This is a genomic window from Micromonospora sp. L32, assembly GCF_052068055.1.
GTDB lineage: Bacteria > Actinomycetota > Actinomycetes > Mycobacteriales > Micromonosporaceae > Micromonospora > Micromonospora purpureochromogenes.
Genome location: NZ_JBQHDD010000019.1, coordinates 1 through 51,495, shown reverse-complemented (window position 1 = coordinate 51,495; position 51,495 = coordinate 1). Strand labels below are relative to the sequence as shown.

General features: G+C 70.9%; 52 protein-coding genes and 1 pseudogene. 27 read left to right on the top strand and 26 right to left on the bottom strand.

Features of this window, described 5'->3' with window-relative positions:
• Nucleotides 1-237: hypothetical protein (locus tag ACTMTB_RS30490; RefSeq protein WP_441149585.1), on the bottom strand; the 237-nt coding region annotated here is incomplete at its 3' end.
• A gap of 53 nt (nt 238-290) precedes the next feature.
• Between ACTMTB_RS30490 and ACTMTB_RS30485 the strand changes: the two genes are divergently transcribed.
• On the top strand, nt 291-1,163 hold the full coding sequence (locus tag ACTMTB_RS30485; RefSeq protein ID WP_441149584.1) for a 1,4-dihydroxy-6-naphthoate synthase: 873 nt from the start codon (nt 291-293) through the stop codon (nt 1,161-1,163).
• Here the strand turns inward: ACTMTB_RS30485 and ACTMTB_RS30480 are convergent.
• Together ACTMTB_RS30480 and ACTMTB_RS30475 are read right to left on the bottom strand one after the other, a co-directional pair.
• A complete protein-coding gene (locus ACTMTB_RS30480; RefSeq protein WP_210776414.1) occupies nt 1,124-1,510 on the bottom strand; it encodes a cold-shock protein in 387 nt (128 codons plus the stop codon). The two genes, ACTMTB_RS30485 and ACTMTB_RS30480, sit on opposite strands and share 40 nt — an antisense overlap.
• 28 nt (nt 1,511-1,538) lie before the next feature.
• Nucleotides 1,539-2,165 (bottom strand): HAD family hydrolase, encoded by a 627-nt coding sequence (locus ACTMTB_RS30475; protein ID WP_441149583.1) that lies wholly within the window; start codon nt 2,163-2,165, stop codon nt 1,539-1,541.
• Between the two features lie 84 nt (nt 2,166-2,249).
• Between ACTMTB_RS30475 and ACTMTB_RS30470 the strand changes: the two genes are divergently transcribed.
• Entirely contained in the window at nt 2,250-4,718 is a 2,469-nt protein-coding gene (locus ACTMTB_RS30470) for a helicase-associated domain-containing protein (RefSeq protein ID WP_441149582.1), read from the top strand.
• A 42-nt stretch (nt 4,719-4,760) separates the two neighbouring features.
• Here the strand turns inward: ACTMTB_RS30470 and ACTMTB_RS30465 are convergent, their stop codons facing one another.
• Both ACTMTB_RS30465 and ACTMTB_RS30460 read right to left on the bottom strand, forming a co-directional pair.
• On the bottom strand, nt 4,761-4,997 hold the full coding sequence (locus ACTMTB_RS30465; RefSeq protein WP_441149581.1) for a hypothetical protein: 237 nt from the start codon (nt 4,995-4,997) through the stop codon (nt 4,761-4,763).
• A 133-nt stretch (nt 4,998-5,130) separates the two neighbouring features.
• Nucleotides 5,131-6,021: a L,D-transpeptidase family protein gene (locus ACTMTB_RS30460; RefSeq protein ID WP_441149580.1), complete on the bottom strand. Its 891-nt coding sequence runs from the start codon at nt 6,019-6,021 to the stop codon at nt 5,131-5,133.
• A 179-nt stretch (nt 6,022-6,200) separates the two neighbouring features.
• On the opposite strand from ACTMTB_RS30460, the gene ACTMTB_RS30455 reads away from it, so the two are divergent.
• Both ACTMTB_RS30455 and ACTMTB_RS30450 read left to right on the top strand, forming a co-directional pair.
• Nucleotides 6,201-7,880 (top strand): DNA repair helicase XPB, encoded by a 1,680-nt coding sequence (locus ACTMTB_RS30455; protein WP_441149579.1) that lies wholly within the window; start codon nt 6,201-6,203, stop codon nt 7,878-7,880.
• 786 nt (nt 7,881-8,666) lie between these two features.
• Nucleotides 8,667-12,269 carry a KAP family P-loop NTPase fold protein gene (locus tag ACTMTB_RS30450; RefSeq protein ID WP_441149578.1) on the top strand — a complete coding sequence of 1,201 codons (3,603 nt, stop codon included), beginning with the start codon at nt 8,667-8,669 and terminating at the stop codon, nt 12,267-12,269.
• 631 nt (nt 12,270-12,900) lie between these two features.
• Here the strand turns inward: ACTMTB_RS30450 and ACTMTB_RS30445 are convergent.
• Nucleotides 12,901-13,128: a winged helix-turn-helix domain-containing protein gene (locus ACTMTB_RS30445; protein ID WP_441149577.1), complete on the bottom strand. Its 228-nt coding sequence runs from the start codon at nt 13,126-13,128 to the stop codon at nt 12,901-12,903.
• Nucleotides 13,129-13,543: 415 nt separating this feature from the next.
• On the opposite strand from ACTMTB_RS30445, the gene ACTMTB_RS30440 reads away from it, so the two are divergent.
• Nucleotides 13,544-13,780 carry a DivIVA domain-containing protein gene (locus ACTMTB_RS30440; RefSeq protein ID WP_441149576.1) on the top strand — a complete coding sequence of 79 codons (237 nt, stop codon included), beginning with the start codon at nt 13,544-13,546 and terminating at the stop codon, nt 13,778-13,780.
• Nucleotides 13,777-14,043, top strand: a complete 267-nt coding sequence (locus ACTMTB_RS30435) for a hypothetical protein (RefSeq protein WP_238447883.1) — start codon at nt 13,777-13,779, stop codon at nt 14,041-14,043. The genes ACTMTB_RS30440 and ACTMTB_RS30435 overlap by 4 nt, the downstream gene beginning before the upstream one ends.
• 80 nt (nt 14,044-14,123) lie before the next feature.
• Here ACTMTB_RS30435 and ACTMTB_RS30430 read toward each other — a convergent pair whose 3' ends face one another.
• From ACTMTB_RS30430 to ACTMTB_RS30415, 4 genes are all read right to left on the bottom strand, one after another.
• The gene (locus ACTMTB_RS30430) at nt 14,124-15,083 is read right to left on the bottom strand and encodes a zinc metalloprotease (RefSeq protein WP_441149575.1); all 960 of its coding nucleotides are present in this window, start codon (nt 15,081-15,083) and stop codon (nt 14,124-14,126) included.
• Between the two features lie 239 nt (nt 15,084-15,322).
• On the bottom strand, nt 15,323-16,210 hold the full coding sequence (locus ACTMTB_RS30425) for a hypothetical protein (RefSeq protein WP_441149574.1): 888 nt from the start codon (nt 16,208-16,210) through the stop codon (nt 15,323-15,325).
• Between the two features lie 5 nt (nt 16,211-16,215).
• Nucleotides 16,216-16,731: a SigE family RNA polymerase sigma factor gene (locus ACTMTB_RS30420; RefSeq protein WP_441149573.1), complete on the bottom strand. Its 516-nt coding sequence runs from the start codon at nt 16,729-16,731 to the stop codon at nt 16,216-16,218.
• A gap of 81 nt (nt 16,732-16,812) precedes the next feature.
• The gene (locus ACTMTB_RS30415) at nt 16,813-17,571 is read right to left on the bottom strand and encodes a TIGR03089 family protein (protein ID WP_441149572.1); all 759 of its coding nucleotides are present in this window, start codon (nt 17,569-17,571) and stop codon (nt 16,813-16,815) included.
• A gap of 133 nt (nt 17,572-17,704) precedes the next feature.
• On the opposite strand from ACTMTB_RS30415, the gene ACTMTB_RS30410 reads away from it, so the two are divergent.
• Nucleotides 17,705-18,442: a hypothetical protein gene (locus ACTMTB_RS30410; RefSeq protein ID WP_441149571.1), complete on the top strand. Its 738-nt coding sequence runs from the start codon at nt 17,705-17,707 to the stop codon at nt 18,440-18,442.
• Here ACTMTB_RS30410 and ACTMTB_RS30405 read toward each other — a convergent pair.
• From ACTMTB_RS30405 to ligD (ACTMTB_RS30395), 3 genes are read right to left on the bottom strand one after another with little or no spacing between them, the layout of a single operon-like run.
• Nucleotides 18,360-19,526, bottom strand: coding sequence for a hypothetical protein (locus ACTMTB_RS30405; protein ID WP_441149570.1), 1,167 nt, complete (start codon nt 19,524-19,526; stop codon nt 18,360-18,362). The genes ACTMTB_RS30410 and ACTMTB_RS30405 overlap by 83 nt on opposite strands.
• Nucleotides 19,527-19,565: 39 nt before the next feature.
• Nucleotides 19,566-20,480, bottom strand: a complete 915-nt coding sequence (gene ligD / locus ACTMTB_RS30400) for a non-homologous end-joining DNA ligase (protein ID WP_441149569.1) — start codon at nt 20,478-20,480, stop codon at nt 19,566-19,568.
• Nucleotides 20,470-21,411: a non-homologous end-joining DNA ligase gene (ligD, locus tag ACTMTB_RS30395; RefSeq protein ID WP_441149568.1), complete on the bottom strand. Its 942-nt coding sequence runs from the start codon at nt 21,409-21,411 to the stop codon at nt 20,470-20,472. The genes ligD (ACTMTB_RS30400) and ligD (ACTMTB_RS30395) overlap by 11 nt, the downstream gene beginning before the upstream one ends.
• An 85-nt stretch (nt 21,412-21,496) precedes the next feature.
• On the opposite strand from ligD (ACTMTB_RS30395), the gene ku reads away from it, so the two are divergent.
• Both ku and ACTMTB_RS30385 read left to right on the top strand, forming a co-directional pair.
• Nucleotides 21,497-22,516 (top strand): non-homologous end joining protein Ku, encoded by a 1,020-nt coding sequence (gene ku, locus ACTMTB_RS30390; RefSeq protein ID WP_441149567.1) that lies wholly within the window; start codon nt 21,497-21,499, stop codon nt 22,514-22,516.
• Between the two features lie 110 nt (nt 22,517-22,626).
• Nucleotides 22,627-23,199, top strand: a complete 573-nt coding sequence (locus ACTMTB_RS30385; protein ID WP_441149566.1) for a PASTA domain-containing protein — start codon at nt 22,627-22,629, stop codon at nt 23,197-23,199.
• A gap of 55 nt (nt 23,200-23,254) precedes the next feature.
• Here the strand turns inward: ACTMTB_RS30385 and ACTMTB_RS30380 are convergent, their stop codons facing one another.
• Nucleotides 23,255-23,647: a PPOX class F420-dependent oxidoreductase gene (locus ACTMTB_RS30380; protein WP_441149565.1), complete on the bottom strand. Its 393-nt coding sequence runs from the start codon at nt 23,645-23,647 to the stop codon at nt 23,255-23,257.
• A gap of 183 nt (nt 23,648-23,830) precedes the next feature.
• Here ACTMTB_RS30380 and ACTMTB_RS30375 point away from each other — a divergent pair, with 183 nt between their 5' ends.
• The 4 genes from ACTMTB_RS30375 to ACTMTB_RS30360 all read left to right on the top strand — a co-directional run bounded on the left by ACTMTB_RS30375 (nt 23,831) and on the right by ACTMTB_RS30360 (nt 27,566).
• The gene (locus tag ACTMTB_RS30375; protein ID WP_441149564.1) at nt 23,831-24,469 is read left to right on the top strand and encodes an FKBP-type peptidyl-prolyl cis-trans isomerase; all 639 of its coding nucleotides are present in this window, start codon (nt 23,831-23,833) and stop codon (nt 24,467-24,469) included.
• A gap of 143 nt (nt 24,470-24,612) precedes the next feature.
• Nucleotides 24,613-25,437, top strand: a complete 825-nt coding sequence (locus ACTMTB_RS30370; RefSeq protein ID WP_441149587.1) for an SCO6745 family protein — start codon at nt 24,613-24,615, stop codon at nt 25,435-25,437.
• A 36-nt stretch (nt 25,438-25,473) separates the two neighbouring features.
• The gene (locus ACTMTB_RS30365) at nt 25,474-26,130 is read left to right on the top strand and encodes an HAD family hydrolase (protein ID WP_441149563.1); all 657 of its coding nucleotides are present in this window, start codon (nt 25,474-25,476) and stop codon (nt 26,128-26,130) included.
• 422 nt (nt 26,131-26,552) lie between these two features.
• The gene (locus ACTMTB_RS30360) at nt 26,553-27,566 is read left to right on the top strand and encodes an NADPH:quinone reductase (RefSeq protein ID WP_441149562.1); all 1,014 of its coding nucleotides are present in this window, start codon (nt 26,553-26,555) and stop codon (nt 27,564-27,566) included.
• 3 nt (nt 27,567-27,569) lie between these two features.
• On the opposite strand, the gene ACTMTB_RS30355 is transcribed toward ACTMTB_RS30360, so the two are convergent.
• Together ACTMTB_RS30355 and ACTMTB_RS30350 are read right to left on the bottom strand one after the other, a co-directional pair.
• Complete coding sequence (locus ACTMTB_RS30355) at nt 27,570-27,980, bottom strand: DUF1801 domain-containing protein (RefSeq protein ID WP_441149561.1); 411 nt, start codon at nt 27,978-27,980, stop codon at nt 27,570-27,572.
• A 270-nt stretch (nt 27,981-28,250) separates the two neighbouring features.
• Nucleotides 28,251-29,885, bottom strand: coding sequence for a fatty acid--CoA ligase (locus ACTMTB_RS30350; RefSeq protein WP_441149586.1), 1,635 nt, complete (start codon nt 29,883-29,885; stop codon nt 28,251-28,253).
• 100 nt (nt 29,886-29,985) lie between these two features.
• Between ACTMTB_RS30350 and ACTMTB_RS30345 the strand changes: the two genes are divergently transcribed.
• A complete protein-coding gene (locus ACTMTB_RS30345; RefSeq protein ID WP_441149560.1) occupies nt 29,986-30,477 on the top strand; it encodes an NUDIX domain-containing protein in 492 nt (163 codons plus the stop codon).
• Here ACTMTB_RS30345 and ACTMTB_RS30340 read toward each other — a convergent pair.
• Nucleotides 30,470-31,351: an EamA family transporter gene (locus tag ACTMTB_RS30340; protein WP_441149559.1), complete on the bottom strand. Its 882-nt coding sequence runs from the start codon at nt 31,349-31,351 to the stop codon at nt 30,470-30,472. The two genes, ACTMTB_RS30345 and ACTMTB_RS30340, sit on opposite strands and share 8 nt — an antisense overlap.
• An 83-nt stretch (nt 31,352-31,434) precedes the next feature.
• Here ACTMTB_RS30340 and ACTMTB_RS30335 point away from each other — a divergent pair, with 83 nt between their 5' ends.
• Nucleotides 31,435-32,409: a LysR family transcriptional regulator gene (locus ACTMTB_RS30335; protein ID WP_441149558.1), complete on the top strand. Its 975-nt coding sequence runs from the start codon at nt 31,435-31,437 to the stop codon at nt 32,407-32,409.
• Here the strand turns inward: ACTMTB_RS30335 and ACTMTB_RS30330 are convergent.
• The 3 genes from ACTMTB_RS30330 to ACTMTB_RS30320 all read right to left on the bottom strand — a co-directional run bounded on the left by ACTMTB_RS30330 (nt 32,382) and on the right by ACTMTB_RS30320 (nt 35,704).
• Complete coding sequence (locus tag ACTMTB_RS30330; protein ID WP_441149557.1) at nt 32,382-33,278, bottom strand: hypothetical protein; 897 nt, start codon at nt 33,276-33,278, stop codon at nt 32,382-32,384. The genes ACTMTB_RS30335 and ACTMTB_RS30330 overlap by 28 nt on opposite strands.
• Nucleotides 33,279-33,370: 92 nt before the next feature.
• The gene (locus ACTMTB_RS30325; protein WP_441149556.1) at nt 33,371-35,047 is read right to left on the bottom strand and encodes an MDR family MFS transporter; all 1,677 of its coding nucleotides are present in this window, start codon (nt 35,045-35,047) and stop codon (nt 33,371-33,373) included.
• Nucleotides 35,048-35,152: 105 nt separating this feature from the next.
• The gene (locus ACTMTB_RS30320; RefSeq protein ID WP_441149555.1) at nt 35,153-35,704 is read right to left on the bottom strand and encodes a type 1 glutamine amidotransferase domain-containing protein; all 552 of its coding nucleotides are present in this window, start codon (nt 35,702-35,704) and stop codon (nt 35,153-35,155) included.
• Between the two features lie 116 nt (nt 35,705-35,820).
• On the opposite strand from ACTMTB_RS30320, the gene rfaE2 reads away from it, so the two are divergent.
• On the top strand, nt 35,821-37,725 hold the full coding sequence (gene rfaE2 / locus ACTMTB_RS30315; protein ID WP_441149554.1) for a D-glycero-beta-D-manno-heptose 1-phosphate adenylyltransferase: 1,905 nt from the start codon (nt 35,821-35,823) through the stop codon (nt 37,723-37,725).
• Nucleotides 37,722-38,600, top strand: a complete 879-nt coding sequence (locus ACTMTB_RS30310; protein ID WP_088959196.1) for a glycosyltransferase — start codon at nt 37,722-37,724, stop codon at nt 38,598-38,600. Before rfaE2 ends, ACTMTB_RS30310 begins: the two co-directional genes overlap by 4 nt.
• A 19-nt stretch (nt 38,601-38,619) precedes the next feature.
• On the opposite strand, the gene ACTMTB_RS30305 is transcribed toward ACTMTB_RS30310, so the two are convergent.
• From ACTMTB_RS30305 to ACTMTB_RS30295, 3 genes are read right to left on the bottom strand one after another with little or no spacing between them, the layout of a single operon-like run.
• The gene (locus ACTMTB_RS30305) at nt 38,620-39,744 is read right to left on the bottom strand and encodes a glycosyltransferase family 9 protein (protein ID WP_441149553.1); all 1,125 of its coding nucleotides are present in this window, start codon (nt 39,742-39,744) and stop codon (nt 38,620-38,622) included.
• A gap of 7 nt (nt 39,745-39,751) precedes the next feature.
• Nucleotides 39,752-40,300: an Hsp20/alpha crystallin family protein gene (locus ACTMTB_RS30300; RefSeq protein WP_441149552.1), complete on the bottom strand. Its 549-nt coding sequence runs from the start codon at nt 40,298-40,300 to the stop codon at nt 39,752-39,754.
• Nucleotides 40,297-40,803 (bottom strand): DUF2231 domain-containing protein, encoded by a 507-nt coding sequence (locus tag ACTMTB_RS30295; protein WP_210776454.1) that lies wholly within the window; start codon nt 40,801-40,803, stop codon nt 40,297-40,299. Before ACTMTB_RS30295 ends, ACTMTB_RS30300 begins: the two co-directional genes overlap by 4 nt.
• Before the next feature lie 156 nt (nt 40,804-40,959).
• On the opposite strand from ACTMTB_RS30295, the gene ACTMTB_RS30290 reads away from it, so the two are divergent.
• The 4 genes from ACTMTB_RS30290 (at nt 40,960) to ACTMTB_RS30275 (ending at nt 44,508) form a co-directional block, all read left to right on the top strand.
• Complete coding sequence (locus tag ACTMTB_RS30290; RefSeq protein ID WP_441149551.1) at nt 40,960-41,580, top strand: pyridoxamine 5'-phosphate oxidase family protein; 621 nt, start codon at nt 40,960-40,962, stop codon at nt 41,578-41,580.
• Between the two features lie 146 nt (nt 41,581-41,726).
• On the top strand, nt 41,727-42,377 hold the full coding sequence (locus ACTMTB_RS30285; protein ID WP_441149550.1) for a hypothetical protein: 651 nt from the start codon (nt 41,727-41,729) through the stop codon (nt 42,375-42,377).
• A gap of 62 nt (nt 42,378-42,439) precedes the next feature.
• Nucleotides 42,440-42,988, top strand: a complete 549-nt coding sequence (locus ACTMTB_RS30280; protein ID WP_441149549.1) for a GNAT family N-acetyltransferase — start codon at nt 42,440-42,442, stop codon at nt 42,986-42,988.
• Nucleotides 42,989-43,398: 410 nt separating this feature from the next.
• Nucleotides 43,399-44,508 carry a hypothetical protein gene (locus ACTMTB_RS30275; protein ID WP_441149548.1) on the top strand — a complete coding sequence of 370 codons (1,110 nt, stop codon included), beginning with the start codon at nt 43,399-43,401 and terminating at the stop codon, nt 44,506-44,508.
• Nucleotides 44,509-44,657: 149 nt separating this feature from the next.
• Here ACTMTB_RS30275 and ACTMTB_RS30270 read toward each other — a convergent pair whose 3' ends face one another.
• Nucleotides 44,658-45,104 (bottom strand): VOC family protein, encoded by a 447-nt coding sequence (locus ACTMTB_RS30270; protein ID WP_441149547.1) that lies wholly within the window; start codon nt 45,102-45,104, stop codon nt 44,658-44,660.
• A 594-nt stretch (nt 45,105-45,698) separates the two neighbouring features.
• Here ACTMTB_RS30270 and ACTMTB_RS30265 point away from each other — a divergent pair.
• The gene (locus ACTMTB_RS30265; RefSeq protein WP_441149546.1) at nt 45,699-46,166 is read left to right on the top strand and encodes a hypothetical protein; all 468 of its coding nucleotides are present in this window, start codon (nt 45,699-45,701) and stop codon (nt 46,164-46,166) included.
• A 219-nt stretch (nt 46,167-46,385) separates the two neighbouring features.
• Here the strand turns inward: ACTMTB_RS30265 and ACTMTB_RS30260 are convergent.
• A pseudogene (locus tag ACTMTB_RS30260) lies at nt 46,386-46,493 on the bottom strand (integrase core domain-containing protein); the annotation flags it as partial.
• Nucleotides 46,494-46,721: 228 nt separating this feature from the next.
• Between ACTMTB_RS30260 and ACTMTB_RS30255 the strand changes: the two are divergent.
• The 5 genes from ACTMTB_RS30255 to ACTMTB_RS30235 all read left to right on the top strand — a co-directional run bounded on the left by ACTMTB_RS30255 (nt 46,722) and on the right by ACTMTB_RS30235 (nt 50,187).
• Complete coding sequence (locus ACTMTB_RS30255) at nt 46,722-47,561, top strand: alpha/beta fold hydrolase (protein ID WP_441149545.1); 840 nt, start codon at nt 46,722-46,724, stop codon at nt 47,559-47,561.
• Between the two features lie 141 nt (nt 47,562-47,702).
• Nucleotides 47,703-47,891, top strand: coding sequence for a hypothetical protein (locus tag ACTMTB_RS30250; protein ID WP_441149544.1), 189 nt, complete (start codon nt 47,703-47,705; stop codon nt 47,889-47,891).
• Nucleotides 47,892-48,150: 259 nt separating this feature from the next.
• On the top strand, nt 48,151-48,414 hold the full coding sequence (locus ACTMTB_RS30245) for a hypothetical protein (RefSeq protein WP_441149543.1): 264 nt from the start codon (nt 48,151-48,153) through the stop codon (nt 48,412-48,414).
• Between the two features lie 676 nt (nt 48,415-49,090).
• On the top strand, nt 49,091-49,414 hold the full coding sequence (locus ACTMTB_RS30240; RefSeq protein ID WP_441149542.1) for a hypothetical protein: 324 nt from the start codon (nt 49,091-49,093) through the stop codon (nt 49,412-49,414).
• Nucleotides 49,415-49,476: 62 nt separating this feature from the next.
• Nucleotides 49,477-50,187 carry a hypothetical protein gene (locus ACTMTB_RS30235; RefSeq protein ID WP_441149541.1) on the top strand — a complete coding sequence of 237 codons (711 nt, stop codon included), beginning with the start codon at nt 49,477-49,479 and terminating at the stop codon, nt 50,185-50,187.
• A gap of 166 nt (nt 50,188-50,353) precedes the next feature.
• Here the strand turns inward: ACTMTB_RS30235 and ACTMTB_RS30230 are convergent, their stop codons facing one another.
• Nucleotides 50,354-51,409: an IS110 family transposase gene (locus ACTMTB_RS30230; RefSeq protein WP_441149540.1), complete on the bottom strand. Its 1,056-nt coding sequence runs from the start codon at nt 51,407-51,409 to the stop codon at nt 50,354-50,356.
• Nucleotides 51,410-51,495 lie beyond the last annotated feature (86 nt).

Sequence of the window (51,495 nt, the reverse complement as noted above, 5' to 3'; positions counted from 1 at the left end):
GGGCGGCGCGAGGGCGGGCGGCGCGAGGGCGGGCGGCGCGAGGGCGGGCGGCGCGAGGGCGGGCGGCGCGAGGGCGGGCGGCGCGAGGGCGGGCGGCGCGAGGGCGGGCGGCGCGAGGGCGGGCGGCGCGAGGGCGGGCGGCGCGAGGGCGGCGGGCGGGTCACAGTGGGGTGGACGGGGTGGAGTGGGGGTGCAGCGCGGGGGCGCGGGCGGCCCGAGGGCGGCGGGTGGGGTCACAGCGGGGTGGGCGGGGTGGAGTGGGGGCGCGGGGGCGGGGCTACCGTGGGAGCGTGGCGCTCTCCCTGGCGATCTCGCCCTGCCCCAACGACACGTTCGTCTTCCACGCGCTGGTGCATGGCCGGGTGCCCGGCGCGCCGCCGGTCGAGGTGACCTACGCGGACGTGGACGTCACCAACACAGCCGCCGAGCGGGGCGCGTTCGACCTGGTGAAGGTGAGCTACGCGGCGCTGCCCTGGCTGCTGGACGACTACCACCTGCTCCCGTGCGGCGGGGCGCTCGGCCGCGGCTGCGGCCCGCTGGTGCTCACCAGCGGCGGGGCCGGCGACGGTGCGAGCCGGCCGGACCGGGCCGACCTGAGCGGGGCCACGGTGGCGGTGCCCGGCGACCGGACCACCGCGTACCTGCTCTTCCGGCTCTGGTCGGCCGAGCGGCCGCCGGCGCGGATCGAGGTGGTGCCGTTCCACGAGATCATGCCGGCGGTGGCCGCCGGGAAGTACGACGCGGGGCTGGTCATCCACGAGGCGCGGTTCACCTATCACCGGCACGGGCTGACCGCGCTGGTGGACCTGGGCGAGTGGTGGGAGGGCCACACCGGCCTGCCGATCCCGCTCGGCGCGATCCTGGCCCGCAGGGGCGCCGTCGACCCGGTGGCGGCGGCCGGCTGGATCCGGGAGTCCGTCCGCCAGGCCTGGGCCGATCCGGCCGCCAGCCGGGACTACGTGCTCTCGCACGCGCAGGAGATGGAGCCCGACGTGGTGGACCGGCACATCGGCCTCTACGTCAACGAGTTCACCGCGGACCTGGGGGACGCGGGCTTCGCCGCCGTGGAGGCGCTGCTGGGCCGGGCCGTCGATGCCGGGCTCGTACCTCGGATCTCCCGCCCTCAGACCTCCAGCTCGCGCGCCACCGCGTGGACCAGCTGAGCGACCTTCTGCGCGGTCTTCTTGTCCGGGAACCGACCCCGGCGCAGGTCCGGCTGGACCTTCGCCTCCAGCACCTTGATCATGTCTTCGACCAGGCCGTGCAGCTCCTCGGCCGGACGCCGGCGCAGCTCCGCCATCGACGGCGGCACGTCCAGCAGCTTGACCCCCATCGCCTGGGCGCCCCGGCGGCTGTCCACCACGCTGAAGTCGACCCGCTGCCCACCCTTCAGGTCGGTGACACCCGCGGGTAGCGCGCCCTTGGGCAGGAACACGTCGCCACCCTCGTCACTGGTGACGAACCCGTATCCCTTGGCCGCGTCATACCACTTCACTCGACCCGTCGGCACCTGAGAACCCCTGCTTCGCTTGAGACGTCTACTGCTGCTCCAAGGCTAGCCCGATGATCCGGTCCAGCGCCGCCGGGAATCCGGTGAGATCGTCCAGCACCTGGTACGCCCCGGCGGCCCGCAGCTCGTCGATGCTGCACGGCCCGGTGGCCACCCCGACGCCGGGCACCCCGGCCGCGTCCGCGGCCACCATGTCCGCCACATGGTCGCCGACGTAGAGGCTCGCGCCGTGGGCGCGCAGCGCGGTCGCCTTCTCCTCGGCGAAGAGATCCCCGGCCAGCTCGTCGACGGTCAGCCCGAGGTGGTCCAGGTGCAGCCGGGCCAGTCGGCCGATCTTGGAGGTCACCACCATCACCCGGCCGCCGCGCGCGTGCACCGCCTCGATCGCCTCCCGCGCGCCCGGCAACGGGACGGTCGGGGTGATCGCGTACGCCGGGTAGAGCTCGCGGTAGATCGTCACCGCTTCCTCCACCTGCTCGGGCGGGAACCAGTGCGCGATCTCGGTGCGCAACGGCGGCCCGAGCCGGGAGACCGCGAGGTCGGCGTCGACGGGTACGCCGGTCTGTACGGTCAACGCCCGGTAGCAGGCGGCGATGCCGGGGCGGGAGTCAACCAGGGTCATGTCGAGGTCGAAACCGACCATCAGTGGAAGCACCCGGAGAACGTACCCGCCCAACCCGGACCGAGCCGGACGTCCGAGGGGCGGGACGGCCCCGCAGCGGGCTAGCGTGGAACGACGATGACCACCTCACTCGCCGACCACCTGCGCGCCCTGCCGGACGAGTCGCTGGCCGCCCTGCTCCAGCTGCGGCCCGACCTCGTGGTGCCGGTGCCCGCCGACGTCTCCGCCCTCGCCATCCGGGCCGAGTCGCGGGTCTCCGTGGCCCGCGCGCTGGACGGGCTGGACCAGTTCACCCTCCAGATCCTCGACGCCGCCCGACTCACCCGGCATCCCGAGGAGGGCACCACCTCCACCGACGCCGTCCTCGCGATGGCCACCGCCGGGCCGCACCCGCCCGCCCCGACCACCGTCCGGGGCGCGGTGGACCGGCTGCGCGCCCGCTTCCTGCTGTACGGCCCGGAGCACGCCCTGCGCGTCGCGGGCAGCGTCGACGAGGTCTCCCCGTACCCGGCAGGGCTGGGGCGACCGGCGGCGGAGCTGGACCTGCGGACGGCGGCGCTCTGCGCGGACCCGGCGAAACTGCGGCGGACGTTGCTGGCCGCTCCGCCCTCGGCCCGGGCGATCCTGGACCGGCTGGCCGCCGGGCCGCCGGTGGGCAGCGTCCCGCCGGGCGCCCTCCAGGCGCCCCCGGTCGGCGCGGAGGACGACCTGCCGCCGGACGCCACCAACGGCGGCGCGCCCACCGGCTCGCCCATCCGCTGGCTGGTCGACGCCCGGCTGCTCGTGCGGGTCTCCGCCGGCACCGTGGAGCTGCCCCGTGAGGTGGGGCTGCTGCTGCGCCGGGACAGCGGCCCGCTCGGCCCGCTGCGCACCAGCCCGCCGTCGGTCACCGCGCCGCCGCGCGAGCCGAAAGCCGTGGACTCCGCCGGGGCCGGGCAGACCATGGAGCTGGTACGCCACACCGAGGCGCTGCTGGAGAGCCTGGCCGCCGAGCCGGCCCCGGTGCTGCGCTCGGGTGGTGTCGGCGTCCGTGACCTGCGCCGGCTGGCCCGCGGCGTCGGGCTGGACGAGCCGGCCACCGCGCTGGTCTTCGAGGTGGCGTACGCGGCCGGGCTGGTCGGCGAGCTGGACCTGCCCGGTTCCACCACCGGCCGCTACGGCGCCGACCAGCAGGTGCTGCCCACCGGCGGGTACGAGGTGTGGCGGGCGATGTCGCTGGCCCACCGCTGGGAGCAGCTCGCCCGGGCCTGGCTGACGATGACCCGGCAGGTCGGGCTGGTCGGTCAGCGCGACGACCGGGACCGGCCGATCAGCGTGCTCTCCGCCGAGGCGGAACGGGCCGGCGCGCCGGCCGCCCGGCGGGCGGTGCTCGCGGTGCTGGCCGACCTGGAGCCGGCCACCGCCCCCACCCCGGACGAGGTGCTGGAGCTGCTGGACTGGCGGGCCCCCCGGCGCAGCCGGGGCCGGGAGGCCGCGCACCGGGAGGTGCTGGCCGAGGCGGCCCAGCTCGGCGTCACCGGGCTCGGCGCGCTCACCTCGTACGGGCGGCTGCTGCTGGCCGACGTCACCGAGGCGGACGAGCGCGGCGGCGACGACCCGCTCGGCCTGCGCTCGGACGCCGAGAGCGGCGACCCGTCGAGCACCGTGCGGGCGCTGGACGCGCTGCTGCCCGCCCCGGTCGACCACTTCCTGGTGCAGGCCGACCTGAGCGTCGTGGTGCCCGGCCCGCCCGACCCGGCGCTCGCCGCCGAACTGGACGTGGTGGCCGAGCACGAGTCGGCCGGCGGGGCCAGCGTGCACCGGGTCACCACGGCGAGCGTGCGCCGCGCCCTGGACGCCGGCTACACCGCCGACGACCTGCACGCCCTGTTCCACCGCCGGTCACGCACCCCGATCCCCCAGGGGTTGACGTACCTGATCGACGACGTGGCGCGCAAGCACGGCGGGCTGCGCCTCGGCTCCGCCGGCGGGTACGTGCGCAGCGACGACGAGGCGCTGCTCGCCGAGGTGCTGGCCGACCGGCGGCTGGAGTCGATGGCGTTCCGCCGCCTGGCGCCGACGGTGCTGGTCACCCCGTACCAGGTGGGGCGGATGCTGCTCGCGCTGCGCGACGCCGGGTACGCGCCGGTGCCGGAGGACACCAGTGGCGCGACGGTGCTGTCCCGGCCGAAGACCCGGCGGGCGCCCGCCCGGGCGTCGGTGAGCACCCGCGCGCTGGATCCGCTGGCCGCGCCGAAGCTGGCGATGCCCCGGCTGCTCGGCGTGGTAGAGCAGATCCGGCGGGGCGACGCGGCGGCGCGGGCGGCCCGGCGGGCCCCGGCGGTGGTGCGCGGCAGCGCGGCCCGGGTGGCCGCCGGCCCGATGCCGGCGCACAGCCACAGCGAGGCCTTGGCGGTGCTGCAACAGGCGGTCCGGGACAAGGCGCTGGTCTGGGTCGGCTACGTCGACGCGCACGGGGCGACGGCTTCCCGGCTGCTCCGGCCGGTGTCGATCGGCGCCGGTTACCTGCGCGCCGAGGACGACCGGACGGAGATGCTGCACACCTTCGCCCTGCACCGGATCACTGCGGCGGTGCGGGAGGACTGAGCGGCGCCGGAGCACGGCGGGGCGCCCGGAAGACCGGGCGCTTCAGCGCCGGCTGCGGCGCACGGTGCCGATCACGGAGACGGCGAGCAGCAGGGCGAACGCGGCCCCGGCGGTCTCGCCGACCGAGGCGACGAAGCCCTGCCGCTGCACCAGCCAGCCGAAGAGGAACCAGCCGACGAGGGCGAGCGCGGCGGCGGCGTAGCCGACCAGCGTCGCGATGGAGACCTCGTCGGCCGGCGGCGGCTCGTCGTCGGTGGCCGTTCTCTGGTCGACGCTCATTGCCAGCCCTCCCGCCCCGTCCGGCTCCCGCCCTCCAGGGTGGCACCCGGACGCTTGGCCGCACAGGGGACAAAACCCTGAATCGCCGCCCCGGTCGGACTGCCGGGGCGGCGATTCAGGTGAGGGTTGTGGGTCAGGTGCCGGGGCGGCGGCCGACCACCGTCACACGGGAACCGATCGAGCCGAGCTCATACCAGCGGACCGCGTCGGTGTGCAGCAGGTTGATGCAGCCGTGCGAGCCGATCGAGGAGTTGTGCAGGTAGGTGGTGGTCTCGTGGAAGCCGATCCCGCCGTTGAACCGCTGCCAGTAGGGCAGCCAGACGTCGTACGGGTCGGACCACTCCTTCAGCTTCCGAAGGTTGATCTTGTAGGTGCCCGAGGGGGTGGCGTAGCCGGACATGCCGGTGCGGGTCACCGTCGGCTTGGCCACCACCTTGCCGTCGCGCATCACCCAGGTGGTCTGCTTGGTCAGGTCCACGCAGAAGGTGGTGCCCGAGCCGGCGTTGCACCGGCTGGTGTCGGTGTTGGCCAGCCGCTTCGCCACGTCGTACGTGAGCGGGCCGGCCCGACCGGCGGCCGGACGAATGTCGTACCGCTGCTGGAACTTCTTGATCGCGGCGCAGTCGGCGTCGGACTGCCGGCCGTTCACGCTGACCGTCCCGAACCCGCCCAGCCGGGCGAGGTAGCCCTCGACCTCGCGCTGGTACTCCCCCTGCTCGCAGCGGGTCATGTTCTGCGGGGTCGGGTTGGCGAACCGGCGACCGCGCTCCGGCTTCGGCGGCGTGGTGACGCGCGGCGTCGTCGCCGCGGCCTTCAGCGTCGGGGCCGGCGTGGTCGGCTGGGCCCGCTGGTCGGTCGGGGAGCCGCCGCTCGCCCCCGTTACCTGTTCCGCATTGCCGACCGGGGCGAGCCCTCCTCCAGTGCCACCCGGATCGGCCTGCGGGTCGAGCGCGCACCCACCGGCGCCGACCAGCGTGACCACCGCCAAGGCGACGATCCGGATGGTTAAACCTGTATGCCTCATTGAGCCCTCCCGAATCTGCCGTCCGATTGGAAGACGTTCGGCGGTGGGAAAGCGTTGCGTCGTTTGGGCATTTTTCTGGGCGTCCCCGACCTCGTGCAACACTGGATGGTCGGCCAGCGGCGGGGTGTCCCCGCCGATGACGGGTAGCCGACAAGCCCGGCCGACGAGAGGACACTGGCGTGAGCGGTGGACCACTGATCGTGCAGTCCGACAAGACCCTGCTGCTGGAGATCGACCACCCCGACGCGCAGGCCTGCCGGATGGCGATCGCGCCCTTCGCCGAGCTGGAGCGCTCCCCGGAGCACGTGCACACCTACCGGCTCACCCCGCTGGGACTGTGGAACGCCCGGGCCGCCGGCCACGACGCCGAGGCCGTGGTGGACGCGCTGATCAAGTACTCCCGCTACCCGGTGCCGCACGGGCTGCTGGTGGACGTGGCCGAGACGATGGACCGGTACGGCCGGCTCCAGCTCGCCAACGACCCGGCGCACGGCCTGGTGCTGCGGGCGCTGGACCGGCTGGTGCTGATCGAGGTCGCCAAGAGCAAGAAGCTCGCCGGCATGCTCGGCAACAAGCTCGACGACGACACCATCCAGGTGCACCCCTCCGAGCGCGGCCGGCTCAAGCAGGCGCTGCTCAAGCTGGGCTGGCCGGCGGAGGACCTGGCCGGGTACGTCGACGGCGAGGCACACCCGATCGAGCTGGCCGAGGCCGGCAAGGACGGCCGCAAGCCGTGGACGCTGCGCTCGTACCAGCGGGAGGCGGTCGAGGCTTTCTGGGCCGGCGGGTCGGGCGTGGTCGTGCTCCCCTGCGGCGCGGGCAAGACGCTGGTCGGGGCGGCGGCGATGGCCGAGGCGAAGGCCACCACGCTGATCCTGGTCACCAACACCGTCGCCGGCCGGCAGTGGAAGCGGGAGCTGATCGCCCGCACCTCGCTGACCGAGGAGGAGATCGGCGAGTACTCGGGCGAGCGCAAGGAGATCCGCCCGGTCACCATCGCGACGTACCAGGTGCTCACCTCGCGGCGCGGCGGCGCGTTCACCCACCTGGACCTGTTCGGCGCCCGCGACTGGGGCCTGGTCGTCTACGACGAGGTCCACCTGCTGCCCGCGCCGATCTTCCGGTTCACCGCGGACCTCCAGGCCCGCCGGCGGCTGGGCCTCACGGCGACATTGGTACGCGAGGACGGCCGGGAGGGCGACGTGTTCAGCCTGATCGGCCCCAAGCGGTACGACGCGCCGTGGAAGGACATCGAGTCGCAGGGCTGGATCGCCCCGGCCCAGTGCACCGAGGTACGGGTGACGCTGACCGACGCCGAGCGGATGTCCTACGCGACGGCCGAGGCCGAGGAGCGCTACCGCATGGCGGCGACCGCCCGGACCAAGCTGCCGGTGGTGAAGGCGCTGGTCGACCGGCACCCGGACGAGCAGACCCTGGTGATCGGTGCGTACATCGACCAGCTGCACCAGCTCGGCGAATACCTCGACGCGCCCATCATTCAAGGCTCGACCACCAACAAGGAGCGGGAACGGCTCTTCGACGCCTTTCGGTCGGGTGAGCTGCGCACGCTGGTGATCTCCAAGGTGGGGAACTTCTCGATCGACCTGCCGGAGGCGGCGGTGGCGATCCAGGTCTCCGGGACGTTCGGGTCGCGGCAGGAAGAGGCGCAGCGGCTCGGGCGCGTGCTGCGGCCGAAGGCCGACGGACGGCAAGCGCACTTCTACACGGTGGTGTCCCGGGACACGATCGACACGGAGTACGCGGCGCATCGGCAGCGGTTCCTGGCGGAGCAGGGGTACGCGTACACGATCGTGGACGCCGACGACGTGCTCGGGCCCAAGCTGCCGACGATCGACTGAGCTTGTCGATGCGTTAGGTCGGCGAAGTAGCGGTATCCAGTCGCCCCGGTAGCCCAACGTCAGCAACTGGCCGCGACCGGCGTCGACGAGCCGCTGCGAGGCGTCGCGGATTGACGTTGGGAGTCAACCTTTATAGGGGCTAGCTTGCCGTCTTGCTACCTCGCTACCGGACGTCTCGTTTACTGGCAGGTGTGCAATGAGTACGCCCCATGCCTTGATGCCTCCCGAAGTGACTTGCTTGGTCGCGCCCTAGCCGAGATGCGGCCGTCGCTTTCTTGACCCGCTGACACGCTCGACTCGGCCAGTCGCCTGCCCATTCAACGGACTGTCGCCCTGGCGACGGGCTCATGTACAAGCACCCCGTGCATTCTTGTGTCCCGGACGGATCTGGATAGGGTCTGGGCGTTTTGAAATGGGATAGGGCCGCATGCCGACCTCGTCGCCGGTGGCTCCTGGAAGCTGGGTGATTCAGCAAGCCCCGACCGCCGAGCACCTGTGACGCGGCGACCCCCAGCGCTCCGCACGAGCAGCTGCCGGGCCCGCATTCCTCGATCCGCTGCCGCACCCAAAGCGGCGGCGGCGGAACTTGGATAAGGGCTAAATCAAATCATTTCGGACGAATGCCTAAGCCTTTCGCTTCTGCATGGCGGAGAGGCACCGAGCCTCCGGGGATGTTTTGTAGGCGCTGGCAGCTAACGGCGGCATGCAGCAACGTCTAAGATGAGCAAAGTTTTGGAGCCGTCCTAGCACGGATAGCTTGTCGCATCACCTCCGTAAGGGAGATCAATGCCGAAGCACGGTGGACCGAAACCGCCTACTGAGTTCCTCGAGGACGCCGCGGTACGCGAAGCGGAACAGGATCGCCTCGGTCACATTGCTCTCGCCGACGAGCTACTTAAACTCGTGACGACTGTTCCCACTCCGGCAACCATTGGTCTCTTCGGATCATGGGGGTCTGGGAAGTCTGGGATCGGGCAGTTGCTGCGGCAGCGGCTAGCGGAATACAATCCGACACATCATTATGTGCGGGTTGATGCCTTCAGGCACGAGGGTTTGGCGCTCTCCCGTGAATTCATCAGAGAAGTGGCTGAAGCGCTTGGCACTGCCAACAGTCAGGACATCCAAAAGTTAAACGCAACAACTCAGACTAGCCGCAAGGTCGTCCAACTCGGCTGGCGAGGATGGCTCATCCTAGTCGCGTCCACCTCAGCTGTTCTGACGATCGCAGCCACCTTGTTGACTTGGTCTGCCATTGTCAACGTGACTTCCACCCAGACCATCTGGCAGGCGATCAGCGCAAAAGCTCCCCAACTGCTACCGGTAATTCTTCCCGGGGCGCTAATCGGAGCTATAGTGGCCATATTCGGGCGGCAGTTGAGCGTGGATGTAAAGACCGACCCAGCCAAAGAGCCGGACGAATTTGGGCAAGCATATCGAAGGATCGTAGCGAAGGCGAAAGGCCGCGTCGTCGTCTTCATCGACGAACTCGATCGATGCTCCGCAACTCAGGTCGTGTCAACCTTGGACACCCTTCGAACCTTTCTAGGCGTCGACAACTGCGTTTATGTCGTGGCAGTGGACCAGCAAGTCGTCGAACGAGCCGCAAGCCTCGCTTCGAGCCAAGTGACGCCACACGAACCGCAGAATCCGTATCACGGTGCCGGTAGTGCATACATTGACAAGGTTTTCCAATACCGGGTTCAGGTTCCGCCAGTCAGGGCCCGACGTGTTGTCCGCTTTGCTGGAGACATGATTGCACCCCTTGGCGGTGTTTGGGATGAGTTTGACAAGCGTGCGTTGGCACAGGTCCTCGTTCCCACCCACGTGCGGAGCCCGCGGCGCGTCAAGGCACTCGTAAATACGTTTACGGTTTCGTACCGCCTTCTTAAACAACGGGCAGCCCAACAGTATCTTTCTATCGAGCAAGCGCCAGCACGGGCGATGGAGTTGGCTAAGCTTGTCGCCCTCCGCGTAGAGTTTCCCCTATTTGCCGAGGACTTAGCTCGGCATCCCGAATTAACAAACCTAATACTAGAAATGTCGGAAGGAAAGGCCAAAGAAAATTTTCTCGGATACAGCCTACAAATACTAGCGCTGGCCGAGCAGTATGCGATGAGAAGGCTGCCACTCGACCAGAACTTGGCGAAAGACGATGCAGAGGATACAGATGTTGCCCAACAAGTACAGGGCGACCAGTTACTTGCGTACTTGAGAAAGACGCGTGCCATTCCGGGGCCACGCGAGGACCTGATTTATTTAGAAGACGCCGGGATTGCCTTCGGCCTGCCCGGAGATATAGCAGAACAGCTTGAGGATGTAGCCGCCAATGGACAAAATGCAGAGCTGAAAAGCCTTATTTCGCAGCTCGATCCGGACGCGCGGCTATCGTCGGTGCGCCTCTTGGTAACACAGCTAAAGAGCATCGACTCAGGCGTTGAGTCGTCCAACTTCATTACCGCGCTTAGCATTGCGCTTGATTCAATCACGTTGGACCAGCTCAAGGATGTCGCACCTGAAACAATGCAGTCGCTCTCCAACTGGAAAGCGAGCGACATGCCAAAGGGCACAAGCGCCTCCCTCCTTCGGGTGGCCGCATACGCTGGGCCGATTGGCCAGCCCCTGGTGGAGCAGATACTAGGCCAAGAAAACATCTTCTTGGAAACCGATATTACGCCGGTCGGCTTGCTGGCGCTTCCGGGTGTAAGTGACAAAGAAGGCGTCGTCCGAGCCATAGCCGGGCACCTTCTCAAAGATGAATTAGAGCGGGTGCGCCATAACCTCGAAGAGCTAAGCGCCATGCCGGTCAGTGCGTTGGCCTCGCTTTCTACACGACTGCTTGATCAGCTGCAGCAGATAGTTTCAGAGGCCCAAACGCGGCGGAGGGCAAGTACCTCCGAACAAAGGCCACCATCGGCCACCAGCACGCCAGCAGGGGCCGACAAGCCTGCGGATCTGGACGAGGTTGTGTGGATGCGGGAACTCGTTGGCATCTCAGATGTCTGTCGTGGCCCACTGCAGGAGGCGATCCTTGCGGCAGCGTTGTCAATCGACGACAAGAAGAGCGGCCGCCTGGCGATTGAGGCATTGCCTACGTCCGTCGAGAGCATTGAGCTTGCGAATGCAATAGTCAAGAAAATTAAAGGTGAGTATGTCAGGGTCTGGCCATCCAGACTTCAGCACATCAAGGTTGTGCTGAGCGATTCGATTCTAGACAATTTGGATCGGCAGGCGGTGGCGGATGCATGTAGTCTAAATGAAGACCTCACTCCGAACGAATTCATGGCTGCGTTGGATGCTATAGCCCAGCTACGTTCCGACCGGTTGAGGGTGCTAGACCTGAGCGACAACTTCGTGGCTGATCTACAGTCCGGCGACGGTTCATTGGAGAAGACTACTCGTGCGATCAACGCCGTCGGTTCTTGCGTCAGTGCCATGCAGACTGGGCGGGTTTCTCCGGTAGCCTCCGCCCGATTGACCTCTGTGCTGCGAGAACTCTTAGCCGTCACTCCAGAGGGCGAGATGTCGGGCCTAGTTGAGGTTTGGCAGGATGCCCTCGGTGCGGCGGAGGTGTGGCGGCAATACGTCAGCGGCGAGTCGTGCCTGAGTCTCATCAATGCTGCGGCGTCCAGTCCATGGCTTTCGGAACCGACGTCGACAATATTTGCGCTTAAGTTGGTGTCGAAGGCAGAATCAATGGCTGAGCTACCATCGGTGACAAGCCTTGCCGCAGTACGAGATGTCGTGCAGGAGTTTCCTGAAGCCGCCTCCGAGATCGTTGCGCTCTGGATCGAGGCCAAGGGTGAAGCAGAGGGAGCCTACGAACTTCTTAGGGCCGCGCCCGGATCAACCAAGTCGGAGCGCATTGTGGAGGCAATCCGACGCCGCGCCCTGGCAGAGCGGGAGTTCCGCTTGAAGCTTGGCAAGGAACTGGCGGTAGGGTCGGTCGACGATGAGGTGAGGCCGGAAATCCTCGAAGCTCTTGAATTGCAGCGTGTCCCGGTAGATCTCCTCGTCGCATGGATTCTAGAAGCATACTTGCTGGCAACTACGGTTGATCAGCGCAGTAGAGTGTTGCGGCTATGGGAATGTCTGAGCATTACGTCGAGGAATGCCCTCAACCAGTTGATCGATGCTGTTTTCTTGCCCGTAGCACGATCAGGAAAGGGCGGCCTTCGAGCAGCGGCGAAGAACGTGCATTTGATTGCGCGTGCTGGGGCTCAAGCGAAGGTCCGCGCTCGGGAGGAGTTGCTTGATCTGGCGTCGAAAGCGGACCGTGATCTTCAGAGAATGGTCGAGCAACAACTGGAGCAAGCCGGCTTGGTGAACCGGCGCCGTGGCCTTAAGGGTCTCCTTGGCGGTGGTTTGGAGAAGCCTGAGATAAGCGATTGACTGTTGGTCTTCGGACGGCAACGACAGCCCCTCCGGACCGCCCTGGGTCCGCTGGCGACCGGAATCGGCCACCCCTGCCGGCCGTAAACCTAAGAGCGATCAGGGGCCAGAAGGCCCCGGGACTCTGACCGGAACCCCGTCCTCTCAATCAGCCGCGTCCCCCCTTGCCGGGCACCACAACGGCTACCAGCCTCCAGGCGCGAAAGGCTGGACGACCTATGACTGCCTACTAGAGATTCCTGCCGGTGACGCCATCTTGCAGAACGGCTGCTTTCGGCGTTGCTGTCATCGGTTGCCGACCACCTTGCATGAGGCACAGACCGAGCGAGGCTGCGGCCGCGCCTCGGCTGGGTCGGCTGCCAACGTCTGCTCACGGCTGTGTGGCAGGATCTGCGAACGATCTGTCACGGCATGTCGAGGCTTGGCGATCCTGGTGATGTGTACCCACCGTCTCCCCCTGACCCGAGTGAACCGGTTCTAGCCCGCCACCGACCCCGCCGGGACCGAGCGCGGCACCTGGGCATCTGCAGAGGCTGCTGTTGCGACGCGGTCTAAAAGCTTCGGTAGCCTTCTTCGCCGCCTCGTTCGTCTTCTCTCGGGCTCAGCCGTCGACCGGGCGCTGCAGGCCTGGTCAATGTCCAGTGAACTCCGCCACGAACACTCCCCGACCCGGGCGGCCCACCAGCACACCCTGCTCTCGCAGCCTTGCTACCGCGCGGTGGATCGTCGACAGCGACAGGTCATAGTGATCGGACAGTTCCTGGGTGGAAGGAATCTGCGACCCGGGTGGGAACTCGCCCTCGTCAATCCTCCTCAGCAGGTCGTTGATCAGCTCATCCATGGTCGGTGGAATCGGCACGTGGAGGCCCCTTGCGATCGGTTGGCCCTCCCAGTATCGAGCACCGGCTGACAGAGCGGCAATAACTGGAAGGGAAGCAGCAGGAAGCACTCCAGCTAGATTCGAGAGGTAAGAGAGCGTTGACAGAGGTGAGAGGTATCGGTAGCGTCGCTCTCGGTGATGCGGTGCTGCTGCGGTCGGTTGGCGCCTCTCGTACCGGTCTCGCATCGCCGCCGAGACCTCACCCTCCGCGCTCCCCCGGCGCGGCCCTGCCGCCGTACCGCCGATTGAGGCTGCGGTGGCAGGGCGGGGCGGCCTCCGCCGACCGCAACCGGCGGAGGCCGCCCCCTCCACTTCGACGCGACCCGACGAAGGGCGGTCCCCCGTGCGCGAACTGATCCGCCGACTGGTGAGCCGACGCGAGGAAAGACCACCGATGGCAGAAGCCAACCAGAGACAGCCCCTCCGGCCCTGGCAGATCCGCGAGCGCTGCTTCAACGTGCGCCGGCGCGGCCTCGACCCCGTCGAGATCCGCACCTTCCTGCACCGCGTGGCCGACGAACTCACCGTCGCGCAGACCGCCCTGGTCGCGGTGCAGGAGGAGAACGTACGGATCAAGAACGCGCTGCGCGCCTGGCAGAGCGCCCAGTCGGCGAACCACCGCTACCGATGAGCGACCGCTGGGTGATCCACCTGCCGGTCACCGCACCTGACCTGCTCCGGGCCCGGATCCTCGCTCGGACCGCCGCCCGGGTGCTGGCCCGGCTCAGCGCCCGCGTCGAGCCGGGCGGGGTGACCGTCTCGGCCGAGGACCAGCAGGGCGTACGCCACTGGGTCTTCTGCGACCGGCGACTGCCCGGCGGCGGCCGGTGTGCCCTGCCGGCCGACCACACCGCGCCCTGCTCACGGCGCGCGCCCTGGCTCAACCGGCGATGAAAGGCCGGGAACGTGGGCGTAACAGGAAAGGGGCTGGCGGACCGCTGAGTGCGGCCCGCCAACCCCCTGGCAGAGCGTGGTTACCCGGCGCCGCCGGCCCGGAACGCCACCCAGGCGTCGCTCATCCGGTCCGCCTGTCCCGCGGTGAACATGTCCATGCAGGAGTCCTGCGTGTAGTCCATGAAGTTGTGGATCGGGTCCAGCCCGGGTGCGGTGCAGGTATCCGCGCCCACCGGGCAGTTGAACTGCGGATGCGCTTCACGCGGGGTGTCCGCGACGAAGTCGCCGGAAGCGGAGCACCCGTGCGCGAAGGTGTGCTCCAGCATCAGCCAGTGCCCGACCTCGTGCGTCAGGGTGTCACCCAGGGCGTACTTGCCGGCGGTGCCGCCCGGCATCGACTCGTCGAGGATCACCACGCCGTCGATGTAGTCGCGGCCGTTGTTGTAGCCCTTCGGGAAGTACGCCCAGCCGAGCAGCCCGCCGCCGATGTTCCCCGCGTACACGTTCAGGGTGCGGGAGTCGCCGGTGTACAGCGCCTTCTTCATGTCCCGCTCGTTCTTGCCCGGCACGACCGTGTACCAGTCGCTGTTCACCGTCCACGTCGTGTCGACGAGGTCGAACCGGAACGGGGTGTCGGCGGCGTTCGCGGCGGTGCTGCCGGCGAACGAGTCGTTGAGCACCTTCATCTGCGCCGCGATCAGGCTGTTCCACCGGGTCGTCTCGGCCGCGCTGAGCGGGTGGTCGGAGACCATGTGGAAGACCGTGGGCACGGTGACGCTGCCGTTGGCCAGGCGCGGGGAATCCTTGATCACGCCGTAGGCGTTCGCCTCGTTCTTCGAATACAGCTCCGGCTCCTGGGCGGTGGCGCCCTCGGCGACCCGGGCCACGCTGTGCTCGTCGGCACCCGGCTCACACGCCTCGACACCCGGGGAGACGGTCACGGGTGCTGCCGCCGCCGCGCTGTAGGCGCCACCGGACGCCAGGAACGTGGCGGCGGTGGCGGTGAGGACTGCCAGTCGGAAGGTCGGTCTCCTGTGCATCGGTGCACCTTTCAGGGGATGGAGACGGTGCGGAATCGACGCGGGGTTGCCATGACCAGGTCAATGACGTCGTCTTCCCGGTATAAGACCACGTCAGCGGCGCCGGCAACAGCCCTGCGGACCGGCTCATGCGGCAGGCGTACGGCAAAGCCAGAGCTGCCCGCGGCCGTCGGGCCGCGGGCAGCTTGTCGCTGGATGGGAGACCACCAACCGGTCAGCGGTCGTCCCGGGGCATGGAACTACTTGGTGACCCTGACGACGTTGGTCGGGCGCTCCACCTTCACCGCGACGCCGTAGTCGAACAGTTCGAGCGTCGAGCCGAACGTGCCCTTGTCGAGCCGGCCCTTCGCCGTCGACTGCCAGGTGCCGGTGAGTACCACCTTCGCGATCCGACCGTCGCTGTCGAGCGTGACGTCACCGGACGTGGTGGTCGACCCCTTCTCCTCCGACGTCGTGTAGCCGAAGTGCAACGTCCCGTCAGGGTTGTCCGAGATGGTCGCATTCGCGCTCTTCAACGCCGTGAACAGCGCCGCCGGGTCGGGCGCCGCGGCACCCAGGACGGTACTCCCGTCGGCGTACAGGGACAGCCGGTCGTACTTGCCCGGGTACTGGGCGTACTTACCGTACCTCTCGCCCAGGCCCTTGTCGGCCGGCAGCTTGCCCGGCGGTGGTTCCGCGCCTTCGTACCTGGTGCCGTTGATCAGCAGCTCGGTCATGACCGAGTCGTCCTGCCCCACCCGGGCGTACCCGGTGGCCGTCTTCGGGTCGAACGCGCCCTCGTACGTCAGTCCTTGCGGCCCCGAGTTGGTCAGCCGAATCCGGTAACTGATGTTCTCGCTGGCAGTGACGGCCGAGACCAGTTCCATCGCCGGCGAGGCCGGCTCGGATCGCGACGGCGCCTCGGCGGTGACGCCCGGACGGCCGGACGTCGGCGTCGTCGCGACGGTTGCCGCCGTGGCGACGCCCAGCGCCAGCACCGCGCACGTCGCACTGACCATCGTGGTCGTCCGGCGCCGGCGGGCCCGCCGGCCGCGATCGAGGAGCGCCCCCATCGGGGGTACGGAGTTCGGTTCGCCGTCGACGATGTCGTGCAGCCGGTGGGCGAGCTGATCGTCAAAAGTGTTCATCGCTTCTACCTGCTTACCGCGTAGGAGGGTTCATCGAGAAGGTGGCGGAGCTTGTCCAGCGCCCGTGCGTTCTGGCTCTTGACCGTGCCCACCGAGCAGCCCAGCACCTGAGCGACCTCGCGCTCGGTCAGGTCCTCGTAGTGGCGGAGCACCACCACCGCACGCTGCTTCGCCGGTAGCGACAGCAGCGCCCGGCGCAGGACGACGGCGTCGGGGCCGACGTCGCCCGCCGGGGCGGCCCGCTCGGGGACGTCCGCGACGAGGCTCTCCCGGCGACGCCGTCGCCAGATCGAGGTCTGGTTGTTGACCAGGGCGCGGCGCAGGTAGGCGTGCGGGTCGTCGAGCCGGGACAGCCGCCGCCACCGCTCGTACACCTTGACCAGGCTGTCCTGGAGCAGTTCCTCAGCCCGCCACCGGTCGCCGGTCAGCAGCATGGCCAGCCGGATATGTCGCTGCCAGGCCACCTCGACGAAGGCGACGTACGACCGGTCCGCCGCGGAGAGTGGTTGTGTTGGGGTCACGCCCCTACCACGTGGCGGTGCCGCAGAAGGTTGTCGCGGCCCGCGGACATTTCCGGGGTGCCGCGGAGCCCGGCTGACGTCTCACAGGACCCGGGTGACCTGCTCGGCGGCGCTCCGCTCGTCCAGCGTCGACCGGTCCAGGTTCGCGCAGATCACCACCGACGCGCCGGCGGCCAGCGGGGCGAGCAGCCACTTCAGCGGCTGCTCGTGCTCGGCCGCGTCGACCAGCAGCCGGTCACCGACCCGCAGGTCGAGCTGCTCCGCCACGGCCCGCGCGACGCTCCCCCACTCGCCGTAGCTGGTGCCGTCCGGGCTCGCCGGGTCCGAGGCGTGGATCGTGGCGGCGGCGGGCAGGGCGTCGGTGTGCCGGAGCACCTCGGCGGACCAGTCGAGCCAGCCCAGGGGCACGTCGTCCAGCGACCCCGGCCCGGTGCCGACCAGGTAGCGGTGCGTCCCCTCGGGTACGTCCTCCAGCCAGTCGTCGAGGCGTTCCGGGGTCACGAACACCGCGTCGTACGGCCGGTCGCCGCCCGGTTCGAGCACCGGCAGCCCGGCGGTGGCGCGCGGCCGGTACGACACCGCCAGCCCGGCCGACCAGGCGCCGAGCAGCACCGCGGCGGTACGCCAGTGCGGCGGCAGCAGCACCGCGACGCGGCTGCCCGGGCCCAGCCCGCAGCCGTCGCGCAGCAGCCCGGCGCAGCGCGCCGCCCAGCCGCCGAGCTGGTGCGCGGTCAGCGCCGTCCGTTCGCCGGTCGCCCCGTCCAGGTACGTCAGCAGCGGCGGGCCGGCCTCGTCCACCGCGGCTCGCCCCCACACGACCGGGTCCTGGACGGTGTCCATCGGGCGTCCTCCTCCTGATGACGACGCCTCACCCTACCGATCGAGCGGGGATCAGCGAGCCGTCGACGGCCCCGGCCGCCACGCCCAGCCGACTACACTCGCGGCCACATCCGCTCTGGAACGGGGCAGTCGAATGGGCGAACTGTTGTCGACAGTCGTGCAGATCGTCAGCTCGTATTTCACCAGGATGCTGGACCGGCGGGCGGTGTCCCGGGACGCGAAGGTCGCCGCCGAACTGATGGCCGTCGTCCTGGCCCTCCAGGAGGTGTGCCTCACCGGGCACCGGATCCTCGCGCTCGCCGGCACGATCGTCTCGGGCACCGCGCGACCCGACGACGTGACGGAGTTCGCCGCCGCGCTCCGCCGGCAGTCCACCCTGGTGGACCAGCTCAGAAGCAGGATCGAGGCCGCGCGCCCGCTGCTCGCCACCGTCGAGGTGGAGTTCGCCCTGAGCGTGGCGCCGTTCCTCGACGCGAAGTCGGGGCTGCTGACCCGCTGGCAGCAGCAGGCGGCCATGAGTCAGTTCTCCACCACCACGCTGCTCTTCCTGCCTGCCGAGAGCGTCACCCGGGCGGTGGCGGCGAGCCGGCCCCGCCCCGACGCCACCGCGCTCGACCTGGACCGGACGGATTTCGTGCTGGTGGTGGCCGACGAGGTGCGCGGTGTGCGCCGCCGGGAGGTGCGGGACATCCGCACGGCCACCGACGCCGAGCGCGACCCGGTGCTGCGGGACATCGAACAGGCCCGGGCCAGGCTGGAGACCGCGACGCAGCTCTGCGCCGGGTTGCTCACGGCGATTCGGGAGACCGTCGGGCCGGAGGCGTTCGCCGAGTTGCGGCGGAACCTGGCGAGTCGGGAGCTTCGCCACTGAGCCCGCCCGACCGGCCCAGCTCGGGGTCCCGGGGGTAGCCGCCGTACCGGGCCAGCGCGTACGAACCGACGCCCGTGGCCAGGAGGCTGAGCGAGGCCATGCCGAGTTCCCTGCTGAGTTCCTCCGCGTTGAACATGAGTCGTTGGAACAGCCCGCTGCCCCTCGCCTGGTCGGTGAGCCGGATCTCGTCGAGCGACGCGCGCCGCTCCGGGAAGGAGAACCGCAGTCCGAGCAGGGCGTGCAGGGTGCCGGCCGGCGCGATCCGCAGGTCGACGGCACAGCCGCCGTCGGGGTAGAGCGAGACCTCGAACCGCGCGTCCGGCAGACCCGCCGAGATCAGCTCGCGGAACCGGCGCGGCGGGATCGGCACCCAGCGCCGCCACGACCCGATGAACTCCTCGTCCGCCCGGGCCACCGTCATCACCGGCTCCAGTGCCGTCAGGTCGGCGATCGTCATGGCGTCGATCTCGGCCCGGAGATCCCGCGCCGGGGGTGGCGCCGGGTGGAGCAGTCGTACCCCGCCGGCCTCCGCCACCAGCCCGTCCCACTCCCGGTCGGGTCGGAACCGCCCGAGGCAGAAGTCGTCGCCCAGTTTGGCGGCGAGGTGCTGCCACCAGGCCGCCGCGCGTACCGGCCGCAGCCCGAACCGCATGGCGCCGACGATGAAGCAGCGGTGCAGCACGAGGGTGGCACTCACGGCATCCACGTCGACCATCGGGCCGTCCAGGGCGCGCGCCGCGCCGACGGCGTCGCGTTCCATCTCCGTGTACGCGACGAGCGGCGGCGCGTTCGTGATCCGCACCGGGATGGCGCTGTCGAGCTGGGAGGCGGGATCGACCGGCGCCCACACCACGTCGTCGTTCAGAACGATCAGCGGTCGCAGCTCCTCGTCCTGCCGCACCACCAGCTCCAGGGCCGGATCTCCGCGCGGGGAGAAGATCTGCCGGGCCCGGAGCACGGAGTCGGGGTGCAGCCGTACGGTGTCGGCGATGGCCGGCACGGCGACGTGCAGCTCGGGTCCGTCCGCCCGGACCTGGAGCGCCGGCAGGGTACGCAGTGCGCTGACGAGTTCACCGCTGTCCATGCGCAACTGTATCGGGACATCGGTGGACGAGGATGTCCCTCAGGGCGCGGGCAGCTCCGGGCCGCCCTCCAGCAGCGGCGCGAGCAGGTCCCCCTGCTTCTCCACCCGCTTGAGCACCTCGGTCGCCGTGTACGGCTTCGTCGCCGGCCGCTTGCCGGCCGCCCCGGCCTCGACCTCGTCCCAGGTCAGCGGCGTCGACGCCGACGGCACCGACTGGGCGCGCAGCGAGTACGGCGCCACCGTCGTCTTCGCCGCGTTGTTCTGGCTCCAGTCGATGAAGACCTTCCCCGGCCGCAGGTTCTTCGCCATCTTCGACACGATCAGCTTCGGGTGCGCCCGCTCCAACTCCTGGGCGATCCGCCGCGCGTACGCGGACACGTCGTCGGCGTCCTGCGTCCCCGCGATCGGGCAGCAGAGCTGCATGCCCTTCTTCCCCGACGTCTTCGGGTACGCGTCGATGCCGTCGTCGGCCAGCCGGTCGCGCATCAGCAGCGCCACCTGGCAGCACTGGCGTAGTGCCGCCGGCGCGCCCGGGTCCAGGTCGACCACCATCATGTCCGGGTGCTCGCCGACCTTCCACTGCGGCGTGTGCAGCTCCAGCGCGGCGAGGTTGGCCAGCCAGACCAGGGTGGGCAGGTCGTCGGCGACCACGTAGTCAATGGTCTCCCGTCCCTTGCTCGACCCGGGCGCGGGCAGCGTCTCGGTGCGTACCCAGTCGGGGGTCGCGGCCGGGGCGTTCTTCTCGAAGAACGAGCCGCCAGTGACCCCGTTGGGGAAGCGGATCCGGGTCAGCGCGCGGTCGGCCAGGTGCGGCAGCAGGACCGGGGCGATCCGGGTGTAGTAGTCGATCACCTCGCCCTTGGTGAACCCCGCTTCGGGATAGAGCACCTTGTCCAGGTTGGACAGCTCCAGCGTCCGCCCCTCGACCTCCACCCGGAACCGCTCAGCCGGCATCGTCGACCTCCTCCGGTGGCTTGTCCGGCCGCAGCCGCAGCACCCGGGGGAACCGCAGCCGCCCGTCGGGCGTGCGCTGGCCGTACTTGACCTCCACCACGACCCGGGGTGTTACCCAGATGGCGCCCCGGGCATCCTCGCGTGGCACGTCACCGGAGAACGGCGACGCCGCCGCGCGCAGCGGCTCCAGCTCGCGCAGCAGCTCCCGCTCCAGCGCCGCGCCGATCCCGCCGCCGACCCGGCCCCGGTAGATGAGCCGCCCGTCCGGCCCGGGCACCCCCACCAGCAGCCCGCCGATCTTCCGCGCGCCGGGCCGCCAGCCGCCGATCACGAAGTCGCCGGTCACCTCCAGCTTGACCTTGAGCCAGTCGGGTGAGCGCACGCCGGCCCGGTAGACCGAGTCGAGCCGCTTGGCCATCACCCCCTCGAGCCCGTGCTCGCCGGCCGCCTCGTAGGTGGCCGCGCCGTCGGCGAAGGTCGGGGGCACCGCCCACCGGGCCGCGCCGAGCCCGAGCCCCTCCAGCGCCTCCCGCCGCTCCCGGTAGGAGCGTCCGGTCAGGTCGTCGCCGCGCAGCCGGAGCAGGTCGAAGATCATGTACGTCACCGGGGCCGCCGCCGCGAGCCGGGCCGCCTTCGCCGGATCGCGGACGTGCATCCGTTCGGCCAGCGCGGTGAACGAGGGCTGCCCGGTCTGGTTGAGCAGCACCACCTCGCCGTCGAGCAGCGCGTCGTCGACCTGCTCGGCCAGGGTGATCAGCTCGGGGTACGCGGCGGTGATCTCCACGCCGCTGCGGGCGTACATGTGCTGCCGGCCGCCGGTGATGTCGGCCAGCGCCCGGACGCCGTCCCACTTGAACTCGTACGCCCAGCCGTCATCCACCGGGAGCGGCCCGGTCATCGCGAGCATCGGCTTCAGCGGCGCGCCGGGCACCTTTCGATGGTAGTTGCGCAGCGAAGAGCGTGCGCCCCGTTCGATCGTTTGCGATCCTGGGCAGAACCGGGGAGAGGAGCGCGGCATGCGGGCGATCTGGAAGGGTGCCGTGTCCTTCGGGCTGGTGTCGATCGGCGTGAAGCTCTACTCGGCCACCGAGGAGAAGGACATCCGCTTCCACCAGGTGCACCGGGCCGACGGCGGCCGGATCCGCTACAAGCGCACCTGCCAGGTCTGCGGCGAGGAGGTCACCTACGACGACATCGCCAAGGGCTACGACCTGGGCGGCGGCGAGATGGTGATCCTGACCGACGAGGACTTCGCGGAACTGCCGCTGACCAGCTCACGCGCGATCGACGTGCTGGAGTTCGTCCCCGCCGAGCAGGTCGACCCGATCCTCTACAACAAGGCGTACTTCCTGGAGCCGGAGGGCTCGGCGACCAAGCCGTACGTGCTGCTGCGCGACGCGCTCGCCGACTCGGAGCGGGTGGCGATCGTCAAGGTGGCGCTGCGCCAGCGCGAACAGCTGGCCACCCTGCGGGTCCGCGAGGGCGTGCTGCTGCTGAACACGATGCTCTGGCCGGACGAGGTGCGTACCCCCGACTTCGGCTTCCTGGACGAGGACCTCAAGGTCCGTCCCCCGGAGCTGGCGATGGCCAGCTCCCTGATCGACTCGATGGCCGGCACGTTCGAGCCGGACGCCTTCACCGACGACTACCGGGCGGCGTTGCAGGAGGTCATCGACGCCAAGGTCGAAGGGCGGGAGGTGGTGCAGCCGGAGGAGGTAGAGGCCGCGCCGGCCGCCGCGGTGGACCTGATGGCGGCGCTGAAGGCCTCGGTCGAGCGGGCCCGGTCCGCCCGGGGCGAGCAGCCGGCCGCTGGTGCGGGTGAGCCGACGCCGATCTCGTCGGCCCGTTCGGCGCAGAAGGCGGCGAAGGCGGCGAAGGCGGCCCCGGCGAAGAAGGCGGCGGAGAAGAAGGCCGCCGCCAAGAAGGCGGAGCCGGCGAAAAAGGCAGCCGCCAAGAAGACCGCGGAGAAGAAGGCCGCCAAGGCGCCGGCGAAGAAGGCGGCCGCGAAGAAGGCCGCACCCCGCAAGACCGCCTGAGCTCCGATGGGTCCTGGCCGGTCGTGGGAGCCGCGACCTGACGCCCTAGCTGATCTTGATTAGCCGAGTGGCCGGTGCCGACAGTTGCTTGAGACAGCACAATTTGCCGCGTGACAAACGAACCACCCACCACTCCCTGGCCTGCCCACCAACCACCACCCGCCGCACCCCCGGGCCCGGCGTTCCTGGCGGCCCCGCCCCCTCCGGCAAAGCGCAAGCTCGGCAAGGGAGCGATCGTGGGCATCGCCGTCGGCGCCGTCGTCTTGTGCTGCTGCGGCCTGGGCGGCATCGGCGCCGTCTTCGGTGACGACGACAAGCCCGCCGCGCAGACCAGCCCCTCCGCCGCAGCGGTGGCCGAACGTGTCGTTCCCTCGATCGTCCCGACGACGGCCGCGCCGACCACGGCAGCCCCGTCCCCCAGCGCGGTCGTCACCACGGCGCCGGCCCCACCGCCCGCTCCCACCACGGTCGTCATGCCGAATCTCGTCGGGATGAACGCCGCCGTCGCTCAGGACAAGCTCCAGCAGCTCGGCCTGACGAAGATCCAGCTCGGCAGCCAGGACGAGAACGACACGGTCGTGCTGCTGGCGGCGAACTGGACGGTGACCAAGCAGTCCCACCGCAAGGGCACCAAGGTCGCACTCGACGAGCTGGTCGTGCTGACCTGCACCAAGCAGCGCTGACAGCGGCCACTGACCGCCGGCCCGATGGCCGGCGGTCAGCCGCGTCGCCGGCGGGTCAGCCGCGGCCGAGCTTCTGGGTGGGGGTGATCCGGACGATCACCCGCTGCTCGCCCGGCTGCCGGAACGGGTAGGTGTCCTGCCCGAGGTACTTCTTCGCCATCCGGTCGATGTGCTCGTCGGCGCCCTCGGTGACCAGCTCGGCGGTGCCCTTCACCCAGAGGGTGCGGAAGTCGTCGGCCTTGTCCACCACCGAGACCGCCACCACCGGGTTGCGCTCGATGTTGATGGACTTCTGCCGCCCCAGGGCGGTGTTGAAAAGGATGTGCTCGCCGTCGGTGTCCACCCACACCGGGGTGACGTGCGGGGTGCCGTCAACCTCGACGGTGGCCACGTGGGCCAGCTGGGGCTCGGCGAGCAGGGCCAGGTCTTCGTCGGTGAGGATCGCCATGGTCGTAGAACCTACCGCCGGAAGCACTCCGGCACCCGGACGAACCGGGATGACGGGGAGGCCGGGGACGGTAGGTGGGAGAGCGGGCGGGCGACGGGACACCGGCGGCATCGATCCAGGTACCGTGTGCGCTGGCCGCGGGTCGTCGGGCCGGTCCACCCACACCAGCAGGGAGTCGAGGACGTGAGCGAGCGTACGCAGAACCGGTCGGCGGGCCAGGGCCCGGAGTCGAAGGCGCAGCGGCGGCTGGCCGCCCAGCTTGCGGCGCAGAAGGCCGCCGAGGCGAAGAAGCGCCGGCAGGCCTGGCTGGGGGCGCTCGCCGGCCTCGCGGTGATCGCGGTGATCGTCGGGGTGTTCGTGGTGACCCGGGGCGGTGACGACGACCCGAAGCCGGCCGCGTCGCCCGCCGGCTGCCCAGGCGGCTTCCCGACCCTGCCCGACGGCGCCGACCGGGCGCTGTGCACCAAGCCGCCGGCCGGCAAGGGCGAGGGCGAACTCAGCGGCCTGAAGGCCACCCCGCTGATCCGGGGCACCGGCGCCGCCGCCCAGAGCGGCCAGCAGATCACCGTGAACTACGTCGGGGTGTCGTACCGGACGGGCGAGGAGTTCGACGCCTCCTGGAAGCGCTCGGAGCCGTTCTCCTTCATGCTCGGCCAGGGCAACGTGATCCCGGGCTGGGACCAGGGCCTGCAGGGGCAGACCGTGGGCAGCCGGGTGCAGCTGGACATCCCGGCCGACCTCGCGTACGGCGACAAGCCGCAGCGCCCGGGCGCGCCGTCCGGCCCGCTGCGCTTCGTCGTCGACGTGCTGGCGGTGCAGTAGCCCACAGAGGTCTTCCCGGCTGTCACCTACCCGCAGTAGGTTCGGGGTCACCGTGGGCGGTGCGCACCGCGTCACGGTGACCCCTCACCATCGTGGAGGTACGCGTGCCGGCGCTGGACGATCCCGGGCGGACCGCCCGGCTCATGTGGACGCACTTCGAACCCCTCCACGCGGTCACCTACTTCCATCCGCGCGCCCGCGCCGCGTACGAGGCGGTCGGGTTGCGCGGCTACTGGCGCGGGTACTTCGCCGGCCGGGCCGCCCCGCTCGGGCCCACCGAGGCGGCCCCGGTGATCGCCGCGTTCTTCAACTTCGCCCCGCCGATGGTGAACCGGGCGCTGCCGGCGGTCTGGCGGCTGGCCACCCCGCAGGAAGCGCTGCGGGCCCGGCTCACCGGCGCCGTGCAGGCCCTCGCCGAGCTGACCTACGAGCTGCCCGAGGCGCACCTGGCCGAGGCCGCCGACCTGCTGGAGGAGGCGGCCGCGGCGGTGGAGCCCGCCGGCCGGGTGCTCGGCGCGGCCAACGCCGCCCTGCCGCGCGGTGAATACCCGCTGGCCCGGCTCTGGCAGGCGGCCACCACGCTGCGCGAGCACCGGGGCGACGGGCACATCGCCGCCCTGGTCGCCGCCGACCTCGATCCGGTGGAGACGCTGGCCTGGCGGGTCGCGGTGGACCAACCGCTGCAGAACCTGCTCGGCCGGGGCTGGTCCGAGGAGCAGTGGCAGGCGGCGCGGGGCCGGCTGGCCGAGCGCGGCTGGCTCGGCCCGGACGGCGAGGCGACCGACGTCGGGCGGGCCCGGTTCCAGGCTGTCGAGGACGCCACCGACCTCGCCGCCGCCCGCCCCTGGCGCACACTCGGGGCGGACCGCACCGACCGCCTGCGCGAACTGCTCGAACCGATGGCCCGCGCCTGCCACACGGTGATCCCGGAGAACAGCCCGATCGGCCTGCCCGCCCTCCAGAGCTGACACCCCGCCCCGGCCCCGGTCGGGGAGGATGGGCGGGTGACGGTGGATGCGGTGGTGTTCGACCTCGACGGCGTGATCGTGGACTCCGAGCCGGTCTGGGAGGAGGTCCGGCGGGCGTACGTGGCCGCGCACGGCGGCACCTGGCAGCCGGACACCCAGCGCCGGCTGATGGGGATGAGCACCGGCGAGTGGGCCGACTACCTCAGCGGCGAGCTGGGCGTCGACCGCGACGCCGGCCAGGTCGCCACCGAGGTGGTCGAGGAGATGACCCGGCGGTACGCGCGGCACGTACCCCTGATCGACGACGCCGACCGGGTCGTGCGCGGGGTGGCCGCGCGGTGGCCGCTGGGGCTGGCCAGCTCGTCGCCGACCCGGCTGATCGCCGCGGCGCTGACCGCCATGGACCTGACCGACGCCTTCCGGGTGACGCTCTCCACCGAGGAGACCGCGCGGGGCAAGCCCGCGCCGGACGTCTACCTGGCCGTCGCCGACCGGCTCGGCGTCGACCCGGCCCGCTGCGTCGCGGTGGAGGACTCCTCCAACGGGGTACGCTCCGCGGCCGCCGCGGGCATGCGGGTGGTGGCGATCCCGCACGGGTCGTACCCGCTGGACCCGGACGCGGCTACCCTCGCCGCCGTGGTGCTGGCGTCGGTGCACGACCTCACTCCGGACCTGGTGGCTGGGCTCGGCTGACCCGGCCCACCGGTTGGCGTCAGATCCGACGGCTGCGGCTGGACCGGGGCAGGAACGGGGTGTCGCGGCGGTCTGCCGGGACCGGACAGCTTTCGTGGGTGGCCTCCGCCGGTGCCGCGCACCCGGCGTCGGTCGGACCGGCCTCGCAACCGAACGTCACGGGCGGCGTCGCCTCTGGTACGTCCCGCATGACCCCTCCTCCGCCGGCTACCCGGTGATACGGACGGCGGGCCCGGCGGGATCGGCCGGCGGCACCGGGCCCGCACTCCATCCCGGCGTCGTCACACAGGGTGAGGTCGGCGGTCGCCCCGGTGAGGTGCGGGTGCGCGGGCCGCCACCCGAGGGGATCGCGACCGGCGACGTCACCCCGACCCGCGCGGTTTCGGCGAAGATGGGGACGCGACTGTCGGAGGGAGACGGGGATGAAGGCGATCGTCTACGAGGAGACCGGCGACCCCTCGGTGCTGAAGCTGGTGGACCGGCCGGTGCCGGAACCCGGACGCGGCGAGGTGCTGGTCCGGGTGGCCGTCTCCGGGGTGAACCCGACCGACTGGAAGGGTCGCCGGCAGTGGCCGCTGCCGGCCGGCTGGCAGACCCCCGGCCAGGACGGCGCCGGCGTGGTCGAGGCGGTCGGCGAGGGCGTCGACCAGATCCTGATCGGCCAGCGGGTGTGGCTCTGGGAGGCCGCCTGGCAGCGCCCCTGGGGCACCGCCGCCGAGTACACCGTGGTCCCGGTCCGCCACGCGGTGAGCCTCGGCTCCGCCGACTTCGACCTGGGCGCCTGCCTCGGCATCCCGTTCCTCACCGCGCACCGCTGCCTCACCGCCGGGGAGTACATGCCGACCAAACTGCACGCCGGCGCGCTCAGCGACCACGTGGTGCTGGTGCAGGGCGGCGCGGGCGCGGTGGGCAACGCCGCGATCCAGCTCGCGCGCTGGGCGGACGCCTGCGTGATCACCACCGTCAGCAGCCCGGAGAAGGCGCAGTTCGCGGCGGCGGCCGGCGCGTCCTTCGTGATCAACTATCGGGAACAGGACGTGGTCGAGGAGGTCCGCAAGATCGCGCCCGACGGGGTGCACACGATCGTCGAGGTCTCCGCCGCCCGCAACGCCGCCACCGACGTGCAGCTGCTCCGCCCCGGCGGCGCGGTCTGCGTGTACGCCGACGACGGGGGCGCCGAGGTCACCCTGCCGATCCGGCCGCTCATGGTGCCCAATGCCCGCTGGCAGTTCGTGCTGGTCTACACCGAGCCGGCGGCGGCCAAGGCGCGGGCGGTCACCGACGTAGCGGCGGCGGTGGCCCAGGGCGGCGTACGGGTGGGCGGGGAGGTCGGCCTGCCCCTGCATTACTACCCGCTGGCCGACACGGCCGCCGCGCACCAGGCGGTGGAGGATTCGGTGGTTGGCAAGGTGCTGATCACCACCAGCGCGCAGTGACGGTCACTCGGCGCGGGCCTGGGCGACGGAGTCGCGGACCAGCTCGGTCAACACGTCGAGATCGACGTCGGCGAGCCGCTTGACGTAGAGGCAGCCCTTGCCGACGGTGTGCCGGCCCAGCCGGGCCAGCAACTGCTCCTTCTCGGGAAATCCCTCGCCGAGGTAGAGGGTGGTGGCCGCCTTGCGCGGCGAGAACCCGACCAGGAACCAGTCCAGCTCGCGACCGCTGGCGTAGCGCAGGTGCCGCTGCCCGAAGCCGACGATGGCGTCGCCCCACATGGTCGGCGGCTCGCCGGTGACCTGCCGCATCAGGTCGCGGACGGCGATGGCGTCGCGGCGGCGGGTCTCGTCCGGCACGGCGGCGAGGAAGTCGTCCACGCTGGCGGTGGTCGGGGCGGTCTTCAGGGTTGCCATGACGTCTCCGGTACTCGACGGGCGGGCCGGCCCGGGGGCGGCCGGTTCAGCCCGAGCCTACGAGCCGGCACCGACACCGAGCCCCGTGAGCTGGGCGGATTTCCTCGTCAGCGGGACAGAGGCGAACATGTTTCGCAAGAATGACTATTGCGGGTCGCCCCGCAAAAAGCGGGCGGCCCCGGCGCGGTGCGAACGCCGGGGCCGCCCCTGGGGAGGGATGCATTCAGGAGTACGTCCCTGCCCCTAACGGCGACGAGCCGCCGGAAAACGTTACGGCCCGGTCAGTTCCCGCACCTCCAGCCCGCCGTCGGCGTAGCGGGACCGGACCACCTTCTTGTCGAACTTGCCGACGCTCGTCTTCGGCACCGCGTCGATGAACGCCCACCGCTCCGGCAGCTGCCAGTGCGCCACCGACTTCGCCAGGAACGCCCGCAGCTCCTCCGCGGTCACCGAGGCGCCCTCGCGGATCACGACGGTGGCCAGCGGACGCTCGTCCCACCGCTGATCGGGCACCCCCACCACGCAGGCCTCCTGCACGTCGGGGTGGGCCATCAGCGCGTTCTCCAGCTCCACCGAGGAGATCCACTCCCCGCCCGACTTGATCACGTCCTTGGCCCGGTCGGTGAGGGTGATGTAGCCGTCCGGCGAGAGGGTCCCCACGTCACCGGTACGCAGCCAGCCGTCGCGGAACTTCTCCTCGTCCGGGGTGTCGTCGCCGACGTACCGGGCGGTCACCCACGGGCCCCGCACCTCTAGCTCGCCGACGGACGTCCCGTCGGCGGGCAGCGGCTCGCCCAGCGGGCCGACGATCCGCGCGGCCACCCCGGCCGGCACCCTTCCCTGCGTGTAGCGGTAGCGCCAGGCCTCGTCGCCGCTGGCGCCGGCCGGCGGCCGGGACACCGAGCCCAGCGGGGACATCTCGGTCATCCCCCAGGCGTGGATGACCTCGATGCCGTGCCGCTCGGCGAACGCGTGCATCAGCGCGGGCGGGCAGGCCGAACCGCCGACGATCACCTCCGTCAGCGAGGAGGTGTCCACGTCGTGGCTGTCCAGGTAGGACAGCAGGTCGTTCCAGATGGTCGGCACCGCGCCGGCCAGGGTGGGCCGCTCGGCGGCGATCATCTCGGCGATCGGCGCGGCCTGGAGGAACCGGTCCGGCATGATCAGCGACGCGCCGGAGAGGAAGGCCGCGTACGGCAGGCCCCACGACATCGCGTGGAACATCGGCACGATGGCCAGTTCCCGGTCGACCGGACCGAGGCCGAAGCCCTCCGGCATGCAGACCTGCAACGAGTGCAGGTAGATCGAGCGGTGCGAGTAGGCCACGCCCTTGGGGTTGCCGGTGGTGCCGGAGGTGTAGCAGAGGGCGGCGGCGTCCCGCTCGTCCACCTCGGGCCACTGGTAGCTGTCGGGGCGGCCGGCCAGCAGCTCGTCCCAGTGGTGCACGGTGATCCGGTCGCCGGTCGCCGCGACCAGCGGGGCGGGGTCGCCGCCGCCGACCACCACCACGTGTTGCACCGTGGTCATCTCACCGATCACCCGGGCCAGCAGCGGGATCAGCGTCGAGTCGACCAGCACCACCCGGTCCTCGGCGTGGTTGGCGATGTAGGCGACCTGGTCCGGGAAGAGCCGGATGTTGAGGGTGTGCAGCACCGCGCCCATGCTGGGCACCGCGAAGTACGCCACCAGGTGCTCGTTGTTGTTCCACATGAAGGTGGCGACCCGTTCGTCGCCGGTCACCCCGCACTCGTCGCGCAGGGCATGGGCCAGCCGGGCGGCGGCGCGGCCGACCTCGGCGTACGTCATCCGGCGGGGCTCGGCGCCGGTCCACGTGACGACCTCGGCCGTGCCGTGCACGGTGGAGCCGTGTTCGAGGATCCGGGCGACCTGGAGGGGGGCGTCCATCATCGTGCTACGCATGGGTAACAAGCTAGTGTCGCCGGTCACAGGTTGGGAACCCCTGGAACGCCGGAGGCGCCCCCGGGAAGCTGCGTAAATTGTCCGGGTGAGCATCTCGTGGGCGGACTCGTACGTGGGGCAGCTGCGCGCCCTGGCCGGTGACCGGACCCTGATGTTCGTCGGGGCCCGCGCCGTGGTCCGCGACAACGCGAGCCGGGTGCTGCTGATCCAGCGCTCCGACAACGGCCACTGGTCCCTGCCGGCGGGCGCGATGGAGCTGGGCGAGTCGATCGCCGACTGCGCGGTACGCGAGGTCCGCGAGGAGACCGGGCTGCGCGCGCTGCGGGTCAGCGCGTTCGCCCTCTACACCGGGCCGGACCGCACCCACACCAACATGTACGGCCACACCTACCAGATCTTCACCGCCGCGTTCCGGGTCGAGGACTGGGACGGCGACCTGGCCCGGGTCACCGACGAGACGACCGACGCCGCCTTCTTCCCCCGCGACGCGTTCCCCTCGCCGCTGTCTGCCTCGGTGCCGGAGACCCTCGCCGACCTCGACGTGTTCGAGCAGACCAACCGGCTCATCCTCAAGTAGTCCCGACCACGGCCGGCTCGGGTCGGGTCGGCGCGACCGCCTCGGCCCGCGCGCCGGTGCGTTCGGCGCCGATGCCGGCGGCCACCACGAAGGCGATCCCGACCACCGCCCCGACGCCCGGCACCTGGTGCAGCGCGACCAAGCCGATGACCAGCGCGATCGCCGGTTCCAGGCTCATCAGCGTGCCGAAGGCGGCGGTGGTGAGCCGGCGCAGGGCGAGCAGTTCCAGCACGAACGGCACCACCGGCAGCAGCACCGCCAGCCCCAGCCCGGCCAGCAGCACCGGCCAGGTGAGGTCGCCGAGGACGCCCGGCCCGACCACCACGGTGGCGACCACCGCGGCCACCGGCATCGACACCGCCAGGCCGCGGATGCCGGAGACCTCGTCGCCGACTCGCTGGGTGAGCAGGATGTACGCCGCCCAGCAGGCGCCCGCCGCCAGCGCGAACCCGACGCCCACCAGGTCCGCACCGCCGCGCCACGGCTCGGTGAGCAGCAGCACGCCCACCGCGGCGAGCGCCGGCCAGAGCTTCGTCCCGCCCCGGCCCCGGGCCACCGCCACCCCGAGCGGGCCGAGGAACTCCAGCGCGCTCGCCGTGCCCAGCGGCAGGCGGGCCACCGCGGCCATGAACAGGATGGTCACCCCGGCGGTCACCACGCCGAGCGCGACACAGGCCAGCAGGGCGCGCCGGGTGAAGCCGGACGGGCGGGGGCGGACCAGGACCACCAGCAGCAGGCCGGCCCAGGCCAGCCGCAGCCAGGCCGCGCCGTCGGGCCCCACCTCGTCGAAGAGGGCGACCGAGGCGGCCAGGCCGAGCTGGACGAGGAACATCGACGCGACGGCCATCGCCGCGCCGGTACGGGTGGGAACCATGCCCCCAGTAGAGCCGCTACCCACCGTTCACGTCCACATGACTTTGCTGGACGAACCGTTCGCCAATGATGAACAATCGTGGCGTGGACGTGCGCCGCCTGCGACTGCTGCGCGAGCTGGCCCGGCTCGGCTCGATGCGCGAGGTCGCCGACGAGCTGGGCGTCACCACGTCCACCGTGTCGCAGCAGCTCGCCGCGCTCTCCCGCGAGGTCGGCGCGACGCTGATCGAGCCGCAGGGCCGCCGGGTCCGGCTCACCCCCGCCGGGCGGCGGCTGGCCGAGCACGCGGTGACCATCCTCGACGCCGTCGAGATGGCCCGGCTCGACCTCGACCCGCGCGCCGAGCCGGCCGGCACCGTCCGGGTCGCCGGCTTCGCGACCGCCGTCCGCCGCTCGCTGCTCCCGGTCACCGCCGACCTCGCGGCGCGCCACCCGCAGGTCCGGCTGCGCATCCACGAACACGAACCGGCCGAGGCGTTCGCGCTGCTGGCGACCGACGACGTCGACCTCGCCCTGACGTACGACTACAACCTCGCGCCGGCGCCTGTCGACCGCACGCTGGAGGCGATCCCGCTCTGGTCGGCACCGTGGAGCCTCGGTGTGCCGGCCGACGCCGTCGGGGACGTCCCGGACAACGCCGCAGGCGTCTTCGACCGCTTCCGGGACCGCGGCTGGATCGTCAACTCCCGCTACACCGCCGACGAGGTGGTCGTCCGGACCATCGCCTCGATGGCGAACTTCGAACCCCGGATCGAGCACCGCGCGGACAGCCTGGAACTCGTCCAGGACCTGATCGTCGCCGGCCTCGGCGTCGGGCTGCTCCCCGCCGACCAACCGACCGTTCCCGGCGTACGCCTGCTCCCGCTCACCGGCCCGGAAGCCCGGCTGCGCTCGTACGCGGTCACCCGCCGGGGCCGGGCCGCCTGGCCCCCGCTGGCCCTGATCCTCAACCTGCTGAGGGCCCGGGTCGCCGACCGGTCGGGGGTGGCCCCGAGACGCGACCGCCCCGGGACCACCCGCCCGACCCCGGATCAGACGGCGGCGGCGGACCCGACGTAGCGGTACATCACGTTCGCGTAGTCACCCGGGTCGGGCCGCCACTCGGCGCTGGTGGTGCTCACCTCGCCGTGGACCGTGAACTGGTCACCCGCCGCACCCGGAGCGACCACCATCGGGACGGTGACCGACGAGTACGCACCGGCCCTCAGCGTCCCGAGCGGGCAGGACATCGATGTCGCCGTTGCCGTGCAGAGCCCACCCAACGGGTCACCGTCGAACGACGCGCCCGGCGGCAGGTCGACGACCAGCGTCACGTCCTTGGCCGTGGCGGTGCCGGTGTTCTCCGCGGTGAACACGGGCGTGATCCGTCCACCCTCCGCCGGAACATCAGTCTCGCCCCACGGACCGCTCGGCCCGCCGGGGCGCAGGGCGAGCTCGGGGAGCTGGGCGTAGGTGGTCTTGACCTGGTCGGTGTTGTTGGTCTTGTTGCTCTCGGGCGTAGTCGTCGAGACCGTCGCCGAGATCCTCGCCTCCGCCCCCTCCTGCTTGACCGGCAGGGAGAAGTAGACGTTCAGGCTGGCCGACTCGCCCGCCGCCAGCGCCCCGTACCGGTAGGTGCAGACCAGGGTGGCGTAGTCGCACTGCCACCAGGGATCGCCCGCGATCTCGCCGCCGGACGGCAGCTGGTAGGCGATGGTGACGTCGGCCACGCCGGCGGTGCCGACGTTCTGCACGACGGCGTCGACGATGACCTCGGCCCGGTCCTCCCCCCAGAGCATCGTCTGACTGGCGGTCAGCTCGAGCTGGAGGTCGGCTCCGGTCGCCGCACCCGCCGCGACGGCGGCTGACGGCTGGAGGCAGGCCGCGGCGGCGAGGGCGGACAGGGCGACGCCGGTACGAACCAGCCGGCGTACGTGATGCGATGGCATGAACATCCCCCGATGTGTGGAGGGAACGGCCGAGCTGCCGTTCCTCCCCAATGGAGGCTCAACGCCATGAATCCGTTACATGATCGGCTCGGTCAGAGCATGGTCTGCGACTTCGCCTCCATGTCGGCGGCGGCCTCCTCCTTCGACTCCTTCGTGATCGGCTTCCCGCCGGCGGCGGGCGCCTTGCCGCCGAGCGGGTCGGCGCCGCCGGTCGCGCCCTGCGGACCGGTCCCGCGCAGCTGGTCGTCCGGCAGGGCCAGGGTGACCAGCACCGCCAGGATGGCGATCAGGCCGGCGGTCAGGAAGACCATGTCCAGCGAGTCGACGAAGGCACCCTGGATGGCGGCCCGCACCGGCCCCGGCAGCGCCAGGATGGTCGCCGGGTCGTTGATCGAGATGTCGGCTCCGCCGCTGGCCGCGACGGCGGCGCGCTGCTCCGGAGGGAGCTGGGCGATCGCGGCCGGCAGCCGGTCGGCGAGCTGCGCGGTCAGCTGGGAAGAGAGCACCGCGCCGAGGATCGCCACCCCGAACGAACCCCCCAGCGACCGGAAGAACGTCGCCGACGAGGTGCCCGCGCCCAGATCGCGGACGTCGACCGCGTTCTGCACCGCGAGGATCAGCGACTGCATGCACAGGCCCAGCCCGACGCCGATCACCACCATGAAGCCGAACGCCACCCAGAGCGAGGTCTCCACCCGCAGCCGGGTGAAGAGCAGCATGCCGACCAGCAGCACCACCGAACCGACCACCGGGAACCACTTGTACCGACCGATCCGGCTCATCGCCCGGCCGGTGAGGACCGAGGTGACGATGATGCCGGCCATCATCGGCAGCATCAGCAGACCGCTGCGGGTCGGGGAGGCGCCCTTGACGATCTGGAGGTAGAGCGGGATGAAGATGATCGACCCGAACATCACCAGACCGAGCACGAAACCGGCCGAGTTGGCCAGCGCGAAAGTGGCGCTGCGGAACAGCCGCAGCGGCAGGATCGGCTCGGCGACCCGAGCCTCCTGCACCACGAAGAGCACCCCGAGGACCACCCCGGCGACGAAGAGCCCGATGATCACCCCGGAGTCCCAGGCGTACTCGTTGCCGCCCCAGCTCAGCGCCAGCAGCAGGGCGCTCACCCCGGCCACCAGCAGCCCCGCGCCGAGCCAGTCGATCGCGTGCTCCCGCCGCTCGAACGGGATCAGCCGCATCACGTGGTAGCAGACCACGATCGCCAGGATCGCCAGCGGCACGTTGATGTAGAAGATCCACCGCCAGTTCGTCTCGGCGAAGTAGCCCCCGACCAGCGGCCCGGCCACCGACGACAGCCCGAAGACCGCGCCGAAGAGTCCCTGGTAGCGGCCCCGATCCCGGGGTGAGACGACGTCCGAGATGATGGTGAACGCCAGCGTCAGCAGGCCGCCCGCGCCGATGCCCTGGATGCCCCGCGTGACGATCAGCTGGGTCATGTTCTGGGACAGGCCGGCCAGCAGCGAGCCGAGCAGGAACGTGCCGATCGAGAAGAGGAAGACCGGTCGGCGGCCGTACAGGTCGGCCATCTTGCCGTACAGCGGGGTGGAGGCGGTGGAGGCCAGCAGGTACGCGGTCACCACCCAGGAGTAGTGGTTGATGCCGCCCAGCTCGCCGACGATGGTGGGCAGCGCCGTACCGACGATGGTCTGGTCGAGCGCGGCCAGCAGCATCCCGGTCATCAGGCCGAACATCAGCAGGCGGATCTGGCGGGCATGCAGGACCGGGCCGCCCTGGGCTTCCGTCGTCATCCCGCCTTCTATCCCGGACCGTGCGGAACATGCGCCCCCGGCGGAAAAACCCGTCGACCAGCCGCCTGACACTCACCCCCAACCCGGCGCGTTGATCATGAAAATTTATGATCGACGGGAGCCGAACGCTTCGATGATCGCGGTGCAGAAGGCGGGGAGGTCGGCGGGTTTGCGGCTGCTGACGAGGTTGTTGTCCTTGACGACTGGCTCGTCCAGCCAGGTGGCGCCGGCGTTGGTCAGGTCGGTGCGGAGGCTGGGCCACGACGTGATCCGTCGGCCGCGCACCACGTCCGCCTCGATGAGCGTCCACGGGCCGTGGCAGATCACCCCGACCGGCTTGCCGGCGTCGAAGAACGCCTTCACGAACCGGACCGCGTCCGCATCGGTCCGCAGGAAGTCCGGGTTCGCCACGCCGCCGGGCAGCACCAGCGCGTCGTAGCCACCGGCGTCCGCGTCGGCCACGGTCACGTCGACGCCGTACGTCCTGCCGTGGTCGAGGTGATCGAAGGACTGGATCGAGCCGGGCTTGAGCGAGACCAGTTCCACCGTCGCGCCCGCCCGCTCGACCGCCTGGCGCGGCTTCACGTACTCGGCCTCCTCCACGCCGTCGGCGGCGAGGAAGGCGATCCGCCGGCCCTGCAGTGGCGTCGCTGCCATGTCGTGTTGCTCCTCTCCGGGGTGTCCCTTGCCGGTTCCCGGGCTCGAATGCCCGAAACGTGGCGCCCGGCCGGCGGGGATGTTTGGCCCGGGGCCCTCGGGGGAGTCGGGAAGGCATGGCAGGAGCAGCAGCGGAACAGCGCCGGCTCGCCACCGTCGTGGAGAGCTGGCTCGGGCGCCCGGTCCTGGTCGTCGGGGACGCCATGCTGGACGAGTGGCGGTTCGCCGAGTCCGACCGGCTCTGCCGCGAGGCGCCCGCCCCCGTCCTCACCCTGCGCCGGCGCATCTCCGCCGCCGGCGGCGCCGCCAACACGGCGGTCAACATCGCCACCCTCGGCGGCCGGGCGCTGCTGGTCGCCCCGGTCGGCGCCGACGTGGCCGGCGACGAACTGCACGACTGCCTGGACCGGGCCGGGGTCTGGGACCGTACGGTCAGCCAGCCGCACCGGCCGACGCCGGTGAAGCGGCGAATGCTCGCCGGCAACCAGATCCTGCTCCGGGAGGACTCCGGCGACCCGGAGGACGCGCTCGACGATGACGGGGTGCGGGACCTGCTCACCGCGCTGGACTGCGCGACCGAGGAGCTGAAGGCGGCCGCCGGGGGCGCCACGCCCACCCTGGTCGTCTGCGACTACGGCCTGGGCGCGCTGCCCGCGCCGGTGCGCGCCTGGCTGGTCGCCAACCGCGAGCGCTACACCACCGTCGCCCTGGACGCGCACGACCTGGCCGACTGGCGGGGCCTCGCCCCGACGGTGGTGACCCCGAGCTTCGCCGAGGCGACGCGGCTGCTGGCCCGCGCCGCCGCCGGCTTCGGCGCCGCGCCGCGGCCCGCCGGACTGACCGGCGCCGGCCCGGACCTGCACCTGGACCACCCGCCGGTCGACCCGGCCGACGGCCCGTCCGAGCTGAGCGTCGGCGCGGCCCCGGGCGGGGTCGGCGTACGCCTCTCCGCCACCGGCGACCGGTCCGGTGTGGTCGGCACCGGGCCGACCGGGGAGCCCACGCCCGGCGAAGACCGGGTCGCGATGACCGGCGACGGGCTGAGCGTCACCGGCACCGGGGTCACCCTGAACACCGCCGCCGGCGACGGCGTCGACCGGGCGGTGCTGGCCGAGTCGCGGCTGGAGGAACTGCGCGAGCACACCGGCGCGGACGTGGTGGCGGTGACCCTGGACACCGAGGGGGCAGTGGTCGGCGGGGCCGACGGCGAGCCCCGTCGCAGCCACAGCACACCCGTCCCCGCCAGCCACGCGGTCGGCGCCGGGGACGCGTACCTGGCGGCGATGACGCTGGCCCTGGCGGCCGACGCGCCGCTGCCGACCGCGGCCCAGCTGGCCCAGCTCGCCGCGACCATCACCGTGTCGGACACCGGCACCTGCGTCTGCCGGCGGGAGGACCTGCTCGCCGCGCTGGGCACCACTGCGGACGGTACGGCCCACCCGACGCTGGTCGGCACGGCCGAGCTGGCCGCAATCGTCGGCGACCACCGGCGCGCCGGCCGCTCGATCGTCTTCACCAACGGCTGCTTCGACGTGCTGCACCCCGGGCACGTGCGCTACCTGGAGCAGGCCCGCGCGCTGGGTGACCTGCTGGTGGTGGCGGTCAACTCCGACGGCAGCGTCCGCCGGCTCAAGGGCCCGGACCGGCCGGTCAACCCGGTGGAGGACCGGATCGCCCTGCTCGCCGCGCTGTCCTGTGTGGATCACGTGGTGGTCTTCGAGGAGGACTCGCCGGCCGCTTTGATCGAGACCGTCCGGCCCGACGTGTACGTCAAGGGCGGCGACTACCCGCCGGAGATGGTGCCGGAGGCGCCGCTGGTCCGCCGGCTCGGCGGTCAGGTCCGCACCCTCGGGTACGTGCCGGACCGCTCCACCTCGGCGATCATCGAGCGGATCCGCGCCCAGGCGACCCCGTCGCCGCAGCCGCCGCAGTCGACCCGGTCGCCGCAGTCCACCCCGTCAACGCAGTCCACCCGGTCGCCGCAGTCCGGAGCCCCGCAGCGGATGGGCAGGTCGGCGTGAACCGACCGCTCGACCTCGGCAGCGCCGAGGAGTTCCGCCGGCCCCGGCAGCTCGACGTGCTGATCCCGACCCGCAACCGCCCTGCCGAACTGGCCGTCACCCTCTCCGGGCTGGCCGCCCAGGAGGGCGTACCCGGGTTCGGGGTGGTGGTCAGCGACCAGTCCGACGGCGAGCCGGCGTACACGCACCCGGCGGCGGCCACCATGGCCCGGGCACTGCGCCACCGGGGGCACCCGGTGCTGCTGACCCGCCGGCTGCCCCGGCGCGGGCTGGCCGAGCACCGCGCGTACCTGCTGGGCCGGTCGGCGGCGCGGTACGTGCTCTGTCTCGACGACGACGTCTGGCTGGAGCCGGGCACCCTGCACCGGCTGGTCACCGCGATCGGCGAGCTGGGCTGCGGCTTCGTCGGCAACGCTGTGCACGGCCTGTCGTACGCCGACGACGTGCGCCCGGAGACCCACGCCCACTACGAGGAGTGGGACGGCCCCGTCGTGCCCGAACGGATCCGGCCGGACACCCCGCAGTGGCAGCGAGCGTCGATCCACCCGGCGGCGAACCTGCTGCACGTGACGCGCAAGCTGGACCTGCCGCCGGGCGCGTGGCGGGCGTACAAGGTCTCCTGGATCGGCGGCTGCGTCCTCTACGACCGGGCGGCGCTGGTCGACTCCGGGGGCTTCGACTTCTGGCGGCGGGTGCACGAGCGCCACCAGGGCGAGGACGTCGCCGCGCAGCTCGCCGTGATGGCGCGCCACGGCGGCGCCGGCGTGCTGCCCAGCGGGGCGTATCACCTGGAGTCGCCGACCACGGTCACCGAGCGGGAGGTGGAGGCCTGGGAGGTCGTGCTCGCCGACTCCGACACCCCGCAACCGGCCTGAGCCGGGCCGTCGAAGCAGGTCAGCGCGGCGCGCCCGGTTCCGGGCGGAGCAGCTCGGCGGCCGCCTCCAGCACCTCCACCACCGGCACGTCGGTGACGAACGAGTCCCGGTGCGGGCACTCGCCGTCGCCCGGCCGGTGCGGGTAGATCCCCGGGGTGCAGTCCACCCCGCAGACCGGGCAGTGCGTGGTCCAGGAGGCGATCGGCCGGTGCCGGGCGCGCAGCGGCGTCGCCCCGTTGATCAGGTTGCCCAGCCAGTAGATGCCGACCGTCGAGGTGCCGACCGCGCCGGCCAGGTGCAGCGGGCCGGTGTCGTTGGAGATCACCAGCTCACACCCGGCGTACGCGGCGGCCAACCCGCCGAGGCTGAGCGTGCCGACCTGCGGGCGTACCGGCACGCCGGCCGCCACGACCACCGCGTCGACCAGTTCCCGCTCGGCGGGGGTGCCGGTGACCAGCACCTCGTACCCGTCGCCGTGCAGCGACCGGGCGACCTCGCCGAAGCGCCCGGCGGGCCAGCGCCGGCGGGTGTCGGTGGCCCCGGGGTGCAGCGCCACCCGGGGCCGGTCCGGCTCGCCGAGCACCGCCAGCGCCTCGGCCCGGTCCGCGTCGGTGACGGCCAGCGCGGGGATGACGGTGGTGGCCGGCGCGCCGACCAGGGCGACCACCTCCAGGTAGCGGATCACCTCGTGCTGGTAGTAGACGTACCGGATCCACCGGTCCAGCGGCGGCGCGTCCTCGGCGCGCAGCCCGGCGGTGACCCGGGCGCCGAGCCGGCTCATCAGCGGGTTCGAGTTCGCCCCGCCGCCGTGCACCTGCACCGCCAGGTCGATGCCCTCCTTCGCGGTCCGCTCCAGGAAGTCGTCCATGGAGGCGGGCGGCTCGTCGGGGCCGGGGTCGCGGATGCCGGGGGCCGGCGGGACGACCAGCACCCGGTCCACCGGACCGGGCCGGTCGCGCCAGAGCTTCGCGTGCCACGGCGCGCCGAGCAGCACGATCTCCGCCTCCGGGTACGCGGCCCGCAGCGACTCCAGCGCGGGCAGCGCGAAGATGAAGTCGCCGAGCGCGTTGGCGCGCAGCACGGCGATGCGCCGCACGTCGGGCACGCGCTCGCCGACCGGGCCGAGCAGGGACGCGGTGGCCACCCGAACGCTACAGCCGGTCGATCTCTTCGGCGGTGGTGTCCGGGTGGTGCATCTCCCGGTCCGCCGCCGGATCGGCGAGCCTGCCCGTACCAACGGCGGCCGGACCGCCGCGGTGGACGGCGCGGCCGACGGTGATGGTGCGCGGCGCGGCCCGCTTCGCCCGGGGCAGGCGGACCCGCAGCAGGCCGTGGTCCATCACCGCGTCGATGGCGTCCGGGTCCACCCGGGACGGCAGGTCGATCCGATACTCGAAGCCGCGGGTCTCGAAGCCGCCCGGGATGCCGTGGTCGGCGTTGACCTCCGCCTCGGAGCGGGCGCGCACGCACAGCTCCCGCTCGTCCAGCTCGACGGCGACCTCCTCCGGCGCCACGCCGGGCAGCCGGACGACCGCCTCCCAGCCGTCGGCGGTCTCGGTCAGCTGGACGTCCGACGTGCCACCCCGGCCGCCGACCAGCCGGCTCAGCTCCGACCGCAGCGACTGGAGCTCCCCCATCGGGTCCCAGCCCTGCTGCCGACCCCGCCATCCGCGGCCGAAACCGCCGGGCTGTTCCGTCATCGCACGTCTCCGATCCGCTGGGTGGCCGCCGGGGGCCGCAGTGAGCTGGGGGCGTCGAGGCCGGCCTCCCGGTCGACCCCGACACCGAGCCGGTCGACCAGCTCGCCACCGAGCCAGGCGCTGACGCCGAGGATGGCCATACCGACCACCTCGATGGCGATCAGCGCGCCCCCGGCCGCCCGGGAGTCGGCGTTGAGCCGGACCGCCCAGACGGCGGCGAAGAGCAGGATGACCGCCACGTTCGCGGCGGCGTGGGTGAGCGCCACCCGCTTCGCGCGGGTGCCGGCCGGGATGGCGAGCAGGTCGAACGTCCCGGCCGCGGCGGCCAGCAGGCCGCCGACCAGGCCGACCGTGATGTTCCAGTACGCCACTTCGCCGAGGAAGTCGGGGCCACCGACGGTGTCGACGATGTCGAAGAGCGTGCCGACGACCAGGAGCGCCACCGGGAACATCACCAGCATCGGGTGCACGGGGTGCCCGAGCACCTTCAGACGGCTCTCCATGGTGGGCCTCCACTGCTCGGCTCGGGGGCGCTGTGTGAGCCGGTACCCGCCGCTCCGGTGGGCAAACCTCGCGCTCGCCACGCCCACCTAGGCTGACGGACGGCGGTCGGCGTCCGGCCGGGCCGCCACCGGGGTCAACGCACGGGGGAGGCGGACGTGACGGTGGAGATCACCTCGCACGAGGAGCTGCGCGACCTGCTGGGGGCGGCGATGCCCCGGGCGGTCGCCAAGGAACGCGTCGTGCTGCACGAACGGGACCGGCAGTGGCTGGCCGCCTCACCGTTCTGCCTGATCGCGACGGCGGGGTCGGACGGCAGCTGCGACGTCTCGCCCAAGGGCGACCCGGCCGGCTTCGTCAAGGTGCTGGACGAGACGACCCTGGCCATCCCGGAACGGCCGGGCAACCGGCGGGCCGACGGCTACCGCAACATCATGGACAACCCGCACGTCGGCCTGATCTTCCTGATCCCGGGCCGGACCGACACCCTGCGGATCAACGGCCGGGCGCGGCTGCTGCGGGACGCCCCGTACTTCGACGACATGGTGGTCAAGGGGCACCGGCCGATCCTCGCGATCGAAGTCCAGGTCGAGCAGATCTTCTACCACTGTTCCAAGGCGTTCCTCCGCTCCGAGCTGTGGCAGCCGGAGACCTGGCAGCCGGACGTGCTGCCGACCCGGGCCAGGCTGATCAAGGAGGTCGAGAACACCGCGGAGAGCCTGGCCGACCTGGAGCGCCGCTACGGCCCGGAATACCTCAACTCGTTGTACGTGGGGTAGGGGCGGCCGCCCCGCCTGGCCGTCAGCGGGGCGCACGCTCGGCCACGCCCCATCGGCGCAACGTATCGCCGCTCTACGCCGAGCACGGGTGACCCGGCCGCCACAGCTTCCCGTGTCCCCTTGCCGAGGTCTGGTGTCATCGACGCATGAAGGGTGTGTGGCAGAGCGCCAGCCGCCGGGCCGAGCGGGAACGCCTCGCCAGCGCGGCACTGATCCACGAGAGTAACCAGAACTGGTTGCACCATCGCCACCTGGAGACACAGCGCGGGCAGTACCTCGGCTTCTTCTTCACCGCACTACTCGCCTCGGCTGGCCTCCTCACGAGCATCGCCACGCAAGACCGCAGGGACACCGACCTCGTCGTGCTGGGTGGTGCGTTGCTCTGCTTCATCCTGATGATCGTCAGCTTCGCCATCTATGCGGCGGTTCGTAAGCTCGGCGCAGTGCTCCGCTTCTACGACCGGGAGATCCGACTTCTCCGGCAGAAGCTGTTCGCGAACCTTGAGCAGGAAACCGGAGGCTACGGAGAACGAGAACTGGCGGGACTCCACGTGCCTCCGATCATGCGTACCCGGGTCTACAGTGCCCAGGGAGTAGCGGAGAACATCCTGGCGAGCACATGTGTCCTCCTGCTCCTCATCCAGGAGGCAACCGCGGCCCTCGTTCTCATCACACCGTCAACGGGCGCCGTCGTCCGCTGGGGCACCGTGACCCTGGCGCTGGCCGCACTGATCCTCGCCGGGCTGTTGGCGACGTTGCACTTGCGGGTGAGACGGGCAACTCGCATCAGGGCGTGATCCGCTGGAGCGTGCTCGGCCCGCGACCGCGCCGACCAACCGCAGAGCTGATACTGGGCAGCATGTCTGAGCTGGCACTGCCGATCCGTACCGAGCGACTGGTCCTCCGCCGGTACCGGGCCGACGACGTGGATGCCCTGCTCGCGTACTACAGCAACCCGCTCGTCGCCCGCTACATCCCGTGGGAGCCGTGGACGCGCGAGTTCGCCACCACGGTGGTCACCAAGCGGCTCACCAGCACAGGGATCACCGGGCCGGAGTCCCGTCTCGCGGTGGTGGTGGAGCACGAGGGCGAGGTCGTCGGCGATGTGATCCTGTGGCCGGCCGACGAGACGCTGTCCCGCGGCGAGATGGGGTGGGCCTTCCACCCGGCGGTCTCCGGCCGCGGGTTCGCCACGGAGGCGGTTCGCGCGGTCATCGATGTGGCCTTCGCGCACTGCGGCATGCATCGGGTCATCGCTCACGTCGATGCCCGCAACGAGGCGTCGGCGCGGCTGTGCGAACGGGTGGGCATGGTCCGGGAGGCGCACCTGCGCCGGGACCACTGGACCAAGGGCGAGTGGACGGACACGCTGATCTACGGCCTGCTCGCCGAGCAGTGGCAGAGTTGATCGAGGCTGCCTGCGGATCACGGCCGGCGATCGAGGGCTGATCGGCCCGGGAGCGGCGCTGCGCGACCAGCGACCGACTTTGGGCGGGATCTTTCCTGCGGAGGCCACCCCCTTCCCTCAATCTCGCCAGGGCGCCTGACATCTCGTCGCCGCGACCGCCGGTCGGGACCACTCCTTTCGACCTGCGGCACAGCACGCCAGGGGTGTTCGCCTCGGATGCCAGGGCTGGATTGTGGCCGGCCTGCGCCATGGCACCAACGTGCCGGCCGCCAACCATTGCTCACGTCGAAGCTGACCAGTTCCCTTCACTCACGACCGTCCCTCACCGATTGATCAACAAGGTTGGAGATAGCGTGAGACGCACCGCCATCGCTGGCACACCGCCGACCAGCAGATCGTGGTACTCCCGGTTGTCCGCGTCCGTCGGCACGGCGACGGCCCTCGCCGTGCTGGTGGCTCCCTCCGTCGCCTCGGCGAGCACGACCGACCGGGCACCGGCGGCGACCCCGACCACGGTGTCCACCGCCGGCGTACCTGCCGGCTTCGCTCCCACGTCCACCTCGTGGACCAGCGCCGCCGACGGCTGGGTGCTGGGCTTCGCACCGTGCCGGGCCGGTTCATGCCCGACCCTGGTCAGCACGGCGGACGGCGCGCAGACCTGGCAGCAGCACACCGCCCCACGGGTGTCGTCCACACCTGACCAGACGAAGATCCACTTCGCCAACAAGCTCGACGGGTGGACCACCGACGGCCAGGTTCTCATGGCCACCCACGACGGTGCCGGCACATGGCGGCGCGTGCGGCTGTCCGGCGCTGTCGGCTCGGTCAGCATCGCCAAGCTGGCTTCGACCGACCGGTACGCCTACGCGATCGTCACCTACGGAATCGGAAGCACCAGGACCACCCAGCTCTACTCGTCGCCCCTCGGCGCGGACAACTGGCAGCCGGTGGCCGGCGTCGCGGTACCTGGCAGCGGCGGGTGGGACATCGCCACCCACGGTTCGGCCGTCTACGTCGCCCTCGGCGTGATCCACACGTCGATCCGGATGTGGTCGGCGGCCGACGGCAGTGCCTGGACCGAGGTCCAGCCGGTCTGCTCGGCGTACGACGCGGTACGGCTCAGCAGCACTGAGCCCGATGACGTCAAGGGCATGTGCAGCTTCGGACCGGAGCGCGGCTACATGCACAAGCAACTGGTCGAGTCGGTAGGCGGCACGGCCCCCGTCGTGCTGGGGTACGCGCCCACCACGGGGATCACCACCGGGTTCGCGACGACCTCGGCCGGTAGCACGGTCGTGGCCGGCGTCGGTGCGGGCGCGAGCTGGCTGCACGCCAGCTTCGACAACGGCGCCACGTGGGAGACGCCCCTGGCGATCCCCGACGTGCAGCTCCCGATGCTCGACCTGGACTTCCAGGACGCCACGCACGGCGTGGTGGTCTGGGGTGGCCCCGCATGGTCGGGAGCCGCGGTGTACCGCACCACCGACGGCGGTCACACGTGGAGCCAGCTCACGCTCTGACGTCAAGGCGGTCCGGGGACCGTTTCGGCCCCCGGACCGCGAGGCCCCGCAAGATCGCTACGCGCTGGCTGCTGCCGGCGCTCGCTCCCGGCCCGGGGGCGGGTGCGCCCGGCCTGCTCATTCATCCTGGAGAAGCGCTGGCCCGGCACTCACCACAGCCGGCCGGGGAAGCGCGTGGTGACCTCCTGGAGGAACCAGCCATTGCCGTCCGGGTCGTTGAACGATGCGAACGAGAAATAGCTCGCCCGGTCCGGAGCCAGCCCGGGGGTCCGTCCTTGGCCGTTCGCAAGGGGCAAGCCACCGCCTGCGGCATGGAAGACCTCGCTCACGTCGACGCCGCGGCCAACCAGCTCGGCGCGGGCCGCCTCGATGTCGTCCACGACCAGGTACAGGCCCTGCATCGAACCGGGCGCGGCCGTGGTGAGGCTGGGGCCCAACATGATCGAGCAGTCCGACCTGGGCGGTGTCATCTGCACCACCCGGCCATCCCCCTCGCCGACGTCGATATCCTCCCGCCAACCCAGCGCCTTGTAGAAGTCCTTGGCCCGTCCCGCGTCGGCAACGGGCAGCACGACGAATTCCAGCTTCATGTCCATGCTGTCGGCTCCTCTTCCTGCGTTGGCAGGCGACGTGTCAACGCCCTGGTTCCTGCGCCCTTGGCTGGCCCTGCCGCCCATCCTCAACCAGCCCTTGCCCAAATGCCCTGGAAACTACAAAACCTCTCGAATCCCTCATGGATGTGATGCCCCGATGGCGTCTTCGGGCAGCGGACAGCTTGGCCGCGGTCACGGGCTGGTCCATGAGGTGGAAGCGGGGAGCGATGCCGGTACGCCAACGGTGGCCACCGTGGTCGGGTGAGTGCGGCGTTGGCTGCTCGCTTCGGTCCTCGGCTTCACGACCGGCATGAAAAAGCCCAGGTCATGATCGGCGATCAAGCCGGTGACCTGGGCTTTTCTACGGAGCCGCCTGACGGAATCGAACCGTCGACCTACGCATTACGAGATCAAGTTGCCCGCCCCGCCGACCTGGGCACATGCGGGCCCAGCAGCAGAAATGCCTCGCGACATCTCACACCACTCCCCCGCCGTCCGCCGACCTCTTGCGGACCAGATGCGGACCGCTCACGGTCAGGAGACGGGCAGAGGTGACCGCAGCGTCCGCCTACCCCTGATACTTGGCAAACTGACCGCGTGATGGATGAGCACGGCCAAGACGAACCCAACACCGACCAGCCGGCCCGGACACCAACTCTGAAAGTAGCGAGGCAGTTGGCACAGGAGTTGGCAGGGGTGGCGACTGTGGAGGTCGACAGCGTCGAGGGCGGAATATCGGTGGGCGTCACACCAAGTAACCCCGATGCTCGTGCCTTCGGATGGACGGACTTCTCCGATGAACTCATCTTGGGGGTCGGTGACAACGGCGGCCGATGGGAACTGGAAGCCGGCCCTGAAGACGTCGCCCTGCTCGAAGACATCGCTCGCTCAGTGATCGCCGGCAGGGTCCGGGAGGTGTTTGCTCCGGGCCGCTCGGCCGTCTCGGTCACGCTCGCCGATGGATCAGTGGAGACCGAGATCGGAGGCGAAGCGCCGGCCGGCTGCCTGCCGCTACCCTTCTGGCGGCGTTGGTCCCGCAGCGTCCACTACGCCCCCTACAGGTAATCCGGTGTGAGCGTCAGTTTGGAAGGACGAAGAACACGGCCGCCAAGGACCTGGTGGGCCAGGTCAAGGCAGGAAGCGCGTGACCGTTCGTGCCCCCTGGTGACCGTCCGAGGTACCGGCTACCGGCACGTGGATGGCACGGAGACCGGAGAATTATGAGATCAAGTTGAGCGACCCGGCGAGCTGCACGTATGGACCTCTAGCTGTACCCGGCCATAACGTTGGTGACAGGCGGCTGGTCGGCGGAAGTCCTCCGAGTGCGGTGTGACGCCGTGGAGTGTTGTACTGCTCGAGCCATGGGGCAAGGGCGGCTGATCGGTCATCGTTCCCTTGCGGACAGGGTCCCGATGAGTTTCCGCCCCGCCAGTTGTCCATCTCTGAGAGCCAACCCCAGTCGCGTACGTTCAACGCGACGCATACCACCGGCGGGGACGCGTAGCTTGTGCCGCCGTCCCCGCGCCACCGGTCCACTACGCCGCCCTGGAGGGTCATGATGTATCCGACGGCCCACTCGTTCTGCACGTCCGGCGGCGTCATCGCGACGGCGGAGGCGTGATGACGACGGTCGAGGCGGACGGCGTCACGCTCGGGGTCGAGCACTTCGGCGACACGGCGGCGCCGCTCGTTGTGCTCGCGGGCGGCACGACCATGCTCTCCTGGCCCGACGCACTCTGCGAGGCGCTCGCGCACGGCGGGCGCCACGTTGTGCGGTACGACCTGCGCGATTCCGGCGCGTCGACCACCGTCGATCCCGAGGCGCCGGCGTATACGCTGCGCGATCTTGCAGCCGACGCCGCAGCGCTCGCCCGCGAACTCGACGACCGGCCGGCGCACCTGGCAGGCATCGGCGTTGGCGGGATGGTCGCCCAGGTCGCCGCGCTCGACCACCCGGACGCGTTCTCGGCGCTCACCCTCGCCGGAACGCGGCCCGTCGCTCCAGGCCCGGTCGACGACGACCTGCCTGACCATGACGCGGCGACGATGGACCGGCTGTTCTCGCGTTCGATGCCCGATTGGTCCGACCGCGCCGCGGTGGCCGAGTTTGCCGCCGCAGGCGCAGAGATCCTCGGTGACGACCCCGTCGCCGCGCGCGCGACCGCCGAGCGCAGATGGGACCGCACGCCGGGCACGGAGCCCGCGGTGCAGATGGCCAACCACCTGGGCATGGTGTTCGCCAAGCTCGACTGCAAGCCGCGCTGGCGCGAGCGCCTGTCCGAGCTCGCGATCCCGTCGCTGGTGGTGCACGGTCGCCGGGACCCGTTCTTCCCTGTCGGCAACGGCGAAGCGCTCGCGCGCGAGATCCCCGGTGCGCGGCTGCTCGTGCTCGAACGGGCCGCGACGGCGATCCCCGATGCGGCCGCCGGTGAGGTCGCGGCGGCGATGCTCGCGCTCTAGCAGCGGAAACGCCTCTCGGTATCTCTCACCACTCCCTCGCCGTCCGTGGACCTCTTGCGGACCTGGCCTCGCTGGCGGATCTCTGAGGGTCGGGGTTCGGGGCGGAGCCCCGAGGTCTTCGAGTCCTGGTCGTCTCCAAGCGTGGCCGGCCGGCGCGGCCCGCTTGCGGGCCGCCTTGACGTGTACGCGGGGCTGTTCGGCGACGACCTGGACGCCGTTGCCAACCGGCTGGACGAAGCGGTCGCGGCGCGGGATGCGGACTATTTGCAGACTGGCACGGCCATCGGCGACGTGATCGACCTTGGGAAACGGCGAAGCCCAGGCCGTTGACCTGGGCTTCTGCACCGAGCCGCCTGACGGAATCGAACCGTCGACCTACGCATTACGAGATCAAACTGCCCACCTCGGTCTACCTGCCCGAACCCGGCTTGGCCTGCGGAAACCCCTCTCGGCATCTCTCAGCGTCGGCGGTCGAGGGCCAACCTATTAGGGACTGGATGAGGACTGAGGGCCCCTGGACTGCTTCGCGGCCGGGACCGAGAGCCACCGGCGCCCGGCGGACGAGGTTCCGTACCGCAGGGGTTCCGGCATGCTGATGCTTATGGTCCAGAGGAACGGGACGCCGGAGCCGGCCGGATATGAACAGGCCATGCCAGATATTCAGGCGCGGGTGAAGAAGCATGAGGCAGCTCTTGCGAAGGCCCGCCTGACCCATAGTGGGTCGGTGGAAGAGGTGCGGGAGGCTCTCGCCGAGGCGTTCGAGGCCGAAGGCCTGACAGTCTGGAAGGAGGTAGCAGACGATGCGGCTCGGCTGATCGCAGGTGAGGACGAGCCTGGTCCAGCCGCAGGTTGATGTAGGAGGCCACTTGTACGGCCATCTGATCCGTAGATTCCCAAGACCATGTCTAGGCCGTCCGATGTCGTCCGCCTGGTCCTGGTCCTCAAGCGCTCGGCAACTCGATCGGTCCCGCCCCGTCCGGTCCAGTCCGCCCCGGTGGCTCCCACGCCTGGCTCCCAGACTGTCAGCTTGGGAATTGTCGATCTCCGGCGGGCCACGGGCTTGGCGGCCTGGTCTCGGCAGTCTCGCGTGGCCTCGGCTGGCCCCTGGTGTCCTCGCCCAATGGCACGCTAATGGCACGCCGGGTGCTTGCCCCGACCGCCGGCCGGAAGCGATCGCCGACCACCGAATTGCAAAGGCGAGTAGCGGGCGCTGAGCGTAGGCGACTGATGGCAACGCCAGTCGCCCATGCCCAGCGCCCATCGCCCGTTGCTAGCGGCTATCAACCAGTGTCAGGGCTCTCGCTGACTTTCCGCTGACGCTTCCGACGCCCACACAGCCTCTTCTGGAGACCTTGGCCGGCCCGCTAATCGGGGTCTACGAACTTAAACAGGGGTCGAGGTGCTCGCGGGCTCGTCGGTGGCGAGTCGCCCACGATGCTCCGGGTCTTGGATCAGCCTGGCGACGACGGACGTCAGCCAGCCCGGCACCTTGGAAAAACGAGCCTGGGCGCATTAGACATGATGTGTACATGTCTCGCGCTCAGACTCTTGCCGCCGCCCTTCTGGCCGGGCTGATGCTGGCCGGCGTAACCCTCGCCGGTTGGGGTCTGCACGATCTCGCCCGTGCGCGAGGATGCCTGGAGAACGGCGCGGGCGTGTCCGGGTGGACCGGGAGCACGATGACGGACGCCGGGTGCCTGATCAAGACGGAGCATCAGGGGACGATCCTGCTCGCGCTGTACGGTCCTGATTTCGGGACTACCTTGCTGGCGATGGCGGTCGCCGTTGGCTCGGCGGTTCTGCTAGTCGTACAGCTCGCGCGGCGTCGGCGGGATCGGAAGATCGCAGCATAGGCGGCTTCCGGCGTCGAAGCGGCCCGCCCAATGCCGAATCCAGTGGGAGCTAGGTGGACTCAATGTGGCAAAACCCCAACCAGTCGCACCAGGGACCACGGACGCTGCCGGTCGCCATCGACAGCGCCGCAGTCCTGCCCGGCCGCACCCTCCAACTCGACACGCTGGAACTGGGCGCCGACCGTGTGGTGCTGCGCTACCGGGCATGCCCTGGCTTCAGCGTGGCCGAGCTCCGGGAGCACGGCCGCCGGAGCTACGCCTGGCAGGCATTCCTCGAAGACGATCTCGGAACCGACTATTTCTACGGATTCTCCACTGGCGGCTTCAGCACGGACGAACCGATCACCACCGGTGACAGGTCCACCAACATCCCTGTCCCGTCCGGCGCCCGCTTCCTCGCCCTCAGCATCTACACCGCTCGTCTGCCGGAACAGCCCTACGGCCGGCCCGTCCTCGCGGTGTTCCTCCCCGTGCAGCCGTCGGGGACGGCCGAGACGCTCGGCGCGGCGGCCGAGACGCTCCCAGCAGCCGCCGAGGAGCTTGAGTACTACCGGAGCGCCCGCCGGGCGGGGCTGCGCAGCCTGCTCCGGTCGATCGCCCGCGGCGCCGAAATACTCGAGCCGCCGGCCGGCGTCGTCGCCGAGGGGCATCAACGCGCCTGGCTACACGCGCTGGCCGCGCACGGGCTCATCGAGCGTCACGCGGGCCGCTGGCGGGTCACCTCGTCCGGCGAGGCCGCCGTGGACGCCGCCAACGTCTATCCGCTGGGCTAACGCGCCGGGTGGCCCCAGACCCCAACCAAGATCCAAAAAACCTTCAAGATCACCATACTGACGTCTCTACGGTTTCAGGGGATTGCCAGTCTTCTTCATCTACGCGGGCAGCGGCCTTGCTGTGGACCGGGTGACGCCCGACCTCACACTGATGCTCCTATGGAGGTCAAGGGGTGAGAGCGGCGAAGTCGGCGCGTAGGGCGGTGTAGACGTCGCGGACGATGTAGCGCTTGAGGCAGCGGAGGATCTCTTGTTTGCTGAGGCCTTCGGTGATGCGTCGTTGCTGGTAGGCGCGGGTGCGTTGGTCGTAGCGCAGGCGGCAGAGAGCGATGGTGTGTAGGGCGTGGTTGGCGCCGCGGTCGCCTCCTCGGTGAAGGCGGTGGCGGCGTACCCGTCCGGAGCTGGCGGGGATGGGTGCTGCTCCGCAGAGGTGGGCCAGGGCCGCTTCGGAGTGGAGTCGGTTGGGGTTGTCGCCGGCGGTGGTGAGCAGCTGGGCGGCGACCTCGGGGCCGACGCCGAACAGGGCGCTGGTGCGGGGTGCCGCTTTCTGGACGATGGGTGTCACCTGCCGGTCGAGGAGGGCGATCTCGTCGGTGAGGGCGGTGACTCGTCGGGCGAGCCCGACCAAGGCTGCCGCGGTGGCGTGCTCCGGCTCGTGGAGTCTTGCAGGGTCGTAGGCCAGTGCCCTGCATCGGCTGACCAGCACGGCGGCGCTGACCCTGGTCAGGTGGGCTCGCAGAGGTTCGGGGGCAGCGGCCACCAGGCCGCGCATCTGATTCAAGGCGGCAGTGCGGGCCTTGACCGCTCCTCGACGAGCGACCCTGAGGGCGCGGATGGCCTCCACTGGTCCGGTGCGGGTCTTCGGAGTGCCCATGGCGGTGCCGGCGAGGGTCGCGCGGGCGGCGGCGATGGCGTCGATGGGGTCGGACTTGCCCTGGCGGCGGCGGGCACGGCGGTCTGGCCGGTCCACCTCCATGACGGCGATCTTCTTGCTGGTCAGATGACGGGCCAGGCCTGCGCCGTAGCTTCCGGTGCCCTCCACGCCCACGGCCATGATCCGTCCGAAGGAACGCATCCAGGCCAGCAGATCCGCATAACCGGCGGTGGTCGCCGGGAACTCAGCGTCGCCCAGTAGCCCGCCCGTGCTGTCGATGATCCCAGCGTGGTGCATGTCGCGGTGAGTGTCGACACCACCGATTACAGATCGCTTCTTGGCTGCCATGCTGGTGAGGGGACTGCCCCCAGTTCGGTTGACTCCTGACCTGTGAGGATGCGTTCCTCGCTGGAAGGATGTCTGCCATGCCGAAA

What these genes read in the sequence shown, in the direction of transcription:
- ACTMTB_RS30470 (WP_441149582.1), top strand. Translation starts at nt 2,250, where the DNA reads ATGACCACCTCACTCGCCGACCACCTGCGCGCCCTGCCGGACGAGTCG.
- ACTMTB_RS30465 (WP_441149581.1), bottom strand. Translation starts at nt 4,997, where the DNA reads ATGAGCGTCGACCAGAGAACGGCCACCGACGACGAGCCGCCGCCGGCC.
- ACTMTB_RS30460 (WP_441149580.1), bottom strand. Translation starts at nt 6,021, where the DNA reads ATGAGGCATACAGGTTTAACCATCCGGATCGTCGCCTTGGCGGTGGTC.
- ACTMTB_RS30450 (WP_441149578.1), top strand. Translation starts at nt 8,667, where the DNA reads ATGCCGAAGCACGGTGGACCGAAACCGCCTACTGAGTTCCTCGAGGAC.
- ACTMTB_RS30440 (WP_441149576.1), top strand. Translation starts at nt 13,544, where the DNA reads ATGGCAGAAGCCAACCAGAGACAGCCCCTCCGGCCCTGGCAGATCCGC.
- ACTMTB_RS30435 (WP_238447883.1), top strand. Translation starts at nt 13,777, where the DNA reads ATGAGCGACCGCTGGGTGATCCACCTGCCGGTCACCGCACCTGACCTG.
- ACTMTB_RS30430 (WP_441149575.1), bottom strand. Translation starts at nt 15,083, where the DNA reads ATGCACAGGAGACCGACCTTCCGACTGGCAGTCCTCACCGCCACCGCC.
- ACTMTB_RS30425 (WP_441149574.1), bottom strand. Translation starts at nt 16,210, where the DNA reads ATGAACACTTTTGACGATCAGCTCGCCCACCGGCTGCACGACATCGTC.
- ACTMTB_RS30415 (WP_441149572.1), bottom strand. Translation starts at nt 17,571, where the DNA reads ATGGACACCGTCCAGGACCCGGTCGTGTGGGGGCGAGCCGCGGTGGAC.
- ACTMTB_RS30410 (WP_441149571.1), top strand. Translation starts at nt 17,705, where the DNA reads ATGGGCGAACTGTTGTCGACAGTCGTGCAGATCGTCAGCTCGTATTTC.
- ACTMTB_RS30405 (WP_441149570.1), bottom strand. Translation starts at nt 19,526, where the DNA reads ATGGACAGCGGTGAACTCGTCAGCGCACTGCGTACCCTGCCGGCGCTC.
- ligD (WP_441149569.1), bottom strand. Translation starts at nt 20,480, where the DNA reads ATGCCGGCTGAGCGGTTCCGGGTGGAGGTCGAGGGGCGGACGCTGGAG.
- ku (WP_441149567.1), top strand. Translation starts at nt 21,497, where the DNA reads ATGCGGGCGATCTGGAAGGGTGCCGTGTCCTTCGGGCTGGTGTCGATC.
- ACTMTB_RS30380 (WP_441149565.1), bottom strand. Translation starts at nt 23,647, where the DNA reads ATGGCGATCCTCACCGACGAAGACCTGGCCCTGCTCGCCGAGCCCCAG.
- ACTMTB_RS30370 (WP_441149587.1), top strand. Translation starts at nt 24,613, where the DNA reads ATGTGGACGCACTTCGAACCCCTCCACGCGGTCACCTACTTCCATCCG.
- ACTMTB_RS30360 (WP_441149562.1), top strand. Translation starts at nt 26,553, where the DNA reads ATGAAGGCGATCGTCTACGAGGAGACCGGCGACCCCTCGGTGCTGAAG.
- ACTMTB_RS30355 (WP_441149561.1), bottom strand. Translation starts at nt 27,980, where the DNA reads ATGGCAACCCTGAAGACCGCCCCGACCACCGCCAGCGTGGACGACTTC.
- ACTMTB_RS30350 (WP_441149586.1), bottom strand. Translation starts at nt 29,885, where the DNA reads ATGGACGCCCCCCTCCAGGTCGCCCGGATCCTCGAACACGGCTCCACC.
- ACTMTB_RS30340 (WP_441149559.1), bottom strand. Translation starts at nt 31,351, where the DNA reads ATGGTTCCCACCCGTACCGGCGCGGCGATGGCCGTCGCGTCGATGTTC.
- ACTMTB_RS30330 (WP_441149557.1), bottom strand. Translation starts at nt 33,278, where the DNA reads ATGCCATCGCATCACGTACGCCGGCTGGTTCGTACCGGCGTCGCCCTG.
- ACTMTB_RS30325 (WP_441149556.1), bottom strand. Translation starts at nt 35,047, where the DNA reads ATGACGACGGAAGCCCAGGGCGGCCCGGTCCTGCATGCCCGCCAGATC.
- ACTMTB_RS30320 (WP_441149555.1), bottom strand. Translation starts at nt 35,704, where the DNA reads ATGGCAGCGACGCCACTGCAGGGCCGGCGGATCGCCTTCCTCGCCGCC.
- rfaE2 (WP_441149554.1), top strand. Translation starts at nt 35,821, where the DNA reads ATGGCAGGAGCAGCAGCGGAACAGCGCCGGCTCGCCACCGTCGTGGAG.
- ACTMTB_RS30300 (WP_441149552.1), bottom strand. Translation starts at nt 40,300, where the DNA reads ATGACGGAACAGCCCGGCGGTTTCGGCCGCGGATGGCGGGGTCGGCAG.
- ACTMTB_RS30295 (WP_210776454.1), bottom strand. Translation starts at nt 40,803, where the DNA reads ATGGAGAGCCGTCTGAAGGTGCTCGGGCACCCCGTGCACCCGATGCTG.
- ACTMTB_RS30285 (WP_441149550.1), top strand. Translation starts at nt 41,727, where the DNA reads ATGAAGGGTGTGTGGCAGAGCGCCAGCCGCCGGGCCGAGCGGGAACGC.
- ACTMTB_RS30280 (WP_441149549.1), top strand. Translation starts at nt 42,440, where the DNA reads ATGTCTGAGCTGGCACTGCCGATCCGTACCGAGCGACTGGTCCTCCGC.
- ACTMTB_RS30270 (WP_441149547.1), bottom strand. Translation starts at nt 45,104, where the DNA reads ATGGACATGAAGCTGGAATTCGTCGTGCTGCCCGTTGCCGACGCGGGA.
- ACTMTB_RS30255 (WP_441149545.1), top strand. Translation starts at nt 46,722, where the DNA reads ATGACGACGGTCGAGGCGGACGGCGTCACGCTCGGGGTCGAGCACTTC.
- ACTMTB_RS30245 (WP_441149543.1), top strand. Translation starts at nt 48,151, where the DNA reads ATGCTGATGCTTATGGTCCAGAGGAACGGGACGCCGGAGCCGGCCGGA.
- ACTMTB_RS30240 (WP_441149542.1), top strand. Translation starts at nt 49,091, where the DNA reads ATGTCTCGCGCTCAGACTCTTGCCGCCGCCCTTCTGGCCGGGCTGATG.
- ACTMTB_RS30235 (WP_441149541.1), top strand. Translation starts at nt 49,477, where the DNA reads ATGTGGCAAAACCCCAACCAGTCGCACCAGGGACCACGGACGCTGCCG.
- ACTMTB_RS30230 (WP_441149540.1), bottom strand. Translation starts at nt 51,409, where the DNA reads ATGGCAGCCAAGAAGCGATCTGTAATCGGTGGTGTCGACACTCACCGC.